This window comes from Rothia sp. P5766 (genome assembly GCF_048513555.1).
Lineage (GTDB): Bacteria > Actinomycetota > Actinomycetes > Actinomycetales > Micrococcaceae > Rothia.
On the sequence record NZ_JBLXXS010000010.1, the window covers coordinates 56,920 to 99,109 of the forward strand.

Consider the following 42,190-nt stretch of genomic DNA (forward strand, 5'->3'; position numbering starts at 1 on the left):
ATGTAGCTCCCCCGACTGGCAGTGAACCCGCCCTCCGATTGCGCCTTTCCATAAGTACATTTCTTCCCCGAAACCAATTAATGATGTACCCAGCTACCGATTCAAGACCGGTAGCTTGCAGAGCCCACCGCGCTTGAAGAAGCCCCGCGAAAGGTTGCTCTTCCGTGCCCGCACGAACTCTGCCCCTTTTTCTTGACTAGAATGTAGGAGACAAGACCATCGCTAACCGTGGGGAACCCTATGACCTTGCCTGAGCCGGCTGCCCAGAGCCACCATGAAGAGCACCTCGATGCCGATCACACCTCGGTTTCGCTTGCTGTTTCTACAGTGATTTTGGCCTTGCGCCGCAAGGAGGGCCAAAGCCACCACTCCCTCTGGTTACCGCTTGTACGCCGTCTACGCGAACCCTACAAGGGCCAGTGGGCTCTACCCGGTGGGCCCTTACACCCGGAGCTCTCGCTCGAAGAAGCCGCAGGGTCCACTCTCAAGCGCGCAACGGGGCTGGTACCGGGCTATCTTGAACAGCTCTACGCCTTTGGCGACGTACACCGCACCCCCGATTACAAGATTATGCGTGAGGGCGGGTCACTCCCCGTACCCGCCGAAGAGGACGCCCACGAGCGGGTAGTTTCTATCATCTACTGGGCCTCTATCCCCCAGACCGAGGTCAAGCGCACCCGCGTCCACGAGAACATTCGGTGGTTCCCCATCGATGAGCTCCCCATTCTTGCTTTTGACCACAATGAGATTGTTGAATACGCCCTCTACCGTTTGCAGAATAAGGTGGAGTATTCCCGTATCGCACATTCTTTCCTGGGGGAAGAATTCACTCTTGCCCAGTTACGTGAGGTCTACGAAGCTATCCTGGGGCGCCCCCTAGACCCGGCTAACTTCCGCCGGCAGATTGCGGCCTCAAAATCAATCATTGACACCGGCAAGCGGGTTGAGGGAACCCGCCACCGCCCGCCGCGTCTTTACCGTTATAACCATTCGCGCGCATTTGCGGATCAAGGCCCCTTGGGCATGTACCGCGAGGCCGCTTATAAAGCCCAGGAAGGCACCCTTTCATGAAGCGTCTTATCCCCCTAGTCGCTAGTGCGCTGCTTGTTCTGACCGGTTGCGGCCAGAACGATCAAGCCAACAGCACGGCGACGTCTTCTCCCACGATCAGTTACACGGACGGTATGACCGTTACCGTTGTTTCCGTTGAATCAGCGAACACCTTTACCGCAGAGATCGAGGGTCTTAAAAAGCAGGTCCGTCTAGTTAATCTTGCTGCGCCTTCCCCCAACGGGCTGGCACTTTCTAGTGACTGCCTGGTCGATGAGTCAAAAGCCCTTCTTGCAGAGAAACTACCTGCCAACAGCCAGGTGACGCTCAAATTTGATGAGAACCAGCGCGGCAAGACCGGCTATGTTGAGGCCGCTGTTTACTCGGGTGACGCTTTCATCAACCGGGATATGGCACGAGCCGGGATGGTAGCCACAACTTTCTCCACTGCCAGCGATAAGTTCTACCCCGAGATTTCTCAAGCCCAACAGGATGCCGCCAACGAGGGCCTGGGCCTTTATTCCCGCGACCTTAAATGCGCTATCCCCGCGCTGATCCAGGAGCAGAAGAAGGCTGTTGACGACGCCAAAACCTGGGAGGTCAATACCGGCCAGGACGCCTCTGCTGAGGACCAGCAGAAGGAGGCAGAACGTCAAAAAATCTACAAAGATGCCTCTGCTTTCTACCGGGAACTCAAGGATCAGGTTAAGTCACCGGCCCAATGGGTGGGCTCTATCGTCACTCTGGATTCTGTCTCCAAGCAACTGACAGATTTGGAGCAGACCCTCGGTGATGATTTCTATCCACAGAATGGCACCAGTGTAAACCAGCAGAAGAAGTCCGGGGTGCAAAGCACCCCGGCACGTCCCGGCTCCTAAAACCTACAGCTTTACTACTTTTCTTGGCCTCCGGTGGCCTCACTTTTTGGGTGAGGGCTCACCGGAGGCTGATTTTTTGCCCTGGTCCCTAGCGCTAGGGGGCGGGGAGGCGCTGGCTTCTTTAGCTTTCTGCTCCCGTTCAGCCTCTTCGGCAACAGTGTAAGCAACCCTTTTGCTTTCGTGGGCACGGGTGAGGGCCGCTCTTTGGGTTTTGACAGACTGGGTTTCAACGATGGAGGCAAGCAGAGGCAGGTCGGGGTTTTTCTCGTAGCCTGCGAGAGTTCCAGTGAGCTGGGTTGCCTCTTCCAGAGGGTCTTTGAGGTCTAGCCCCTGTGCCCCGGTGAGGTTATTGGTCGCGGTCTTGAGCTGAGCTGGCAGGGTACAGGCCATATCCCTGCTGTAGAGGCCTGCTTGTTTCTGGTCAGCTTCGTCTTGGGCTTGGCTGACCTGATCGTAGTAGAGGCTAGCACCGTCATGGGTTGCTACCCCGTAGCCCGCTCTGGCTATCTCAGCGTTGACCAGTTTGCCGTTAGGTAGGGTGACCCCGGCCGTGACAGTGGGCGGTGGCTCGGTAGCTGCTGACTCGGTGGGGCTGGGCCTGGTGCCGGTTCCTAGGGCGGTATCGTAGGTTAGTTCCACAGGTGAGCCCACCGGCAGCATACGGGTGAGGTAGTCGGTGGATTCTTCTGCCAGGCAGTGTATATCGGGGTTGTCGTGCCTGGTCTGAGGGGTGGCTAGGTTCATCAGGTCAACGATTACAGTGGCGCCATCACGGTCCACCACAATGGTATCTGCATCTTTTACCGAGATAATGCGAGCGCTGGTGAGGTCTTCGGTGGGGGTGGCAGTTGGGGTGGTTTCAGCTGGTTCTTCCTGGCCACCGCCCAGCAGACCGCAGCCGGTAAAAGTGAGCGCACCGAGGGCCAGAGCCGTCATGGGTGTGGTGTAGCGGTGTGGGCGCATGGGTTTTACTCCTTAGGGTTGAAGACCATAGCAGCCAGCGGGTGGGGCGGCTCCGTCCTTCTTGTGCCGCGACCGGCTTGTCTGGCCCGCTGATGACGAAGGCACCCGCGCTCTTCCCCGGTCAGGGAGGGGCGCGGGTGCCTGCTTGAGCCTAGTTTCTTGGACTTAAGCTTCGGGGATGATGAGGCCCTTGGTCTGGGATACAGCGCGGTCCAAGCGTGCTGCAACGTCTGCCCAGTTGACGATGTTCCAGAATGCCTTGACATAGTCGCCCTTGACGTTCTGGTAGTCCAGGTAGAAGGCGTGCTCCCACATGTCCAGCTGCAGGACGGGGATGAGGGCTACGGAGATGTTGCCCTGCTGATCGTAGAGTTGTTCGATGACCAGGCGCTTACCGACGGTGTCCCAGGCCAGGATTGCCCAGCCAGAGCCCTGGATGGTGAGGGCTACGTTCTCGAAGTGGGCACGGAAGCCGTCGAAGGAACCGAAGTCGTTGTCGATTGCTGCGGCCAGTTCGCCGGTGGGCTTGTCGCCACCCTCGGGTGAGAGGTTCTTCCAGAAGATGGAGTGGTTGGTGTGGCCGCCCAGGTTGAAGGCCAGGTCCTTGGAGAGCTTGCCGATGTTGGCGAAGTCGCCGTTTGCGCGGGCTTCTTCCATCTTCTCGATGGCGGTATTGGCTCCAGCAACGTAGGTGGCGTGGTGCTTGGAGTGGTGTAGCTCCATGATGCGTGCTGAGATGTGGGGTTCTAGCGCCGCATAGTCATAGTCGAGTTCAGGAAGAGCGTACTTCTCTGCCATGGTGTGTTCCTTTCGTTAAAGGCCCTGTCTTAGGGTCTTTCTGGGTTTAACTCTACACACTCAGGGCCAAGCGGTCACGGGGCGGGCTCCTATCTGTCTGCGGGATTGCTCCTGGGCTGATGCTAGGGGAGCCCCGTGGAAGCAGTTATCCACAATTCTCCACCGGCCAGGATATAAAGTTATCCACAGGTGGGGATAAAACTGGGGATATTCGAATTACAGGAGCGTGAGTTTCGAAGATATTCGATACCACAACACCCACAGGGGTAAGCATTAGGCCCTCAATCTTCGAAAATACAAGGGTGTTATTCGAAGAGCTAGACTGTCCCTTGGGGTTCCACTTGTGGAGAAAGCCTGTGGACAAAGCGTTAAAAGGCCACGAAAAGCATGGTTATTAAGGCTCTAGAGAGGGCTTTTCCCCAGGCTTTTAGCGATTTCCCCACCTTAAGTGGAAATTGTTCACAGACTTATCCACAGGTGGGGATAAAAGGGGTAAGCGGCAACCCAAGATCTTATGGCTGGCGCATGAGTGACCTCATGGGCAGCACAAGGTGCCCCTGATTCTGCACGGACCAGAGGGCCACGGTTCACAAAGCACTGAACCCGATCCCTCAAAATAACAAGCTTGTAATCACACCCCTGGAACTTATTAACACTGTGGATAAGACCTGTGGATAAAAACTATAAGTCTTCACACGCATAAAGAACCTGCCCCACCACTGTGTGCGGTGGGGCAGGTTCTTTATATTTTAAAAGTCTCTATGATGTCCGACAGGTGAGACTATTCATCCTCATCAAGAGAAGAAATATTCGCTACGTTGATGACGGCACTGGGCTTATCACCCAGAACGGCCTCACCGATCTTGGCAAGTGACTTGACCTGGCGGGCGTTGAGCCGGTCAAAAATGATACTCCGAACGGCCTCAACATGCCCCGGCGCGGCCTCCTGCACCTTGTCCAGACCGGCGGGCAAAAGGTGACAGATAGACACGCGGCGATCCTTTTCCCAGATGCTGCGATCTACAAAACCCCACTTTTCTAAGCGGGTCACCACGCGAGAAAGGCGCGGTAGAAGAGTGTTTGTCTGGCAAGCCAGCTCGGTCATAGTGAGCTTATGTTGCTTGGATTCTGAGAGCATGGCCAAGACCATGTACTCCACGAAGCTCAGCCCCGAGTCCTTATGAAGCTGACTTTCCAGTTGCCCCGGCAATTTAAACATCATGGACGATATAAACAGCCAGCCTTCACGTTCTTCTTCAGATAACCAGCGGGTGGTATCAACACCAACAGGCGTGGAGTTTTCTGTGCTCATGGTTCCTCAAGGTAATCAGCAGAATCATCTATTCAACAAGTCTATAGTTTCATTGAAGGATGGGCCCGCTCTAGCCAACCCGTGCTCAATGTGTTGCTCACCCCATGAGCATGACCGGCACCACCGCCATCACCAAGCTTTTACCCCGCTCCACCATTTGATAGGCTTAATCACTAAAGGTGTGCCGGGAAGACTGGTCGGCTCGCTGACTCTCTCAACACCAGGCGAGCTCACAAGACGAAGCTGTCTATCGCTTCACTCCCCTTGGTAGGTAGAAATCAGCGGTGATATATCTGTCATCGACCCCAAAGGTTAGCCCTATGTCCTCAGAAAACACCGTCCTATCGCGCGGCTCCTACAGGGAGTCTCAGCGTGTCTCCGAGATTCTTTCCAAGGAATCTACCGGCGGCATCATTTTGCTGGTCGCAACTATTGCGGCCCTCATCTTTGCCAACTCAGCTGCCGCCGAACACTACTTTGGCCTGCGCGATACCTACCTGGGTGCCGACTTCTGGGGCCTGCACCTTAAGCTTTCCATCGGACACTGGGCTGCCGACGGCCTGCTAGCTGTCTTCTTCTTCCTAGTCGGCCTTGAACTCAAAAAAGAGTTTGTCGAAGGCGATTTACGCAACCCCGGCAAAGCCCTCGTCCCCATTGTGGCCGCAGCCGGCGGTGTCGCTCTACCCGCTATTATCTACACCGTTATTAACCTGCGAGGTAGCGATGAGGCAATCGGGGGCTGGGCTATCCCTGCGGCAACCGATATCGCCTTTGCAGTAGCCGTCCTCGCCGTTATCGGCTCACACCTGCCCAGCGCGCTGCGTACTTTCCTGCTCACCCTGGCCGTAGTCGATGACCTCATTGCCATCACGATTATTGCCATCTTCTACACCAGCGACCTGCAAATCGGCTACCTGGCACTGTCCATCATTCCGATTGCCCTCTACGCCCTGATTGCTCGCAAGGGCGAAAAGCTCTTCCATCTCTCCCCTACCGCGAGCTGGCTAATCCTACTTCCCATCGGTTTCGTGACCTGGGTACTCTTCCTCAACTCTGGTATTCACGCCACCATCGCCGGCGTTATCCTAGCCTTTATGATTCCCGTGCGCCATAACAAGCGCACCAAGGCCGCCGATGCCGACCACGGCCTAGCCGAGGTCATGGAGCACCGCATCCGCCCCTTCTCCGCAGGCTTTTGTGTCCCCGTCTTTGCCTTCTTCTCAGCAGGTGTAGCTATCGGTGGTGTCCAGGGCTTTATGGACGCAGTCAGCGAACCCATTGCCTACGGCATCATTGCCGCCCTGATCTTAGGCAAGATGATCGGCATTACCGCCTCCACCTGGCTGGTGACCCGCCTACGCCATGCCAATCTGGATCCAGACATCGCCTGGATTGACGTTATAGGCGTTGCAACTCTGGCCGGGATCGGCTTTACCGTCTCCCTGCTTATTGCTGAGCTGTCCTTCGGCCTGGGCTCCCCCCACAATGATGCCGCCAAGGTTGCTATCTTGACCGCTTCCGTAGGTGCCGCCCTAGGTGGGGCAACCATCCTGTCACTCCGTAATAAGCATTACAAGCAGGTTGAAGTGAAGGAAAGCCTGGATGAAAACCAGGACGGCATCCCCGATGTCTTTAGCGATGACAGCGCCAGGGTTCAAGACTCCCAGTAACAAGAAGCCTGGCCCACCTCTTCATCGACCGCCCCCCTCTCCACAAGACACAGGGGGCGGTTTTCAGTCCCTGGGATAATTCGTAGGCTTATTTTACAGTTCTGCACCTTAACTACGGGCTGGAAACAGCCTTAGGGAGCATAATGGAAACTAAACCGACGAGAAACCCACCCGACAGAAGGAGAGGCATGTCCCAAACGCCTCAGACAGATCCTCTTTTTTCACGCGGATCCTACGCCGAAACAAGTCGCATCTCAGAGATCATACGCAAGGAGTCAGTGGGCGGGTTCATTCTGCTTGCCGCCACTGTTCTAGCTATCGTGCTGGCTAATACCCAAGCAGCCGACTTCTATGAAAGCATCCGCGATAGCCAAATCGGTCTAGCCATACCGGGCTTTAGCCACCTGATGATGAACGTCCATCTCTGGGCCGCAGACGGGCTACTCACCGTCTTCTTCTTCCTCACCGGCTTGGAGCTTAAAAGAGAGTTTGTGGTCGGTGATTTGCGTGATCCGGGTAAGGCTATTGTCCCCGTAGCCGCAGCCTTCGGTGGAGCCATGACTCCGGCTATCATCTACTTCGCTATCAATCACAACAGCCCAAGCGCAGTAAGTGGCTGGGCTATCCCCGCCGCTACCGATATCGCTTTTGCGGTAGCTGTCCTTGCAGGGGTAGGCACTTTTCTTCCAGCCGCCCTGCGCACCTTCTTGCTCACCCTAGCTGTCGTTGATGATCTCATTGCCATCGTTATTATCGCCCTCTTCTACACCAGCAATTTCCACCCCTGGTACCTTATTGCCTCAATTATTCCTATTGGCGCATATTTCTGGTTGACCCACAAGCACGAGAAACTTTTCCACCAAAAAGGGTGGGCGGCCTGGGTAATTCTGCTCCCCCTGGGTCTGATTACCTGGGCTCTCTTCCTAGAATCAGGCATCCACGCTACCATCGCAGGTGTCATCCTCGGTTTCTGCGTACCCGTGCGGATGACAGCTCAGGCCAATCAGGTAGATGCAGATTCCAGCCTGGCTGAAACCCTTGAACACCGCCTCCGCCCCCTATCCACCGGCATCTGTGTACCCCTCTTTGCCTTCTTCTCGGCTGGTGTCGCTATCGGCGGCTGGGAGGGGCTCACCACCGCACTAGCTGACTCTGTAGCTATCGGCATCATGCTAGGTCTTGTTCTTGGAAAGACCGTAGGCATTACAGGCACAGCCTGGTTGATTACCCGCTTCCGCGGCGCCAATCTTGACCCCGATATCAAATGGATTGATGTTGTAGGCCTAGCCGTCACCGGCGGTATCGGTTTTACAGTTTCTATGCTGGTAGCCGAGCTCTCCTTTAAAGAGGGGAGCATGCACACGGAAGACGCCAAAATTGGCATTATGATTGGTTCGCTTCTTGCTGCTGTTCTCGGAGCCATCATTCTTTCCATCCGCAATAAGAACTACAAGCTCATTGCGCAGAAAGAAAGCCTGGATGCCAACCACGACGGCATCCCCGATGTCTTCAGCGACAACACCGAGGCACCAGCGCCAAGCCCCAAGTAAGAATGAACCCCACCGACAGGGCCCAGGCCAATACCAAGGCTTAGCCTGTCGGTGGGGTTAAATTTTAGGGCTTCCGGCCCTGAGACAGCTGTGCCAAGCAGCGACCCGGCAACATCACACTTGCGGGTATTTTGCAGATTGGTGCACGACCTGTGAGAATTACCTGAGTATTCACCGCACCATACAGCAGGTGAAAGCCCGCTCCTGTTGCCCACCCGTGCCGCAACAGGTAGTCAACCACCAGGGACAGCTGCCAGCCCATACACATCAGAGCAGTTGTACCCTTTAACGATTTGGAGCACGCATGGATTTTCTGCTCGACGCAGTGAACTGGATTAATGAATCCACCGCTGGGGCCACAGAGGTCATTACCTCAATTTCAGATTCCCTCTGGACCAACTTCCTAATGTACGCCCTGGTCCTTGCAGGTCTGGGCATTACCATCGCAACCCGTGGCGTTCAGTTCCGGTCCCTGGGTGAGATGTTCCGCACCCTCAAGGATCCGGCAGGCACCGAATACAACGGCAAGAAAAGTATCTCAGCCTTCCGCGCTTTCACCGTCTCAGCTGCCTCCCGAGTAGGTGTCGGTAACATCGTCGGTGTAGCCCTGGCTATCACCATGGGCGGCCCCGGTGCCGTCTTCTGGATGTGGGTCATCGCCTCTGTTGGCGCAGCTTCTGCTTTCGCAGAATCACTCCTAGGTCAGCTGTACAAACGTAAGGGTGAGGACTCCTATATCGGTGGCCCTGCCTACTACATGGCTCGCGGCCTGAACGCCCGCTGGCTCGGCCTGATCTTTGTTGCTTTCATTGTTATCACCTACGCTTTCGTCTTTGTTGCCGTTCAGACCAACGCGATTGTCGGTGCCGTAGCGGGTTCTTTTAACGTTGATATTGCTGAAACCAACGGTATGGGCTTCCGTATCGCGATTGGTGCGGTGATCGCCCTGCTCTCTGCTTTCATCATCTTCGGCGGTATCCGCGCCATCTCATCGGTCACCGAAATTCTCGTGCCCTTCATGGCCGTACTCTACCTGGTGCTGGGTCTGATTGTAGTTGTGCTCAACATTGGTGCCGTACCCGATGTTATTGCTGAAATCATTACCGGTGCCTTTGGTATCCGTGAATTTGTCACCGGCAGCGTCATCGGTGTGATTACCCAGGGCATGCGCCGAGGCCTACTCTCCAACGAAGCAGGTATGGGTACAGCCCCCAACGCCGGCGCAACCGCCTCTGTTTCCCACCCCGCTAAGCAGGGCTTTGTTCAGTCTCTGGGTGTCTACTTCGATACCGTTCTGGTCTGCTCGGTGACCGCCTTTATCGTACTGGTTGCGGGCAATGTTCCCTACGGGGACCGTAGCCAGGCAGGTACCCTCACTCAGACCGCGCTCTCCACCCACCTGGGAGGCTGGGCCGTTCACTTCCTGACTGTGGCTATCGCTCTCTTCGCTTTCTCATCAATTATCGGTAACTACTACTACGGTGAGTCCAACATCCGTTTTGTGACTGAGAAGCACCTGCCCATGAATATCTTCCGTGTGATTGTCATCGGCTTCGTCTTCTTCGGTGCCATTGCATCACTGGATCTGCTCTGGAACCTAGCTGACCTACTCAACGGCGGCATGGTCATTGTCAACCTAACCGCTGTCTGCCTGCTCATGCCCAACGTCATGAAGCTACTTCGCAACTACGAGGCTCAGCGCAAGGCCGGCCTGGAACCCGTCTTCCAAGCCAGTGATCTGCCCGAAATCAAGAACCTGGATGCCTGGGATGGCACAGACCAGCTGACCCAGCGTAGCTACTGGGAAAACTACGACCGTCTACAGCTTGAAAAACAAGCGGCAAGGCGCAAGTAGACAGGCTATACCCTGTAGGGGTTAGAGCCACGACAAAGGACCGGCAGATCAGAGACAAGAGCATAAAGTGCACCCTCTGATTGAGCCGGTCCTTTCGTCTTTAAGGTAATTGAGTCCTATACTGAGACTTTGTTTATTCTTACCTACCGTCTGAAGGCCCCACCCAGCTATCCACCTGCACGTCACCTCCCCTGAGCTGCGGGGTGTGGAGGCTGTTGGTGCGTGCCTCCCTGCAGAGGATGATCTTTAGCGATAATGACCAAAGACTTTCACCATAAAGGCCTTGCCGAGGGGCGCTTGGGGCTGGCTTCTTCAACCGTCATCGGGGTAGCCTCGACCGCCCCCATGTACTCACTGGCCGCATCTGTTGGCTTCATCGTGGTAGCTGTTGGCTACCAGGCCCCTATCGCCCTTGTCTTGGGCTTTATCCCCATGCTGATTACAGCGCTGTCCTACAAGGAACTCAACGAAGCTGTCCCCGACTCCGGGACCATATTTACCTGGGGAACAAAAACCTTTGGACCCAAGGTTGGATGGATTTCCGGCTGGGGAGTTATTGTTGCTGGTGTCATAGCTATGGCTAATCAGACCCAGATTGCAGCTATCTACCTCTGGCTTTTTTTGGGGCGGGAAGATTTTGCCCACAATAAGCACATAGTGGTGCTCACCGGTGTTTTGGTCATAGCTCTAACCACCTGGATTTCCTACCGCAATATCGAAGCGGGTTCGCTGACCCAGTGGCTCCTCGTGGGAATCCAGTATCTTGCTATTGCTCTGCTCGCCCTGGGTGTTTTTAAGGCGCTAGCCTCCGGGGCCACGAGCGGGTATGAGTTTGAGATGAGCTGGTTCAACCCCTTTGAATCCAGCTTTAGCAGTATGGTGCAGGCGGTGCTCATCTCAATCTTCATCTACTGGGGCTGGGACACCTGCCTAGCTATTAGCGAAGAAACCAAAGACCCCCACCGCACACCCGGCCGCGCAGCAGTGCTCTCCAGCTCTATTCTGGTGGTCACCTACGTCTTTGTAACCGTCGTGGCCTTAATGTACGCGGGTGCGGGATCCGAAGGGATTGGCCTCGCTAACCCAGATAACTCCGATGATGTCTTTACCCCCTTCAAGGACGCCGCTCTCGGGTCCTGGGGTTGGGTTATTATCCTGGCGGTTGCGGTTTCTGCGCTGGCTACCTGTCAGACCACTATCCTGCCCTCTTCTCGGGGTGTTTTTGCTATGGCCGTCTACCGGTCTGTACCCAAAAAGTTTGGCGATGTGCACCCCAAATTTAAGACGCCCAAGACTGCCACCATCTATATGGGTGTCTGCTCCGCGGTCTTCTATACGGGAATGACCTACATCAGTGAGAACATGCTGGCTGATACCATCGAAGCTGCCAGCGTAGCGGTAGCTGTTTACTATGCGGTCTCATCTTTTGCCTGTATTCGGTATTACCGTGGCAGTATCTTTACAAGCGCCCGTAACGTAGTGTTCCGCCTGATTATCCCGCTAGCCGGCGGGCTCATGATGACCTGTATTCTGGCTGTCTCACTTTTCAATATGGCCGACCCCGACTACGGTTACACCAAGATGCTGGGGACCAGCGGGGTCTTTATTACTGCCGTGACCTCTTTCGCTATTGGTTTTGCGCTCATGGTTGCTCTCATGAGGCGGGATGAGTTTAAGCCTTTCTTCAGGGGGGAGACTCTGAACATGAATACCGGTGTGAAGGTGCCTGAGTCTGTTGATTTGGATGAGGTTCTCTAGGCCGGTAACTCTAGCGCTGGTTTCACCCAGATAGGCCCTGTCTGTCTTTTCACAAGATGCCAAGAGCTGGTGTATTTGCCAAGTTTTTGGCCATCTCGTCAGGCTTAAGTACTTATTTTTCCTTGCCATGGTGAAATAAGGCGCTACTAGTACCTCTGCTGGGTGGCTCCTAGGTGCGGGGCGGGTACAGTTGAAGACATAAGACAAACCCGCCCAGAAGGAGAACCGTGGCTATCGACCCAAACAATACCCAGATTAAAGAAACCGCTTTCGCACTGGCCCGTAAGTTTGGCTGGGCTTTAGAGTACAACGGTGGCTTAGAACTGGACGGCGAATTCCTTGACGATGCTGACCTGTCCATTGAGCGGCCAGAGGACGGCACCCAGGTGGAGTACGTCCTCAATATCAGCTATGCAGATAGCACGGCCTACGGATTTACCCTCACCCGCGAAGCTGCGAGCGCCCCTCAGGCACCTAGTTTTGGGGCAAGTTTTAGCAAAGAAGCAAGGAGCTCCCTGGGGCAGTCTCATAGTTTTGCTATGGGTTCATTTGCCACTGATGGCCTACCGAGTGAGAACGCGATCACTCTGGCTGAGAAGTATTACATCACCACTTTGGCTGACCTGATTGAAGAGGTTGAGGCCAAGCTGAGGGCGCTAGCTCTCTAAAGACATTTATTGACCATTTTAGGAGTCCTCATGACCGGCAATTTTAGCTATACCTCAACCTATCCCTTTGATCTTGAGACGGTGCGTACCTGGTTTCATCGCCCGGGCGCGCTGACCCGAGCAACCCCTCACTGGGCTGGTCAGGTTCAGCAGGAAGGTAACCCTCAGGCTCCGGGGAGCATAGCGCGTACTAGCGTTGCGCTACCACTGACCTATGGCCTGCTTACCCTTCCCTGGCAGGCCCGCCATACAGCTGCTGAAGCCAACTCTTTTACAGATGAAATGGCTCGCGGGCCTTTTACTCGGTGGGAGCATACTCATAGTTTCTCCGCAGGTCATGAGCGTACCTTGGTTCGTGACGCGGTTGAGTTCCGGGTTCTGCCCGACTACAGCCTTGCTGGTTCAGACGGTAGTAACCGAGTGCTCACGGGCGCGGACTCGGCACTTCAGGCTATCTTGGGCGGGGGCGAGAAGGTCACCGGACCTGCTATTGAGCGTCAGCTAGAGCGTGTCTTTACCGCCCGCGAGCGCCGTATCACCGCCGACCTAAGCTTTCAGCAGCGCTATGCCAGGGAGCCGATGACCGTGGTGGTAGCTGGGGCCTCCGGCACGGTAGGCAAGCAGGTAACAGCCCTGCTGACCGGCGGTGGGCACACCGTCCGCACGCTGGTGCGCGGTAACGTAACCAGCGAGAACGAGTTTGCTTGGGATCCCGAGAGCGGGCAGATTGATGAGGCTGTTTTTGAGGGTGCCGATGCGCTGATTCATTTGGGCGGTGTCAGTATTAGCCAGCGCTTCACGGCGCAGAATAAAAAAGCGATTCTTCAGTCACGGGTAGGCTCTACAACGGTGCTGGCGCAGACTCTTGCTCGGCTGGCCGCTGAGGGCAGGGGGCCGCGTGTCTTTGTGTGTGCATCGGCTGTCGGTTTTTACGGTTTGGGCAGGGGTGATGAGCTGCTGACTGAGGATATGCCAGCTGGGAACGGCTTCCTGGCCGAGGTGTGTCAGCAGTGGGAGGCTGCCTGCCAACCCGCCCGGGATGCCGGGGTGCGCGTGGTCAATGTGCGCACAGGCCTGGTGCAGTCGGTATTGGGCGGTATGCTACGCCTCCAGCTACCTCTCTTTGCAACCGGGACGGGTGGCTGGGTTGGGAACGGTCAGCAGGTGCAGAGCTGGATCAGCCTAGATGACATTGCCGGTATCTATGTGCACGCGGTGATGACCGAGTCGCTCAGGGGGCCGGTCAATGCGGTCGCTCCAGACCCTGTTACGGCCCGGGAGCTTGCTAAGACAGTGGGTGCGGTGCTCAAACGCCCGGTTTTCCTGCCTGTCCCAAAGTTCGGCCCAGCCTTACTCTTGGGAGCCGAGGGTGCACAGGAGCTTGCCCTGGCAAGCCAGAACGCTAGCGCAGAAAAGCTCCTGGCGAGTGGCTATGTGTTTTTTGAGCCAGCGCTCCGCACGGCACTTGAGCACGAACTGGCTTCCTAGTTTCCCCCAAGAAGTCCATAGAACGCCTGCCGGCAATGGCATTTCATCTAAAAGTCACTGCCTTCTGCCGGGCTTGTGCGCCACTTCGGGCTATCCTGTTGTGTAGCACACTCCCAAAAACACACGAAAGATAAGCATGGCTTCCTCTCTGTCACGCCGCCTTGCCGGTATTACCGCAACCGGTGCCACTGTTCTTGCCCTGGTTGTAGCTCCCCTACCGGGTGCTGGTGCCGCAGATTCAACAACTCTCACCCTGCTCAACATCAACGACTTTCACGGCCGTGTATCTACTAGCATCGCTATGGGCCTTGCTAACACGGTTCAGGCTGAGCGGTCGAAAGCGCACGGGGGTTCACTCCTGCTCGCCGCTGGTGATAACGTGGGTGCCTCCCTCTATGTTTCGAGCGTACAAAAGGATCAGCCCACCCTGGAGTACCTCAATGCCCTCGGCCTCAGAGCTAGCGCTGTAGGTAACCACGAGTTCGATGCCGGCGCTCAGGATCTCTTCAACCGCATTATCCCCGCCGCATCTTTTTCTTACCTGGGCGCTAACGTCCTCAAGACGGACGGCTCCCCCGCCCTGGAACCCTATTACATCACCGAGGTCAACGGCACCTCTGTTGCTGTGATTGGTGCAGTCACTACCGAGACCCCTCAGCTAACTGACCCGTCCCAGCTTGCCTCTCTACAGTTCACCGACCCGGTTGCTGCGGTCAATAAATACGCCGCCCAGCTCTCTGACGGGGACCCCTCCAACGGTGAGGCCCAAGTCATTGTTGCCGAGTACCATGAGGGCGTCAATACTGCTGATCCTGCCGGTGATGCCATTATCAACCAGACCAGCGCAAATGTTGATGTTATCTTCACAGGCCATACGCACCAGGAGTACGTGATTGACGGCGTTGTTCCCGGGCAGCCGGGCAAGACTCGCCCCGTGGTCCAGACCGGTAACTATGGCGATAACCTGGGTAAGGTTGTCCTGAGGTTGAATGATGCAGGTGAGGTAACAGCCTATTCTTCTGAGCTGGTCAAACGTATGGATGCGCCCACTGCCGATCAGATTGCCGCTGATCCGGTACTGGCCCAGGTTAACACTATTGTCAGCCAAGCTAATTCTTATGCAACTGAGCAAGGCTCAGTCCTTGCTGGGCAGGTTGGCGCCCCTATTACCACTGGCTTCGATGCTGGCAAGGAGGCGCGGGGTGGGTTCGATATGCGCAACTACGAATCCACTATGGGTCACCTGGTTGCCGATATGTACCTGGCAGCCGCGAACTCAACCGGTCGCACACCCGCCGATATCGGCATTGTCAACCCCGGTGGCTTGCGAGATGAGCTACCCGGTGGCCTGCGCACCAGCCTGGGTCTGGCCGCTAACCAGAACGTGCGGGTCATGGATATCGTCAATGTCACCCCCTTCGCTAACAACCTGTGGACCACCGAATTGACCGCCCAACAGCTTAAGGCTGTGCTGGAAGAGCAGTGGCAGCAGAACGCCGCAGGCGAGATGGCTAACCGCCCCTACCTGCAGCTAGGTTTCTCGTCCAACGTCACCTACACCTACACCGGGTCTACCGATGCAGCCGGGTACGCAACTCGCGGCTCAAATATCCTCGATGTGTATGTGAACGGTAAGAAGGTAGAAGATACCGATACCTTTACCGTCGCTATCCCCAGCTTCCTGCTCGGTGGCGGCGATAACTTCAGTACTTTTACCCAGGGCACCAACCCCAAGGATACGGCGCTGGTGGATTCTGATGCCTTCGTGAATTATTTCAAGGCAAACGGAACCGTGAACCCCAACTATGCCAAGCAGGCTGTTAAGGTCCAGGACCTGGCAGCAGGCTACGACGTAAATGGCCAGCTCACGTTCTCGCTGGCTGACCTGAATGTACGGAGCTTCGGCGTCCCTGCACTGACCGAACTTAAGGTCACCATTGATGGTATTGAGGTGGGCACCGTTGAGGTAGCCACAGACGGCACCGCAACTGTAGCTCTAGATTTGGCGGGTCAGGGCATTACCGCCGGGCAGCATGAGATTGAACTGGCCGATCCCAGCGATGTCACAGGCACCCTTGTTCGCCTGAGCGCCAAGTTCACAGGCTCCTCCGCTGAGCCCCCTGCACCGGTTGAGCCCCCTCAGCCTACTCCCACCGCTGATCCCACAGACCAGCCGGCTCCTAGCCCCAGTCAAGGGGCAGTAACCCCGGCTCCGAAGACAAGCAGCGCCCCGGCCCCCACCACTCCTGAAACCCCTTTTACCTACGAGAACTGTGCCGCTGTCTGGGATAAGCTAGGTCGCCCCATTGGCTCCGACGAAGCCGGTTTCCACAAGGGATTGGACGCCGATGGTGACCAGCTCGGGTGCGAGCTGAACCCCAACTACACCAATAGGGCAGAGGACGGTAGCACGGTGAAGGCCTCATCTGGCGCTACTAAATCAAGCTCTGCTTCGTCAAACCGCCTGGCTAACACCGGCTTTACCGCCAGCCTGATTGCCGCCGCTGGCGGCCTGGCTCTGCTAGCTGGTGTAGCTGTTCTTCGGGCAGGTCGCCGCAAGGCATAGAGGCTTGTTCATCAGGGGTAGGTAAGGCAGGCTCAGGCCCCTTGCCAAGGCCCTCTGAGGTAAACCCTTAGCGGGTGCCCTCTCCCCAGCGGAGCAGGCACCCGCGCTTTCTTTAAGCCCGGTAGTTACAATGGTGGGTATGCCTCACCCCACCGTGACCCTTCTTGCCACAGAAACCAGCTCCACCGTCAGTGTTTTCGGCTGGTTCTTCTACCCCATTCTTTTTCTGTCTTTAGGTTTGGCCCTGTATTGTGTGTTCACTATTCACCGCCAGAGCCACCTGACCGAGATACAGAAGCTCAAGTGGGTTCTCTTCACCCTTTTCCTACCCCTGGTGGGTCCGCTGGCCTACTGGTTGCGGTTGCGGGCCGACCGGCAGCAGCTCTTGGCAGCACCTCGTCACTCTGAGGGTGAACTCGAGGCCTAAAAGTCTCGAGCAGGGCGTAGAGTTAGAGCTAACCTGGCAGATTCACACAAAGGAAAGTTATGCCCTATACCGTCAAAGCCCTGCAAAAATTTGGCCCCGACCAGCCTTTTAAGGTCACTGAGCTTGAGCGCCGGGACCCCCGTGAAGATGATGTTGTCATCAAGATTGAGGCAGCAGGTATCTGCCACTCCGATATTCACACGATTCATAACGAGTGGGGTGAAGCCCATTTCCCCCTGGCGGTGGGGCATGAGATTGCCGGCACCGTTGAGGCGGTAGGCTCGGCTGTTACCAAGTTCAAGGTAGGCGACCGCGTAGGTGTGGGGTGTCTGGTCAATTCCTGCGGTGAGTGCGAGCAGTGCACCGCCGGGTTTGAGAACAACTGCCTGAACGGGGCCGTGGGAACCTACAATTCCAAGGATGTTGACGGCTCTATCACCCAGGGTGGTTATTCCCAGAAGATCACCGTCAATGAGCGGTTTGTGCTGAATATTCCCGATGCTCTTGAGTTCGATGTGGCCGCTCCCCTGCTGTGCGCTGGCATCACCACCTTCTCGCCTCTGGCTCGCTGGGGCCTTAAGCCCGGCGCTAAGGTCGCTATTCTGGGCCTGGGGGGCCTGGGGCATATGGGTGTGCAGATTGCTGCCGCCATGGGTGCTGAGGTAACGGTTCTCTCCCGCAATCTGAAGAAGGCTGAGGCCGCCGCCGCGCTGGGCGCTTCCCGTACCCTGGCAACCAGCGAGGAAGGTTTCTTTGAGGAGCACCGCGGGGAGTTTGACCTGATCCTCAACACTATTTCTGCCCCCATTGATTTGGATTCCTACCTGGGCTTACTTAAGCCCCGTGGCATTATGAGCGTGGTGGGCCTGCCGCCGGAGGCTCTCTCCCTCCACATGAACCGTCTGATTGGCGGCGGCAAGGTACTGACCGGCAACAATATCGGCGGTATTCCCGAGACTCAGCAGATGCTGGATTTCTGCGCCGAGCACGGTATTGCCGCTGTGATTGAGAAGGTCGGTGTCGATCAGGTCGATGAGGCCTACGAACGTGTCGCCGCGGGCGATGTCCAGTTTCGCGTAGTCATTGATACGGCAACCTTTGAGAAGGCAGAAGTCAGCGCCTAGCACGTCTGCTCAGATCTCATGAGCCGCCCTCTTTCCCCTTGATATCAAGGGGAAAGAGGGCGGCTCTTTTATATGCCTGAATAGTTATATTTACGAGCCGGCAAAGGGGTAGTCGGTGTAGCCCTGAGCGCCGGGGGTGTAGAAAGTTGCCATGTCGGGAGCAGTGATTTCTAGGTTTGCCTGCCAGCGGCGTACCAGGTCCGGGTTGGAAATGAGCAGGCGGCCAACTACTGCGGCATCCGCTAGGTTACCCTCAACGATACGCTCTGCCTCGGCACGGTCGGTTACCTCAGCGAACCCGCTGTTGAGCAGGGTGAAGCCACCGAAGGCCTGGCGCAGGTGGGCAACAAAGTCCCCCTCAATATCTGCGTGCAGGATTGAGAGGTAGGCCAGGTCCAGGTCGCTGATTCCCGCCAGGAGAGCGTCGTAGGTTGCTAGAGTCTCGGCGCGGTTATCTTCAATGTTGCCTTGGACGTTGTGCTCGGGTGAGATACGCAGGGCGGTGCGATCGGCACCAATAGCATCAGCAACGGCGCGGACCACCTCAATAACCAGACGGGCACGATTTTCGGGTGAACCACCGTAGGAGTCAGTGCGCTGGTTGGCTGAGGGGGCAAGGAACTCGTGTAGGAGGTAGCCGTTGGCACCGTGAATTTCTACGCCGTCCATACCGGCTTCAATAGTGTTGCGGGCAGCTGTCACGAACTCTTCCACAATGCGGGGCAGTTCATCTGAGTCAAGGGCGCGTGGGGTGGGTACGTCTTCGCGGCCGTTAGCACCGTGCAGGGTAACGCCGGGGGCAATGGCACTGGGCGCTTCAGCCTGTTCACCCTTGTTGATGGTGGGCAGGGTTAGGCGACCACCGTGCATAATCTGCATGACGATGGTACCACCGGCGGAATGTACGGAGTCAGCTACACGGCGCCAGCCAGCGATCTGGTCCTGGGTGTGGATACCGGGTTGGCCGAGGAAGGCCTGACCAACGTGGCTGGTGCGGGTGCCTTCAGTGACGATGAGGCCAGCACTGGCTCGCTGGGTGTAGTACTCTACGTGTAGGTCGCTGGGCACCCCGTCTAGTCCCGCGCGGGAGCGGGTGAGGGCGGCCATGGTGATGCGGTTCTTGAGGGTAAGTGAGCCAGCCTGTGCTGGTTCAAAGAGGGTGGTCAATGGGGTGCCTTTCGTGAGTCTAATGTACGCAGTGCATAACTGTTTTCATGCCACGCTTATTCCCTCAGAGCTGGCATAAGATACCCCGGGAGCGAAAATGTGCCCAGGGCCCTAGTGGGTTCTCGCAGGTGGGGCACTATTCTTAGAGGCAGATATTCACTTTTTCCAAGGAGTTACTATGGCCGGTGGTTTAGCCGCTTTACTTGATGATGTTGCCGCTCTGGCTAAGCTGGCGGCAGCTAGCACCGATGATATTGTGGCAGCTACCGGTCGAGCCAGCATTAAGGCTGCTGGCGTGGTGGTTGATGATGCGGCAGTAACACCTCAGTATGTGCAGGGTGTTGAGCCTAAACGTGAGCTACCGATTATTCGGAAGATCGCGGTGGGTTCACTGCGGAATAAGCTGATTTTTATTCTGCCAGCGGCTCTTGTACTCAGCCAGTACCTGCCCTGGGCCCTCACTCCCTTACTCATGATCGGCGGTACCTACCTGTGCTTTGAGGGCGCTGAGAAGGTTATTGAGTTACTTTCCCCGAAGGAAGACATAGAGGCTGAGGCTCCAGTCCTCCTTGCAGGCCCGGAGGCCGAGAAGAAGGTTGTTTCCGGCGCGGTACGCACCGACTTTATTTTGAGCGCGGAAATCATGGTGATTGCGCTCAATGAGGTTGCTAGTGAGGGTTTCTGGTCGCGGGCTATTATTCTGGCGATCGTTGGTGTCGCTATCACCGTAGCGGTTTATGGTGCGGTGGGCCTGCTGGTCAAGATGGACGATATCGGCCTGCATATGGCTCAGAGCAAGTCTGCTGGTGCCCAGAAGTTTGGCCTGGGCTTGGTCAAGGCCATGCCGGTCCTGATGAACATCATTTCTATTGTTGGTACTTTCGCTATGCTGTGGGTGGGTGGCCACATTATTCTGGTTGGCCTGGATGAGCTGGGCTGGCATGCTCCTTACGGCTTTGTTCACCACCTGGAGCACTATGGCACCCTGGTTCCTGCTTTGAGCGGTGCGCTGACCTGGTGCATTAATACTTTCTGCTCCATGGTTTTGGGTACGATTTGGGGCGGTTTCATTGCCCTGGTTATGCACTTCCTGCCGATAGGTAAGAAGCACCACTAGCCTGCTGAGGCATACCGAGGGTAGGTTACTCTCCCTTTCCGATGCTTTGCGGCCCCGCACACTTCACACAGAAGGTGCGGGGCCGCGGTGTATCTAAAAGCTAGGTCATCAGGCAACACAGCGGTGGTTCAGGCTGGTAGAAGGGCGGGCCCAAGAAAACACTCTCAAACCCAGGTACACAACCCCTCAACAAAGACCCCCAACGAACCATCTGCCCATCAGCTCACAGACACCCCCACCAAAACACCCAAGAAACAGAAAAGACACAGCCACCCCCGGGCTACAAACAACAACGCCCCAAACCAACTACTTCGACAAAACACACGCCGTCTGAACCTGGATAATCTCAGCGTGCTCCCCCGCACTATAACGAACCTCAGTACCAGCATCCGTCACAAACTTAATCTCAGCACCAGCACTCACCGGCCCCACACTCAAAACCTCATACCCCTGAGACTCCCACAAATCACGCATCCCCTGCACCTTCTGCTGATACTCATCCTTCGAATTACGCTGAGAAGTATCCCTCACCAAAGCAGACAACATATACAAAGACGTCCCATCAACATCATTCGAACACGACCGATAATCAAGACCACGCTCAGCAATACGCTCCGCAGTGTAAATAGCCCCACCGGCATACACAAAATGAGCAGGATCAGTACCCGTAGCCTCCACCGTACCAGGGAACAAAGACCAAAACTCATCCACAATCACACGCTGCTGCTCAGCAGAAGCAACCCGAGAAGAACCCTTCACCAAAGAACACCCCAACAACACCACAAGAACAAGGGCAAGCACCCCACCCAAACGCTTCACCACACCACCTCACAACCAGGACTATCCCAGAGATAAATCACAAACACAGTCACCACAGATACTACCGCCACCAGCCACCCCCCGGGCTACATCCCCAAACCAACTACTTCGACAAAACACACGCCGTATCAACCGATATACGCTCACCCGACACAGTAGCCAAATACGACACCCGCGTACCAGAATCCGTATACATCACAATCTCAGACCCATCACTATGAGGCCCCCTACCTCGAACCTCATACCCCTGAGACTCCCACAAATCACGCATCCCCTGCACCTTCTGCTGATACTCATCCTTTGTATTTCTTTGGCTGCTATCACTCACCGAAGCAGACAACATATACAAAGACGTCCCATCAACATCATTCGAACACGACCGATAATCAAGACCACGCTCAGCAATACGCTCCGCAGTGTAAATAGCCCCACCGGCATACACAAAATGAGAAGGATCAGTACCCGTAGCCTCCACCGTACCAGGGAACAAAGACCAAAACTCATCCACAATCACACGCTGCTGCTCAGCAGAAGCAACCCGAGAAGAACCCTTCACCAAAGAACACCCCAACAACACCACAAGAACAAGGGCAAGCACCCCACCCAAACGCTTCACCACACCACCTCACAACCAGGACTATCCCAGAGATAAATCACAAACACAGTCACCACAGATACTACCGCCACCAGCCACCCCCCGGGCTACATCCCCAAACCAACTACTTCGACAAAACACACGCCGTATCAACCGATATACGCTCACCCGACACAGTAGCCAAATACGACACCCGCGTACCAGAATCCGTATACATCACAATCTCAGACCCATCACTATGAGGCCCCCTACCCTGAACCTCATACCCCTGAGACTCCCACAAATCACGCATCCTCTGCACCTTCTGCTTGTATTCATCTTTCGAATTACGCTGAGAAATGTCCCTCACCAAAGCAGACAACATATACAAAGACGTCCCATCAACATCATTCGAACACGAACTCATAGCACTAAAACCACGACCCCGAGCCTCCTCCACGCTATACGGATCCCCACCCTCATACACAAAATGAGAAGGATCAGTACCCGTAGCCTCCACCGTACCAGGGAACAAAGACCAAAACTCATCCACAATCACACGCTGCTGCTCAGCAGAAGCAACCCGAGAAGAACCCTGCATAAAACCACACCCTGTCATAAGAAAAACCATACCTAACACGGCACAAAACCGAATAATAGAAGACACCATTACAGGCCCCTTTCATAAGAACAGCAAAACCACATCATCAGCCTACCCAACTACCTACTGCCCAGAAATTCCCTGCGAGGCCATCATCTTTTGCAATAACTCCTTACGTTCCTCATCAGAAGCATGTTCCCACTGCCAAGCAGATACAGGAATACGTACACTCACTGTGTCAGAACCATAACCAGTACCGTCACCCTTGACCGTGTAAAAAGCCTCTACCGTCACCAAGTCACTCTGTGATATTAGACCGCCCAAAGAACGCTGAGACCCAAACAATATAGTCGCAGAATCATTAGACCAATAGCCTCGCTGAGTACCAAACCCTGGATCTGTCACCAAGCTCCAACCCCAACTCTGAGTAGTAGTATTCACCGGATGATGCTCCACGTTATACCAATAATTACCCTCGCTATCGATAACCGCAGCATCACTAAACTCCTGCGCAAAATCAATATCACCAGGCCCCTTACGCCCAGCGCCAAAAGCACCGATAGGTGCCAGCCAGTCATGCGGAGAATGCACATACGACAGGTGTTGCTGCCCCTGGGCATCACGCTCTAGCATCCACTCACCAGCGTTAGCTTTCCTCACGGCATCCCACGTTAAACCAGCGGAACCATAAAACACCGCATTGTTCACGCTTGTCTGAGAGAGCCCAAGCGCTTCCGCACTTGTGGTCGTACCGTAGGAATGGGCGTTAATAGAAACAAATGGGTCGTTATAAGCGTCCGTCTTGCCCGCCCCGTATTCAGGGATATCAGTGTTAGAAGATTTAGTGACGTTCAAGCCGTCATAGAAACTAGCAAGTTTTTGACCGCCCTGCTGAGCCATTTCAGGGCTTAACACACTTTGTGTTGGCTTTTTCGAAATTGGGACCCCTCGCATAGCTGCGCTTCGCTCTCGATATCCACTTGAATCAGACCTGCCGTCAAGTGTTGATTCAATATTTGGCGTGTCATACCCTAAATACGCGACTACAGCTATGCGTTTCTGGGATTTTTGGTAATCCCCCACTTGTAAACCATCCATTTGTTGCCTGTGCATATCCTGGGCGTTCAGCGTTAAATCCTTGATACTACGCCCCACACTGTTGTCCATACCAGGAACCATAACAGTCGTAGCATCAGCCGAATCTACGTCTCCAACAGATACAACTGCCAGAACATTATTCTCATCAAAACCATCATCAATACGAGAGTTCGATATATCCAACGAAAGAATAAGGCGAGGAGCTTTTTTGCCCTTTTTATAAGCTGACGCTTCCTGCAACTGCACTAAGGCCGCACGTGTCGCATCATCCAAAGACTCATCAGCCAACAAATCATCCAACAACCAACGATTGGCCACATTCCGGTCAGAATACGGCACACCATTCAAATTACCCACCATACCGCAAGCACTATGCGCCAGGGCAGCCTTCTGATCAGCATCCAAACTAGCCCACCAAGACTTCGACACCGCAGCATCCCACACATCATCACCCGTACCACCCAACGGGTACCGCGCCAGCTCAGGATACTCACCAAAAAACTCAGCGATAGAACCTGCATCCAGCTCCGACAACGCTCCCAAAAACGCCTCGAACTCAACCGGCCCGTTATTAGCAGCCGCCGCCAAATCCTTTAACTGTTGCACCCGCTCATCACTCAAATCCCCCAGTAAAGTGCCCTTCACATCATCCACTGAAGAACCAAAGCCACCCCCACTAGAAGACGCACTACCACCGGCAGTCCACAGGCCCTCAACATTCAACACATACGCAGCCACCGCAGCAGCAGACTCCCGCGCATACTCAGCACGAATACCATCCACCTCAAGCTGCGCTGAGGCAATCACACCCTGAGAAACAGCTACCTCCTGCTGCAGTAAAGCCATCCTCACCCGATCCTGCTCACTCTGCTTACCGGCAATAGCGCCTAAAGTCCCAATCTGAGCAGAAGAATCCACCACAGTCGTGTGCGCTCTCTGTGCCTTACCCAAGGCCTCGTCGGCACGCGCCTGCAAATCGCTTAATGTGGTCTGCCACCCCTGTAGCACATCCCTCACCGCAACAAAAGTATCAGCCATGTTCCCCAAAGCCACCTGCCCCTCGGCAGCAACCTGCTCAATACGGCGAATACGATTCGACTCAGCATCAACAGAGGTAATACCCTGCAACTTATTAGCCTGTGCCTGGGCACCCGTCGCACGCTCTAGCCAATGAGAAATCACTGATGTATACGCTGCAGGATCACCGGGGCATGGGTCCCCACCAGTTAAGGGGGACCAGTCAGAAGGACGAGTGCTCATTCTTTACTTCCCATCTCCCGCTAAATCAGCGCTCTTAAAATCATCGAAAACCGCTTGCGCGCCATCACGAGCATTACCCAACGAAGCTACAGTTGCCGCCATCAACTGACCCTCTTGGCCCTTCACAACATCAGCATGATGATGAGCTACTGGGTCATCACTATCCACGGTACCCGCCGTTGATGTACCGTAGCCTTCGAACACTGTTTTAAGGTCCCCGAATGTATCGATGAGTTCTTGCAAAAGCTCATAACTGAATCTGATATCAGCCATACCAATCCTTCTATTGTCTTCCCGAAGCTAATTCCGGCGCTCAGCATCTAGCTCATCATCACCCGCCGGAGCAAGCCCAGTTTCAGGTTGAGGAACCACCACCATGCACTTCTTATCAAAGCGCTCAGGTAGTACGCGTCTTAGCTATATCTATATATACGCTTAGCTCTTCGCCAGAAACGGTCAACTCACACAGAACATCAGCACCACCGTACCACGAGCACACGCGCCACCCCAGCCACCCCCAAAGAGCCTAAAACAAGAGGAAACATACAGTAAGACCTCTTTGCACACACCCTGTAGCTACTCGAGAAAGCCCAAGGCGCCCATCATTGAATGCCCCTAGAACACAAAACCCGGGCCCAAGAAAAACTCTCGAACCCGGGTTTACAGCCTTTGAATAAAGGCTCTTGGTGCGCAGGGGGACTTGAACCCCTATAGACCCCCTAATGAAAGCCTGAAAAGTGCTTTTGACAGAGAGCGAGAGAAACAGAAAAAGGCAGAGCAAGACCAAGCAGAGAACTTCCTACCATCAGAGGCCACAAACCCCACAACCGGGATAGGAGATTACCCGCCAGGGTATAACCCACACTCCCAATGGGCCACAGCCACACCGGGCAGCGGGGGAATCTTGCAATAACCAAGAGGGCAGACCTAAACCGTCTGCTCTCTCTTTTTATGCCACCCCATAGATAACGTCACGCCGTATAGATAAAGACATAGACATAGGAATAACTACCCACCCCAGAGAAAAACTCACCAGGCACCAAGACACCCCAAGCTCATTATTAGGTGCAACCTCAGCATCACTGCGAGCTCTCGCAGATACCGACAACACACCACCAACCCCTAGCCACATCGCCACCCTTAACGCTAGGCTTAAGCACATCTCACAAGGAGACCACCAACCCCTAGCCTGCTAGAAGGCACACCAACATGACTACCATCGCACCAGAAACCACCACCAGCCAGGACTTCCAAGAAGCCTTAGAGACAGTTCTCGACAGGCTGGAAGGAGTAAACGCTATCCTGGCTACCCAGTAGCCCAGCCGCCCCTCTCATGCGGTACATAGCCCTCACAGATGCTCTAACAGTCCACGCCCGTCTAGCACCCGGACAGCATCTAAAACCTGGTGGGGAACATCTGCTAGAAAGCGCTCTCGCCCGACCAGCCACCAGCTACGCAGGGCACGAACTCTACCCTGGTATCTTCGATAAGGCCGCAGCTCTCCTAGAAGCACTGGTCCAGAATCACCCTTTCACGGACGGCAATAAGCGCACTGCCTACACCTGCACCGTCCTTTTCATGTACCTGAACGGTTGGGATATTCTTTCCCCGCAGGAGCTAGAAGACAGCCAGCAGGCCCAGTTCGTTGTTCAGGTAGCAGAGCACGCCCTGACCTTTGAGCAGATAGCCCAGCAACTAGAAAGCTGGTCAGTGCCTCGTAGCAGGTAAACCAAGAACTGACCCATCGTGTTGTGGGTCTCTGTTAATCTGGGAGCCATGAGCACCAGCCCACAGTTCCCAGCGCTCGCAGGCTTCTAAGATAGGCCCCTTGTTGGCATCGGGCAGGGTTCTCTAGCCCTGGTTCTCACCTGCTTTGATACAGGGTTGCTGGGCAAACGAGTATCAAATCAGTATCACAGAGCTGTTTTAGGGCAGAGAAAAACCCGTTTTCCCTGGCTCTCACCTGGGGAAACGGGTTTATTTTCGTGGTGCGCAAGGGGGGACTTGAACCCCCACGATCTTGCGATCACTGGCACCTGAAGCCAGCGCGTCTGCCAATTCCGCCACTTGCGCATTATTCTTTTTTGAGTTGCTCAATGGGCAACGAAGATAACTATACACGCTAGAGACCGACACGTCTACTTGAGGGTCTTATGGCATCCAGCACATTAGGGGCCTTCTGGTTGTAAGGCGTGAAATGATGGAACAATGAATGACTCAGCCCAGGATATAAGACTGACTTTCGGCCGTGACGAGCTCATTATTCAAGGCCGCTACGAAACGCTCTCAATCTGTAACGATATCCTCATCGGACTTATTTTCCTCATCGGGTCCTTTCTCTTTTTCTCGCAAGAAACCGTTGAGACAGGGACCTGGTTTTTTGTTGTCGGCTCAGCTCTCATGCTCGTACGCCCCTGCATACGGATCAGCAGGAGAATCCATCTCAAAAAACTTCATGGGACACCCAGTGGGCTACAGGCGACTCAGCCCGGAGCTTTTGATAACTAATGAGATGGGGGTGACCAGCCACCCTGGCTATAACCCCATAGGGCCCTCAGATTTAAGAGGGGTAAGTAGCAGGTATTTACCAGCTTGTCTCGGGGAGTTTTTACGGTTATCCACTAGACTAGATGCTTAGGCTATACGCTAACCCTGCGTATTAACCAGTTTCAGAGCGCCCGCTATCTTCAGGGTGGTAAGCCTGATATGTGATGTTGAAGGAGGCAAGCATGGGGTTCATCGACAAACTTGAACAGGGCCTAGAAAAGGCCGTGCGCGGCACCTTCGGCAAGGGTGGCACCTTTGAGCCGGTTGATATCGCTAACCGTCTGCGTACCGAAATGGACAACAAGGCTTACGCCGTATCCAATGGCCGCACCCTGGCACCCAACGTTTTTACCGTAGAGTTCTCAGCCCCCGATTTTTCACGGGCCCAGCAGTGGGGTGTGCCCCTAGCTGAGGAGCTGTGCGATGTTGTTATCCGCCACGCCCGCGACCAGGGCTATTCCTTGCGCGGTTCTGTGCGCGTGACGTTCACCCTGGGTGAGCAGCTAGAACCCGGTGATTTTGAAGTCACGGGTTCCCAGCAGAAGGTTGCCTCCCCCCAGGAGGCCCCGGCACAGCACCTTCCGCCTGCTGTTGCCCAAGATTCCCTGCCCTCGCGTATCAGCAAGCCAGCCGCTCCACCTCCTACCGAGCCAGTCCCGGCTCACAAGCTCCCCCAGCCCAAGCGACCGGCCCCCAAGCCACAGGTTGTGCTTGAAATTAACGGCGAGCGCCTTGCTGTAAAGGATCTGCCCGTCACTCTGGGGCGCGGCTCAAATGCCGATATTACTGTTGAGGACACCGGCGTTTCCCGCCGTCACCTTGAAATCGTTCAGCAGGATGACACCTACCTGGCTGTTGATTTGGGGTCAACCAACGGGTCCTACGTTAATGGGCGGCGTTTGATTGGCCGCGTTGAAATTAAAAACGGCGCGGTGATTGAAATGGGTCGTGCTCGTATCATTTTCCGTCTCATGGTCCGTAAGGGGTAGCTTGTGGCATCTGAAATAACCGTGACGGTTTTGCGTTTTGCCTTCCTTATTCTGCTGTGGCTTTTTGTCTTTATGGTGCTTGCCGCTTCTCGCCGTGATTTGGGTGTGGGGCGTAATATTCGTACTACCCGAGCCCAGATGGACGCGCCGATGGCGGCTGTCCCGCCGACCCCGGCCCACCCAGCTCCCACAGTACCCCCGGTTCGACCTTCACTCTTGACTATTGTTGACGGCGCCCAGGCAGGTGCCAGCATGCGACTGGGTAATTCCCCGGTGACGATCGGTCGTGCCACCGACATTGAGGTTTCTTTACAGGACGACTACGCTTCGGGCCGTCACGCCCGTCTCTTTCCGCAAGGGTCCCGCTGGTTCCTTGAGGATATGGGTTCCACCAACGGCACCTTTATTGGCGATCAGCGACTCACCCGCGCCACCCCTGTTCAGGTGGGGCAGCCTTTCCGTGTGGGTCGCACAACCATGCAGTTGAAAGACTAGTTAATGAGTATCGCTTTCCGTTTTGCGGCTCGATCCGATGTGGGTCGTGTGCGCTCTAAGAACGATGACTCCGGCTACGCCGGGCACTACCTAGCGGTAGTTGCCGACGGTATGGGCGGCCATGTTGGTGGCGATGTCGCATCTGCTACTACGGTCCTCGATTTGGCTCCGCTTGACCGTGCAGGTTTTGAGGGCAATGCCGGAATCTACCTGGCCGATGAGATTGTGAACGCCAATATCATCATGAATGAGCTAGTGGGCCTCAACCCTCGGCTGGCCGGCATGGGGACCACCTGCACGGCCTTGCTGATTGACGGTGACCAGATTGAGATGGCTCATATCGGCGACTCGCGGGCCTACCGTTTGCGTGACGGCATTTTTGAGCAGATCACGACCGACCACACTTTTGTTCAACGTCTTGTGCAGGAGGGGCGGATTAGCCCCGATGAGGCTGAGCTTCACCCGCACAAGAATGTGATTATGCGCGTCTTGGGCGATGTCGATGCCTCCCCTGAGCTGGAGCTTCGCACTTTAGATGCCCAGGTGGGCGAGAAGTGGCTCTTGAGTTCCGATGGGCTGGATGCTGTGGTCTCAGTCCAGGAGATTGAGGCTGTTATGCGGTCAACCGGTGACCTGCGCCAGATGGTTGATGTGCTGGTTGATATGACCCTAGAGCGCGGTGCCCCCGATAATGTCACCGTTGTCGCCCTATCGGTCATTAATGAGGACTCCCTGTCGGCGGCGGTCACTGCACCGCAACCGATTATTCCGGTGCGTAAGTACGGGGCTGACGGCAAGCTTGTGGGTGTTCATCCCACCCTTGAGCAGGAATCTGGTGTTCAGCTATCTGAGCAAACCGTCGAAGAAACAAACGTAGACACCGATGACAGTATCAACGGGGGCAGTTCTCGCCATCAGGCTCCTTGGCGGCGGCGGATGCCGCAGCACGCTAAGGTACACAACGCCCTGCGTCATGGTAAGTGGCGTGGTGAGTCCTTTACAGACGGCGTGCTCAATACTATGAGCGTTAAAGCCGGCGTGGATACTTCGCACCCGGTAACTGATGGTGCCGAGGATGTGCCGACCCCCGCTTCTATTCTTCGTCAGGAACTTTCTGAGCGCCCCCATGACCTGGTGGGATCAGCTGCGAACGCTACCCAGACCGGCATGATTCCGGCTGTTACCGCGCGAACAGCGAAAACGCTGAGCACTCTGTCGCATCCGGCAGAGGACCAGTCTGTGGAGCCCGCTGAGCTACCCGAGGAGTACCGGGCTGCCCTCAGTAATCTGGTGGAACCTTCTCCCCACCGCTGGCCCATGCGCATTTTTGTGGTTGTACTAACCCTGGCTGTCGCTCTTGCTACTGTCTGGAGCTTTGTCGCCTGGACCGGTGAACAGTACTACGTGGGGGTTAAAGACAACCACGTCGCGGTCTTTAACGGTATTAACCAGACCCTTGGGCCTATCACTCTTCACTCTGTGGTTGAGGAAACTGATATTGAGGTCAGTTCTCTGCCCGAACATTCGCAGACCAGGCTCACCAGCACGATTACTGCAAGGAATCAGGCTGATGCCGAACAGATTGTAAAAAATCTTCGGGAGCAGGTTCCCTCTGAGGTGGAGCCTGGGTCGGTAACTACCGCTTCACCGAGTGCATCGGCCTCTGCGCCTATCCCGTCTGCATCGCCAACAGCTAGTCCCGGACAAGGAGGTAACCAGTGAGCGCACCCAAACCGGTCGATGTGCCCCGCTCCCGCCGTTTCACCGAGTTCGTGCTGACGGCTCTTGCAGTTTTGCTCTGCCCTGCTGCCATGTACCTGGTTGATGCAGAAGCGGTGCTGGCCAATCGTATGTGGCTTCAGGCGCTGATTATCCAGGGTATTGGTGCCCTGATACTGCACACTGTGATGTACATTCGGGCTCGCTATGCTGACCCCTTTATCCTGCCTATTGCGGTTGCTCTCAACGGCCTGGGGTTAGCCATGATTTACCGCATTGACCTCACTACCCCGGCGAATGCTGGCTCAACTCAGCTCATGTGGACCGGCCTGGCCATGGTAGTTTCTGCCATCATCCTGTTTTTCCTGCGGGACCATAGGGTACTCCGCAAGGTCACCTATATCTCTCTCACGGTATCTTTGGTCTTGCTCATCCTTCCCTTGCTGCCACTTATTGGAACCGAGATTAACGGCGCTCGTATTTGGATCTCGGTCGGTGGGCGTACCTTCCAGCCCGGCGAAATCGCTAAAATTACGCTGGCTATATTCTTCGCCGGTTATCTCTCAGCCCACCGGGATCTCATCATGCTGGCGGGTAAGAAGATTGGGCCAGTGCGCCTACCCCGCTTCAAAGATATGGCACCCATGATGATAGCCTGGCTTGTTTCTTTGGGTGTTCTGGTCTTCCAGCGTGATTTGGGTTCCGCTATCCTCTTCTTCGGCATCTTCTTGGCAATGCTCTTCCTAGCCACCGGACGCCTAACCTGGGTTGCGCTGGGGTTGCTCTTCGTAGCGGCAGGTGGCTTCCTAGCCTATACCTACATCTCCCACGTCTACTACCGAATTAACTCCTGGGTTCATGCCTTTGACCCCGAGATTTATAACCAGCCGCTGGGCGGTTCCGGGCAGATCGTCCAGGGCCTGTTCGGGCTAGCCTCGGGCGGCCTCTTTGGGCGGGGCTGGGGCAATGGGCGCCCTGATCTGGTCTCCTATTCCAACTCAGACATGATTATCACAGCGTTGGGTGAGGAGCTGGGTCTCCTGGGTCTGGGCGCTATTCTCATGCTTTTCTTGTTGCTGGTCTCTCGCGGCTTTCGCGCAGCCTTGGGAACGCGTGATGCTTTCGGTAAGCTGCTGGCCTCTGGTTTCTCAGCACTCATCGTTATTCAGCTTTTTGTCGTCATCGGCGGTGTGACCCGCCTGATTCCGCTGACCGGCCTGACGACACCTTTCATGTCAGCCGGCGGCTCCTCCCTTCTCTCTAACTGGGTTATTGTCGCTATTTTGCTAGCTATTTCCCATACTGCTCGCGCCCCCCATGTGGTCGAGGCCTTCGACGAAGCAGATAGCATCAACTACGACGGTCGTGAAGCTGAAGGGGCTACCGCCGTCATATCTCGTATCTCTGAAAGCAACCGGGCAGGAGGTTCTCGCGGTGAATAAAGCAATCCGTAGGGCCTGGATAGCCGCCTCGTGTGTCTTTGTACTTCTCTTAGGCACTTTGACCTACATCCAGTTCTTTGACGCCAAGAGTTTGCAGGCCAACGCCTGGAACTCCCGTACCCTCTACGAAAGTTACGGCTCGCAGCGTGGTTCTATCGTGGTGAACGGTGTCGATATCGCTTCATCGGTTGAGTCGAATGATGGCTACGCTTTCCAGCGTACCTACTCTGCCCCTGAGCTTTACGCCGGAATCACTGGATACTATTCCTCGATCTATGGGGCGACCGGCCTTGAGTCAGCAATGAACGAGCAGCTCACGGGTAACTCCGATGCCCAGTTCTACGATCGTCTAGCCCAGATGTTTACCGGGGGATCTTCCCAGGGGGCAAGTGTTGAGCTTACTATCGACCCGGAACTTCAGCAGTTGGCCTATACCCTCTTGGACGGTCATAAAGGTGCAATCGTGGCTCTGAACCCCAAGACCGGTGAAATTCTGGCTATGGTGTCAACTCCCTCCTATGACCCCAATGCTCTTTCCTCCCATAATTCTGAGTCGGTGCTGGCCCAGTATGCGACCTTAAATGAGGACTCCAACCACCCGCTCTATAACCGAGCTATTGCCGGTGATACCTACGCGCCCGGTTCTACCTTCAAAATTATTGATGCTGTAGCCGCCCTGGAGTCGGGTAAATACGATGCAAATTCTGTGATTGATAACCCCCAGAACCTCACCTTGCCCAATACCAACGTCACTCTGCCTAACTATGTAGGTGGTCAGTGCTCAACCCAAACCACTGCCACTATAGAGTGGGCGTTAGCACAGTCCTGCAACACTCCTTTTGCGCAGATTGCTATGGACCTGGGTGAGGATACAATCGCGCAGACAGCTAAGAACTTTGGGTACGGCCAAGACCTACGGATTCCCTTGCCTGTTTCCCAGTCTGTCTTCCCCACCAACATGGAGAAAAGCCAGCTAGCACAGGCGGCAATTGGACAGTACGATGTGAAGACCACCCCTTTGCAGGTTGCCATGATGAGTGCCGCGATTGCTAATGACGGTGTGCAAATGAAACCTAACCTGATTCGGTCGGTTAAATCCCACAACCTGAGTTCGCTCTACGAGTTCTCCGCTGAGGAGCTAAAAAGATCGACTTCAGCGGATGTCGCCAACCAGGTTACCGATTGGATGGTTAACGATGTTGATAACGGTATCGCCTCGGCGGCTTCCGTGAACGGTGTCAAGGTTGCGGGTAAAACGGGAACTGCTGAGATCGGTGATAGCGGCTTAAATAATTCCTGGTTCACGGGTTTCGCGCCGGCGGACGACCCGCAGGTCGCTATCGCGGTAGTCTATGAAGGTGTAGACGTCACAATAGGGGCGCAGCTTGCTGCTCCCGCAGGTAAACAACTTTTTGAGGCGGTGTTAAAGAAGTGAGGCCTTCGGTAGATGTGACTCTCGGTGGTCGCTACACCCTGACTGAGCGTATCGCTATTGGCGGTATGGGCGAGGTCTGGAAGGCGCGCGATAAGGTTCTAGGCCGCACCGTCGCCGTTAAAATTCTGAAAGAGGAATATACTGGCGATCCCGGTTTCCTAGAGCGGTTCCGTGCCGAGGCGCGCCACACCGCCCTGCTCAATCACCCCGGTGTCGCTAACGTCTTTGACTACGGCGAAGAAGACGGCTCTGCCTACCTGGTCATGGAACTGGTGCCGGGCGAACCGCTTTCTAACATTATTGAGCGCGATAAGCAGCTCCCGGCTGACCGTATCCTCAACATCATGGCGCAGACTGCCCGCGCTCTGGCCGCAGCCCACGCGCAGGGCTTGGTTCACCGTGACGTCAAACCGGGCAACCTGATTATCACCCCCGATGAGCGTGTTAAGGTTACCGACTTCGGTATTGCCCGACTGGCTGACCAGGTACCTCTGACCGCAACCGGCCAGGTTATGGGCACCGCCCAGTACCTCGCTCCTGAGCAGGCTACCGGCCAGCAGGCTACGCAGTCTTCCGATATGTACTCCCTGGGTATTATCGGCTACGAGTGCTTGGCGGGCCGTCGCCCCTTTACTGGCGAGTCACAGATTGCTATTGCTCTTGCCCAGGTAAACGATCCTCCGCCACCGCTACCGCAGGACGTACCTGCACCAGCGGCAGCACTGATTATGTGCCTGCTCTCTAAGGACCCCGCCGACCGCCCTGAAACCGCCACCGCTCTGGCCTCAGCCATTGATGCGATTAGACGGCGGGATATTCCTGCGGCTGTTAAGGCTGTACCGCCCCTAGGGCATTTCCTCCCTCAGGGTGCTGATACTCAAGCAACACAGGTGATGACTGCACCCACGAGTGTCACCTCCGCAGCGGCACGGTTTGGTTCTGGTGTCCGCTATGAGCCTGAGCCCACAACGGCCCGTGTTCCCAGTGCCGCCCCCCTGCCACCCGGTGGCTACCCGCCGCGGGCTGTGGAGCAGAAGAAAAAGAACCCCTGGGGTTGGGTCTCCTTGGTTTTGGCCTTACTGCTCATTGCGGGCGTTGTCTGGTTTGTGGTCTTTAACAACAGCCAGCCTCAGGTGACCGATACCCCCAAGCCAACGGCGTCGGGAACGGTGTCTACGGTAAGCGCTTCGCCTACCCCCGGCACCGAAACAACGACTCAGCAAGACACCCGCGTTGAAATCACTTCTGCTGACTTTGAAGGCCGTGCCCTCGATGAGGTAGTCAACCAGCTGGCAGGAATGGGGTTCTCCACACGGACCACAGGTGTTACCTCCGACGCTGCGGTTGATACTGTACTCTCGGTATCACCAACCGGTAGTGTGAAAGTGGGCGAAACCATCACCGTTCAGTACTCTACAGGGCCCAAATCTGTGACCCTACCCAGTAATCTGGAGGGTACAAACTCGGAAGATGCAATCGCGGCGATTACCACCCTGGGTGTCAATGTTCAGATTCACTTTGAAGAGAGCAGTAGCGCCCAGGAAGGCACCGTGTTGCGCACTTCCCCCACCTCAAGCTCACGCGTTGAGGTCGGCAGCAGTGTTGATGTCTATGTGGCTAAGGCCCCGGCCAGCACCACAGCTTCCCCGAGCGCTTCAACCAGCGCCCCGTCAGATAATAACGATTCCGGGTCAAACTCATCGAGTGACACCGGAACCGGCAACTAGATTCCACCGGAAATGATAGGTGACTACATGGACCAGCAGGTTCCTGAAACTATCGATCAGCGTTACGAGGTTGGGGCCGTTATCGGCTCCGGCGCAATGGCAACTGTCTACGAAGCGGTTGATACTCGTCTGGGTCGAAAGGTTGCGCTGAAGGTTCTGCGGACTGAGCACGCTCAGGACGCTATTTTCCGTGCTCGCTTCCAGCGTGAAGCGGAGGCTGTTGCAGCTCTCAACCATCGCTCCATTGTGGCCGTGTACGATACCGGGGCTTTTGATATCCAGTCAGGAAGTAGCCAAGTATCAGTTCCTTTTATGGTGATGGAGCTTGTTCAGGGCACAACCCTGCATGAGGCAATCTCAAACGGTGACGTTGATCAGGCCCTGGCTCTTGCTTACGGTGTGCAGATTCTGGAGGCTTTGGAGTACAGCCACAGCGCCGGAATTATCCACCGCGATATCAAGCCAGCTAATGTGATGATTCTTCCGCAGACCGATGAGGATAAGCAGCTTGGGGAGCCCTCCCAGATCAAGGTGATGGACTTCGGTATCGCTCGCGCGGCTGAAGAGGCCAGTGACGCGATTACTAAGGCTAACACCGTCATGGGTACAGCACGTTATATCTCTCCTGAGCAGGCTCGCGGCCAGACAGCTGACGCCCGTAGCGATGTCTATTCTGCCGCCTGTGTGGTCTATGAGATGCTTGCAGGCTGCTCACCCTTTGATGCTCCCACGAATGTCGAGCTGGCGGGTAAGCACCTGAGTGAAGCCCCTCAGCCTCCCAGTACCTATGCTGCGGAAATTTCGCCAGCTTTGGATCAGGTTGTTCTCAAGGGCCTGAGCAAGAATCCAGCGGACCGCTACCAGAGCGCCGCAGAATTTGCTGAAGCTCTCAAGTCAACCGATGGGGCAACCGTTCCGTTTGATCTCCAGGACCCCACCGAGGCTACCGCCGCTTTTAGTGCCGCTGGCCTGGGCACTACCCTTGCGAGCGCGGCTGCTCTGCCTGATCATAAGCGTGAGACGGAGGAAGCCGGTCTTGGCAGCTTCTTTGACTCAGCGCAAGAAGAGTTCACCGATGAGGAGCTGTACGGGTACGGCTACGGCGAGGATGCCCTTAAGGCGCGTAAGAAGCGTCGTAGGAGTGCGTGGGGTAAGGCTCTTACCACTCTGCTAATTATCTTCCTTGCGGCCTTTGGTGTGGGCTCTGTGCTCTACTACCAGGCTGAGCTCAATAAGGTTCCTACGCATGTGATCCCGGCTGTTCAGGGCCAGACCAAGGAGGAAGCTGAGACTCAGCTTCGCAACCTCAACTATGTTCTTAAGTTTGAGGAGGAGCATTCTGACAGTATCCCGAAGGGTTCTGTTATTAAGACTTCTCCTGTGACCGGGCTTGAGGCTGAGGAAGGTACCGAGATTGTGGTTACGGTGTCTTCTGGTCCTTCGGTTCTGATGATTCCCGGTAATTTGGAGGGCCAGAGTGAGCAGTATGTCCGTGAGACTCTGACGGCCGCTGGCTTTGTTCCTGGCCGTACAACTACAGTCAATAGCCCGACTATTCCTGCTGGCATGGTTATTGGGGTTACTCCTGAGTCTGGTGCGCAGGCCGATGCTGGGTCAACCGTTGATATTATTCTGTCGAATGGCAAGGTAGAGGTTCCTAGCCTGGTTGGTTTGAGCAGGGATGCGGCTATTGCGGCTCTTACTTCTGCCGATACGCTTCTGAGCACCAACATTGAAACCGTCACGACGTCTGCTCAGCCTGCGGGTACCGTTGTGTCGCAGAGTGCGGCGCCTGGCACGCTGGTGGAGCAGGGCTCAACGATTACTATCCGTGTTGCAGTTGCTCCGGCACCTACGGTTGCGCCTGCGCCTACGGCTGCTGCAACTAGCCAGCCTGCTGCAACTACTCAGCCTGCTGCGTCACCGTCGCCTAGCTCTTCGAGTGCAGCTCCAAGGCCTGCGCCTAGCACTAGTAGTAGCAATAAGGACAAAGAGTAAGCCAGAGGGTCTATATCAGTAAGAAGCCTCCCTCCCCAGTTGCGGGGAGGGAGGCTTACTGATATGAGCTGGGTGTATTAGGCGTTGCCTTCGATAAGGGGTGAGAGGGCTGCTCCCTTGGCGGCGGCGCCTTCTAGTCCTACTTCTTCGAGCCAGTTACCCAGCATGAGGTAGCCGCCTTCAGTGAGCACGGATTCGGGGTGGAACTGGACACCGTGCATGGGTGCTTGCTTGTGGCGTAGGCCCATGATGATTCCCTTATCGGTACTGGAGGTAACCTCGAGTTCCTGCGGCAGGGTATCGGGTTCTACAGCCAGGGAGTGGTAGCGGGTAGCGGTAAAGGAGCTGGGTAGGCCTTTGAAGACTGACTGGCCGGTGTGGACGAGTTGGGAGGTCTTGCCGTGCATTAGTTCGGGGGCGTGGCTGACAACTCCGCCGAAGGCTTCTGCGATCGCTTGATGCCCCAGACAGACCCCAAGGAGGGGTTTGTGTTCTTGGGCGGCCCAGGTGATGGTGTCGATGATGACTCCGGCTTCGGCGGGGGCACCGGGCCCGGGCGAGATAAGTAGACCGTCGTGCTCTTGGGCGAGGGTGATGGTTTGTTCGAGGGTGAGCTCGTCGTTGCGGATGACGGTGGTTTCGGCACCGAGTTGCTGGATATAGCCGACCAGGGTGAAGACAAAACTGTCGTAGTTATCGATAACGAGGATTTTGGTCATGGTGCGCCCTTTCGTGATGCTGCCTTGATTCTATCGCAGGCAGGTTTTGGCCTGCCGGGGTGGGGGGGTTAGTTCCCTATGGTCACCTCGGTGCCGAAGGGGCTGTAATGAGCAAGGTAGGGGAAGACGTATTCCATGAGCCCGTAAACGGCCAAGCAGATGAGCGCGATGGCAGTGATGATACGGACCCAGAGGGGGCCGGGCAGGTGGCGGAAAATCCAGGCGTACATGGTGGTGTGTCTTTCGGGTCAGTTTTTAGGAGCCGGCAACAGAGGCGATTTCGGCGGGGGGTCCGGCCTGGTTGGGTTGCCAGCTGACGAATTCTGCGTGGACGATGTAGCGTTCGGTGCTGCCGTAGCGCGGGTGGCAGCTGGTGAGGGTGAGGAGGCGGCGGGTGGCTTCTTCGACGGGGGCTTCTAGCTGGTCTGGGTTGGGGGCTATAACCTCTACCTGGCTGGGGAGGACGATCTGTGACTGGTAGACCCGGTAGGTGTAGTAGCCTTCGGCAGTACGGATATAGATGTTGTCTCCGGTTTGGAGTTGGTCGATGTGGTCAAGAACAGCACCGTTGGTTTGCCGGTGCCCTGCGAGGGCGAAGTTTCCGTAGGCCCCGAGCGCCTGGCTTTCGGGGTAGTGCCCTAGTCCGAGAGTGTCGAGCACGTCGCTGCCTACTCCCTCTGCCAGGGGGCGGGTATAGTCGGCACCCAGCCTAGGGATATAGACCACTCCGTAAGCTTGTCCATAGCTGGGAGATAGGGTGAGCGTCGGGTTGGCTGGGTCGTAGGCGGGTATTTCTGCTGTTTTGGCGGAGTCTGGTGTAGTGGTCGGGTTGAATTCTTGAATTAGCCCTTGGACGGTATCGCCCTGGATCCGGTTGGCGGCCAGGTTGGTCCACCAGAGTTGCCAGGCCACGAAGAGAAGCAAGATGAGTCCGAGGGTAATAAGGAGCTCACCCACGACCGAGAGTGTCAGTTGCAGCGGGGTACCTTGAGCTGCCGCTTGGGGGCGGGGTGACGTTTGGGGTGCTGACTTTGAAGTCAAGGTTGTACCTCGGCAGGTCGAAAGGGGTGTACCGTTACAATGTTAGAACTTTTTATGGTGCTAGAGCTAAAATCGTTGTGACCGTACTTTATTGTCAACTGCTGGGGCACCCCCTACTGGAGGAAATGTGGCTGAGTCTAAGTCAATCCGCGATGAGGATCTTGAAGAGGCGGAGCTTCGCCGCATCGCTGAGTCTATGTATAGCGATGAGGAGTTTCCCTCACCTACGCCGCTCTGGTACCGGGTGATTATGTTCTCCCTGATTATTCTGGGTGTGCTGTGGATTATCGTTTTCTATATCACCCAGTCTCTGTACCCTGTTCCGGGTATCGGCAACTGGAATATTGGTATCGGTATCGGGCTGATGATGATTGGCCTAATGATGACGACTCGCTGGCGTTAGGTTGAGCGTGGCTGATAAGAAACCTGAGGTCACGAATCCCGCTAATCTTGCCCCTGTTGACCCGAACGAGCCCTTAGATGAGCGCCCCGATATAAGGGCTGCTCGATTTGAGACTAAGTTGCGGCGTTGGGCGCTCTTTGGCGTGGTAGCCGCTATCGCTCTTTATTTTGCCTGGCAGGCTGTAACCGGCTCTTAGCGCCTGGCTTAGAAAACAGGTTTAGAAGAACTCCGTTTCTGCCCTGAGAGGGCGGGGCGGAGTTTTTCTGTGCATACTAAAAAGGCCTGCTCTCCGCTACCTTACGGTAGCAGAGGGCAGGACCACATGACACACAGTGTTCTCGTCGACGCTCTTGTGCCGGGAGTCTTTAGGACTCGGGGGCGATGAAGGCGACATCCAGGTTGATGACCACCTTATCGGAAACAAGCACTCCGCCAGCTTCTACAGCGGCGTTCCAGGTAATACCGAAGTCCTTGCGGGAGATGGTGGTGGTTACCGAAGCACCAGCGCGGGTGGCACCGAAGGCGTCAACAACGGCACCGGTGAATTCGCCGGTGAAGGTGACAGGGCGGGTCTCACCCTTGATGGTGAGATTGCCAGCGATGGTGAGGTCTTGACCGTCAAGCTCAAAGGAAGTGGAGGTGAAGGTCATCTCGGGGTGGTTTTCTGCGTCGAAGAAGTCAGCGCCGCGCAGGTGGCCGTCGCGGTCTGCGTTACCGGTGCTAACGGAGTCCATGCCTACGGTAGCTTCTACGGTTGATTCTGCAATGTTTTCAGCGATGGTGAGCTCTGCTTCAACCTGGCTAAAGCTGCCGCGCACCTTGGTGATACCTGCGTGGCGGACGGTGAAACCGACTTCTGAATGGGTTGCATCGTAGTTCCATGTGCCGGTGGTCAGTTCTGCCATGATTTTCTCCTTGTCTAGGTGTTTTCTTTCAACACCATTTACTTTACATGTAAAGTTTTAGGAATACAAAGCCACCGACTGCTTTAGACAGAAAATTTTTTACAGCAGCACTTCTACCTCAGAACACCCTCCCGAGAAGCCGCAGAATACACGCGCTCACCTAATCTCTCCAAGACAGGTGAACTAATCTTCCAGTGCTGCCAATAGAGGGGCACATCAACCGGCTCTGCAGCCAGCTCCACCAGCTCACCATTCTCCAGCTCACGAACACACTGAACCTCCGGAATGATCCCCCAGGCCATACCCGAAAGCACAGCTCTAACATAGTCCGGGGAGCTGGGCAGGTAGATAACAGGAGGGGTAAGTAATTCCTGCCGCCCCAATCCAAACCGGTCAAGGAGCAGTTCTTGCGCCGAAGCAAGGCCAAAATCCTTACGATCAAATTCCACAAGAGGGGCAAGGCCCAACTGTTCTACAGTAACTGCCGGGTAATCCGGGAAATGACGGTCAATATAGGCGCGCGAAGCCACTACCCGATAGCGCAGCACCCCGAGCCGCTCGACGGCACACCCTGGGATGGGTTCCGGGTTGGAGGTAAGCGCTGCCATTACCTCACCAGAACGCAAGAGGGCAGATGAGTGATATTCAGCTTCCCGGCGAACGTCGCAAAAGATCCGGTCCTCGGTAGCCAGCTCCCCCACCGCACTGAGAAACCAGGTAGCTAAAGAGTCTGCATTGACAGCCACAGCTACGCTCTGGGAACCTTCAGCGCCACCGAGTTCACGCATCATTTCGGTATGCAGGAACTCGCTCTGGCGCGCCACCCGCAAAACGCTCTGGCCCGCCTCGGTAGCAACAACAGGGTTAGTTCGCTTGAGAAGGACTTTACCGGCGAGCTGTTCCATAGCTTTCACACGCTGTGAAATAGCAGAAGCACTGACCCCAAGAATGTCTGCGGCGGCCTCAAAGGTCCCATATTCAATGACGGTGACAAAGGTTTGTAGCTGGTCGGTAGTAAAACGTATCATAAGTAAATCTTATGCTATTTAATTTTCATTAGATGGCTTTATTGGTTGAGGTCACCTACGATGGGTTGCGTGGTAGCAGCAAATTTTTTAGCACCCGTGCTTATGGGGTTGGGGACGTCCCTCTCTCTCATTGTGGCTATTGGGGCGCAGAATGCCTATATCCTCAAGCAGGGTATTATTGGCCGTTTTATCTGGCCTATCGCCCTGTTCTGCATTTTCTCTGATGCCCTGCTCATTGGGCTGGGCGTTCTTGGTATGGGTGCCCTGGCTGATTCTGCCGTATGGGTTCTTGAAGTTCTACGCTGGGGCGGTGGGCTCTTCCTAGTTGTCTATGGCCTTTTCGCTGCTCGGCGGGCTCTATGCCCTTCTATGCTGACAGTCACGAGCAAGGAATCAGGCCCGCAGACCCTGGCCAAGGCTCTGCTACTTGCTGCTGCCATGACCTACCTTAACCCTCACACCTACCTCGACACCATTGTATTTATCGGTGGTCTTGCGGCCCAGCAGGGAGATAGCCGCTGGTTCTTCTATGCCGGAGCTGTCGCGGGGAGCGTCCTTTGGTTCACCTTCTTAGCCTCCTGTAGCCGCTTTCTTCGCTCCGTCTTTGCTAACCCTAAGGCCTGGCGTGTACTCGATGCCGGTATTGCGGCACTCATGTTCTTCCTGGCCTACCAGATTATCTTTAGTGCGTAAAAATAGACATTCATGCTTGCCCTTTATGGGGGAACCAGAGGTTTCTAGCCTGCACCCTTGGTTACCGACTTTTCTACATTATGTGGCTCTTCTTCTGTTTCTAGGGGCACAGAGAACCAGCAGTAGCCTTCAGAAGAAGTAACCCTTTGGGCGCAGAGTAGGCGGTGGAGGGAACTTTATGATCGGCCAGATGTGCGGTGTTTTACCTTATTTTTTGAGCAGGCAGGAATTTGGGGCATGAAAAAGCGAGGGAGTCTAGAGCGTTAGCTCTAGACTCCCTCGCTGAATAACCAGGGGTTATTATT

Annotated in this window: 37 protein-coding genes and 1 tRNA gene; 24 read left to right on the forward strand and 14 right to left on the reverse strand. The window is 55.5% G+C overall.

Features of this window, described 5'->3' with window-relative positions:
- The first annotated feature begins 240 nt into the window (after positions 1-240).
- A complete protein-coding gene (locus ACN08V_RS06750; protein WP_419100337.1) occupies positions 241-1,071 on the forward strand; it encodes an NUDIX hydrolase in 831 nt (276 codons plus the stop codon).
- The gene (locus ACN08V_RS06755) at positions 1,068-1,928 is read left to right on the forward strand and encodes a thermonuclease family protein (RefSeq protein ID WP_419104981.1); all 861 of its coding nucleotides are present in this window, start codon (positions 1,068-1,070) and stop codon (positions 1,926-1,928) included. Before ACN08V_RS06750 ends, ACN08V_RS06755 begins: the two co-directional genes overlap by 4 nt.
- Before the next feature lie 39 nt (positions 1,929-1,967).
- On the opposite strand, the gene ACN08V_RS06760 is transcribed toward ACN08V_RS06755, so the two are convergent.
- The 3 genes from ACN08V_RS06760 to ACN08V_RS06770 all read right to left on the reverse strand — a co-directional run bounded on the left by ACN08V_RS06760 (position 1,968) and on the right by ACN08V_RS06770 (position 5,001).
- Complete coding sequence (locus tag ACN08V_RS06760) at positions 1,968-2,891, reverse strand: thermonuclease family protein (protein ID WP_419104982.1); 924 nt, start codon at positions 2,889-2,891, stop codon at positions 1,968-1,970.
- A gap of 165 nt (positions 2,892-3,056) precedes the next feature.
- Positions 3,057-3,689 carry a superoxide dismutase gene (locus tag ACN08V_RS06765; RefSeq protein ID WP_419100340.1) on the reverse strand — a complete coding sequence of 211 codons (633 nt, stop codon included), beginning with the start codon at positions 3,687-3,689 and terminating at the stop codon, positions 3,057-3,059.
- Between the two features lie 781 nt (positions 3,690-4,470).
- Positions 4,471-5,001 carry a MarR family winged helix-turn-helix transcriptional regulator gene (locus ACN08V_RS06770; RefSeq protein WP_419100341.1) on the reverse strand — a complete coding sequence of 177 codons (531 nt, stop codon included), beginning with the start codon at positions 4,999-5,001 and terminating at the stop codon, positions 4,471-4,473.
- 320 nt (positions 5,002-5,321) lie between these two features.
- Here ACN08V_RS06770 and nhaA (ACN08V_RS06775) point away from each other — a divergent pair, with 320 nt between their 5' ends.
- From nhaA (ACN08V_RS06775) to ACN08V_RS06815, 9 genes are all read left to right on the forward strand, one after another.
- Positions 5,322-6,671, forward strand: a complete 1,350-nt coding sequence (gene nhaA, locus ACN08V_RS06775) for a Na+/H+ antiporter NhaA (protein WP_419100342.1) — start codon at positions 5,322-5,324, stop codon at positions 6,669-6,671.
- Between the two features lie 188 nt (positions 6,672-6,859).
- The gene (nhaA, locus tag ACN08V_RS06780; RefSeq protein WP_419100343.1) at positions 6,860-8,221 is read left to right on the forward strand and encodes a Na+/H+ antiporter NhaA; all 1,362 of its coding nucleotides are present in this window, start codon (positions 6,860-6,862) and stop codon (positions 8,219-8,221) included.
- A gap of 304 nt (positions 8,222-8,525) precedes the next feature.
- Entirely contained in the window at positions 8,526-10,076 is a 1,551-nt protein-coding gene (locus tag ACN08V_RS06785; RefSeq protein WP_419104983.1) for an alanine/glycine:cation symporter family protein, read from the forward strand.
- A 255-nt stretch (positions 10,077-10,331) separates the two neighbouring features.
- A complete protein-coding gene (locus ACN08V_RS06790) occupies positions 10,332-11,834 on the forward strand; it encodes an APC family permease (protein WP_419104984.1) in 1,503 nt (500 codons plus the stop codon).
- Between the two features lie 227 nt (positions 11,835-12,061).
- Positions 12,062-12,502 carry a hypothetical protein gene (locus ACN08V_RS06795; protein WP_419104985.1) on the forward strand — a complete coding sequence of 147 codons (441 nt, stop codon included), beginning with the start codon at positions 12,062-12,064 and terminating at the stop codon, positions 12,500-12,502.
- Positions 12,503-12,532: 30 nt separating this feature from the next.
- Positions 12,533-13,990, forward strand: coding sequence for a TIGR01777 family oxidoreductase (locus ACN08V_RS06800; RefSeq protein ID WP_419104986.1), 1,458 nt, complete (start codon positions 12,533-12,535; stop codon positions 13,988-13,990).
- A gap of 136 nt (positions 13,991-14,126) precedes the next feature.
- Entirely contained in the window at positions 14,127-16,556 is a 2,430-nt protein-coding gene (locus tag ACN08V_RS06805; RefSeq protein ID WP_419104987.1) for a 5'-nucleotidase C-terminal domain-containing protein, read from the forward strand.
- A gap of 139 nt (positions 16,557-16,695) precedes the next feature.
- Positions 16,696-16,983, forward strand: coding sequence for a PLDc N-terminal domain-containing protein (locus ACN08V_RS06810; protein ID WP_419104988.1), 288 nt, complete (start codon positions 16,696-16,698; stop codon positions 16,981-16,983).
- 59 nt (positions 16,984-17,042) lie between these two features.
- Positions 17,043-18,107 carry an NAD(P)-dependent alcohol dehydrogenase gene (locus tag ACN08V_RS06815; protein ID WP_419104989.1) on the forward strand — a complete coding sequence of 355 codons (1,065 nt, stop codon included), beginning with the start codon at positions 17,043-17,045 and terminating at the stop codon, positions 18,105-18,107.
- 90 nt (positions 18,108-18,197) lie between these two features.
- On the opposite strand, the gene ACN08V_RS06820 is transcribed toward ACN08V_RS06815, so the two are convergent.
- Complete coding sequence (locus ACN08V_RS06820) at positions 18,198-19,274, reverse strand: alkene reductase (protein WP_419104990.1); 1,077 nt, start codon at positions 19,272-19,274, stop codon at positions 18,198-18,200.
- 178 nt (positions 19,275-19,452) lie between these two features.
- Here ACN08V_RS06820 and ACN08V_RS06825 point away from each other — a divergent pair, with 178 nt between their 5' ends.
- Complete coding sequence (locus tag ACN08V_RS06825; RefSeq protein ID WP_419100352.1) at positions 19,453-20,391, forward strand: DUF808 domain-containing protein; 939 nt, start codon at positions 19,453-19,455, stop codon at positions 20,389-20,391.
- A 306-nt stretch (positions 20,392-20,697) separates the two neighbouring features.
- Here ACN08V_RS06825 and ACN08V_RS06830 read toward each other — a convergent pair whose 3' ends face one another.
- From ACN08V_RS06830 to ACN08V_RS06845, 4 genes are all read right to left on the reverse strand, one after another.
- Complete coding sequence (locus tag ACN08V_RS06830; RefSeq protein WP_419104991.1) at positions 20,698-21,213, reverse strand: hypothetical protein; 516 nt, start codon at positions 21,211-21,213, stop codon at positions 20,698-20,700.
- Positions 21,214-21,313: 100 nt separating this feature from the next.
- Positions 21,314-21,829, reverse strand: a complete 516-nt coding sequence (locus tag ACN08V_RS06835; RefSeq protein ID WP_419104992.1) for a hypothetical protein — start codon at positions 21,827-21,829, stop codon at positions 21,314-21,316.
- A 679-nt stretch (positions 21,830-22,508) separates the two neighbouring features.
- Positions 22,509-24,743, reverse strand: a complete 2,235-nt coding sequence (locus ACN08V_RS06840) for an alpha/beta hydrolase (RefSeq protein WP_419104993.1) — start codon at positions 24,741-24,743, stop codon at positions 22,509-22,511.
- Positions 24,744-24,746: 3 nt separating this feature from the next.
- The gene (locus tag ACN08V_RS06845) at positions 24,747-25,016 is read right to left on the reverse strand and encodes a hypothetical protein (protein ID WP_419104994.1); all 270 of its coding nucleotides are present in this window, start codon (positions 25,014-25,016) and stop codon (positions 24,747-24,749) included.
- Positions 25,017-26,076: 1,060 nt separating this feature from the next.
- Here ACN08V_RS06845 and ACN08V_RS06850 point away from each other — a divergent pair.
- On the forward strand, positions 26,077-26,472 hold the full coding sequence (locus ACN08V_RS06850) for a type II toxin-antitoxin system death-on-curing family toxin (RefSeq protein ID WP_419100773.1): 396 nt from the start codon (positions 26,077-26,079) through the stop codon (positions 26,470-26,472).
- Positions 26,473-26,730: 258 nt separating this feature from the next.
- Here the strand turns inward: ACN08V_RS06850 and ACN08V_RS06855 are convergent.
- Positions 26,731-26,817: transfer RNA gene (locus ACN08V_RS06855), tRNA-Leu, on the reverse strand.
- A 135-nt stretch (positions 26,818-26,952) separates the two neighbouring features.
- On the opposite strand from ACN08V_RS06855, the gene ACN08V_RS06860 reads away from it, so the two are divergent.
- The 8 genes from ACN08V_RS06860 (at position 26,953) to pknB (ending at position 37,096) form a co-directional block, all read left to right on the forward strand.
- Positions 26,953-27,252, forward strand: coding sequence for a YrhK family protein (locus ACN08V_RS06860; protein ID WP_419100772.1), 300 nt, complete (start codon positions 26,953-26,955; stop codon positions 27,250-27,252).
- Positions 27,253-27,473: 221 nt separating this feature from the next.
- Positions 27,474-28,280, forward strand: coding sequence for an FhaA domain-containing protein (locus ACN08V_RS06865; protein ID WP_419104995.1), 807 nt, complete (start codon positions 27,474-27,476; stop codon positions 28,278-28,280).
- 3 nt (positions 28,281-28,283) lie between these two features.
- Positions 28,284-28,775 (forward strand): FHA domain-containing protein FhaB/FipA, encoded by a 492-nt coding sequence (locus ACN08V_RS06870; RefSeq protein ID WP_419104996.1) that lies wholly within the window; start codon positions 28,284-28,286, stop codon positions 28,773-28,775.
- A gap of 3 nt (positions 28,776-28,778) precedes the next feature.
- Entirely contained in the window at positions 28,779-30,497 is a 1,719-nt protein-coding gene (locus tag ACN08V_RS06875) for a PP2C family protein-serine/threonine phosphatase (protein WP_419104997.1), read from the forward strand.
- Positions 30,494-31,936 (forward strand): FtsW/RodA/SpoVE family cell cycle protein, encoded by a 1,443-nt coding sequence (locus ACN08V_RS06880; RefSeq protein WP_419104998.1) that lies wholly within the window; start codon positions 30,494-30,496, stop codon positions 31,934-31,936. Before ACN08V_RS06875 ends, ACN08V_RS06880 begins: the two co-directional genes overlap by 4 nt.
- Complete coding sequence (locus ACN08V_RS06885; protein ID WP_419104999.1) at positions 31,929-33,371, forward strand: peptidoglycan D,D-transpeptidase FtsI family protein; 1,443 nt, start codon at positions 31,929-31,931, stop codon at positions 33,369-33,371. The genes ACN08V_RS06880 and ACN08V_RS06885 overlap by 8 nt, the downstream gene beginning before the upstream one ends.
- On the forward strand, positions 33,368-35,098 hold the full coding sequence (locus ACN08V_RS06890; protein WP_419105000.1) for a protein kinase domain-containing protein: 1,731 nt from the start codon (positions 33,368-33,370) through the stop codon (positions 35,096-35,098). The genes ACN08V_RS06885 and ACN08V_RS06890 overlap by 4 nt, the downstream gene beginning before the upstream one ends.
- Positions 35,099-35,125: 27 nt before the next feature.
- The gene (pknB, locus tag ACN08V_RS06895; protein ID WP_419105001.1) at positions 35,126-37,096 is read left to right on the forward strand and encodes a Stk1 family PASTA domain-containing Ser/Thr kinase; all 1,971 of its coding nucleotides are present in this window, start codon (positions 35,126-35,128) and stop codon (positions 37,094-37,096) included.
- A 77-nt stretch (positions 37,097-37,173) separates the two neighbouring features.
- Here the strand turns inward: pknB and ACN08V_RS06900 are convergent, their stop codons facing one another.
- From ACN08V_RS06900 to ACN08V_RS06910, 3 genes are all read right to left on the reverse strand, one after another.
- The gene (locus ACN08V_RS06900; RefSeq protein WP_419105002.1) at positions 37,174-37,815 is read right to left on the reverse strand and encodes an aminodeoxychorismate/anthranilate synthase component II; all 642 of its coding nucleotides are present in this window, start codon (positions 37,813-37,815) and stop codon (positions 37,174-37,176) included.
- 68 nt (positions 37,816-37,883) lie between these two features.
- Positions 37,884-38,045 (reverse strand): hypothetical protein, encoded by a 162-nt coding sequence (locus tag ACN08V_RS06905; protein ID WP_419100763.1) that lies wholly within the window; start codon positions 38,043-38,045, stop codon positions 37,884-37,886.
- A 25-nt stretch (positions 38,046-38,070) separates the two neighbouring features.
- Entirely contained in the window at positions 38,071-38,856 is a 786-nt protein-coding gene (locus tag ACN08V_RS06910; protein WP_419105003.1) for a class E sortase, read from the reverse strand.
- A gap of 127 nt (positions 38,857-38,983) precedes the next feature.
- On the opposite strand from ACN08V_RS06910, the gene ACN08V_RS06915 reads away from it, so the two are divergent.
- Together ACN08V_RS06915 and ACN08V_RS06920 are read left to right on the forward strand one after the other, a co-directional pair.
- Positions 38,984-39,259: a cell division protein CrgA gene (locus ACN08V_RS06915; protein WP_419100761.1), complete on the forward strand. Its 276-nt coding sequence runs from the start codon at positions 38,984-38,986 to the stop codon at positions 39,257-39,259.
- Positions 39,260-39,266: 7 nt separating this feature from the next.
- The gene (locus ACN08V_RS06920) at positions 39,267-39,455 is read left to right on the forward strand and encodes a hypothetical protein (protein WP_419100760.1); all 189 of its coding nucleotides are present in this window, start codon (positions 39,267-39,269) and stop codon (positions 39,453-39,455) included.
- A 169-nt stretch (positions 39,456-39,624) separates the two neighbouring features.
- On the opposite strand, the gene ACN08V_RS06925 is transcribed toward ACN08V_RS06920, so the two are convergent.
- The gene (locus ACN08V_RS06925) at positions 39,625-40,164 is read right to left on the reverse strand and encodes a YceI family protein (protein WP_419100755.1); all 540 of its coding nucleotides are present in this window, start codon (positions 40,162-40,164) and stop codon (positions 39,625-39,627) included.
- A 113-nt stretch (positions 40,165-40,277) separates the two neighbouring features.
- Entirely contained in the window at positions 40,278-41,192 is a 915-nt protein-coding gene (locus ACN08V_RS06930) for a LysR family transcriptional regulator ArgP (RefSeq protein WP_419105004.1), read from the reverse strand.
- 60 nt (positions 41,193-41,252) lie between these two features.
- Here ACN08V_RS06930 and ACN08V_RS06935 point away from each other — a divergent pair, with 60 nt between their 5' ends.
- The gene (locus ACN08V_RS06935) at positions 41,253-41,885 is read left to right on the forward strand and encodes a LysE/ArgO family amino acid transporter (RefSeq protein WP_419105005.1); all 633 of its coding nucleotides are present in this window, start codon (positions 41,253-41,255) and stop codon (positions 41,883-41,885) included.
- Positions 41,886-42,190: the final 305 nt, after the last annotated feature.

What these genes read in the sequence shown, in the direction of transcription:
- ACN08V_RS06750 (WP_419100337.1), top strand. Translation starts at nt 241, where the DNA reads ATGACCTTGCCTGAGCCGGCTGCCCAGAGCCACCATGAAGAGCACCTC.
- ACN08V_RS06755 (WP_419104981.1), top strand. Translation starts at nt 1,068, where the DNA reads ATGAAGCGTCTTATCCCCCTAGTCGCTAGTGCGCTGCTTGTTCTGACC.
- ACN08V_RS06760 (WP_419104982.1), bottom strand. Translation starts at nt 2,891, where the DNA reads ATGCGCCCACACCGCTACACCACACCCATGACGGCTCTGGCCCTCGGT.
- ACN08V_RS06765 (WP_419100340.1), bottom strand. Translation starts at nt 3,689, where the DNA reads ATGGCAGAGAAGTACGCTCTTCCTGAACTCGACTATGACTATGCGGCG.
- ACN08V_RS06770 (WP_419100341.1), bottom strand. Translation starts at nt 5,001, where the DNA reads ATGAGCACAGAAAACTCCACGCCTGTTGGTGTTGATACCACCCGCTGG.
- nhaA (WP_419100342.1), top strand. Translation starts at nt 5,322, where the DNA reads ATGTCCTCAGAAAACACCGTCCTATCGCGCGGCTCCTACAGGGAGTCT.
- nhaA (WP_419100343.1), top strand. Translation starts at nt 6,860, where the DNA reads ATGTCCCAAACGCCTCAGACAGATCCTCTTTTTTCACGCGGATCCTAC.
- ACN08V_RS06785 (WP_419104983.1), top strand. Translation starts at nt 8,526, where the DNA reads ATGGATTTTCTGCTCGACGCAGTGAACTGGATTAATGAATCCACCGCT.
- ACN08V_RS06790 (WP_419104984.1), top strand. Translation starts at nt 10,332, where the DNA reads ATGACCAAAGACTTTCACCATAAAGGCCTTGCCGAGGGGCGCTTGGGG.
- ACN08V_RS06800 (WP_419104986.1), top strand. Translation starts at nt 12,533, where the DNA reads ATGACCGGCAATTTTAGCTATACCTCAACCTATCCCTTTGATCTTGAG.
- ACN08V_RS06805 (WP_419104987.1), top strand. Translation starts at nt 14,127, where the DNA reads ATGGCTTCCTCTCTGTCACGCCGCCTTGCCGGTATTACCGCAACCGGT.
- ACN08V_RS06810 (WP_419104988.1), top strand. Translation starts at nt 16,696, where the DNA reads ATGCCTCACCCCACCGTGACCCTTCTTGCCACAGAAACCAGCTCCACC.
- ACN08V_RS06815 (WP_419104989.1), top strand. Translation starts at nt 17,043, where the DNA reads ATGCCCTATACCGTCAAAGCCCTGCAAAAATTTGGCCCCGACCAGCCT.
- ACN08V_RS06825 (WP_419100352.1), top strand. Translation starts at nt 19,453, where the DNA reads ATGGCCGGTGGTTTAGCCGCTTTACTTGATGATGTTGCCGCTCTGGCT.
- ACN08V_RS06840 (WP_419104993.1), bottom strand. Translation starts at nt 24,743, where the DNA reads ATGAGCACTCGTCCTTCTGACTGGTCCCCCTTAACTGGTGGGGACCCA.
- ACN08V_RS06845 (WP_419104994.1), bottom strand. Translation starts at nt 25,016, where the DNA reads ATGGCTGATATCAGATTCAGTTATGAGCTTTTGCAAGAACTCATCGAT.
- ACN08V_RS06850 (WP_419100773.1), top strand. Translation starts at nt 26,077, where the DNA reads ATGCGGTACATAGCCCTCACAGATGCTCTAACAGTCCACGCCCGTCTA.
- ACN08V_RS06860 (WP_419100772.1), top strand. Translation starts at nt 26,953, where the DNA reads ATGAATGACTCAGCCCAGGATATAAGACTGACTTTCGGCCGTGACGAG.
- ACN08V_RS06865 (WP_419104995.1), top strand. Translation starts at nt 27,474, where the DNA reads ATGGGGTTCATCGACAAACTTGAACAGGGCCTAGAAAAGGCCGTGCGC.
- ACN08V_RS06875 (WP_419104997.1), top strand. Translation starts at nt 28,779, where the DNA reads ATGAGTATCGCTTTCCGTTTTGCGGCTCGATCCGATGTGGGTCGTGTG.
- pknB (WP_419105001.1), top strand. Translation starts at nt 35,126, where the DNA reads ATGGACCAGCAGGTTCCTGAAACTATCGATCAGCGTTACGAGGTTGGG.
- ACN08V_RS06900 (WP_419105002.1), bottom strand. Translation starts at nt 37,815, where the DNA reads ATGACCAAAATCCTCGTTATCGATAACTACGACAGTTTTGTCTTCACC.
- ACN08V_RS06905 (WP_419100763.1), bottom strand. Translation starts at nt 38,045, where the DNA reads ATGTACGCCTGGATTTTCCGCCACCTGCCCGGCCCCCTCTGGGTCCGT.
- ACN08V_RS06925 (WP_419100755.1), bottom strand. Translation starts at nt 40,164, where the DNA reads ATGGCAGAACTGACCACCGGCACATGGAACTACGATGCAACCCATTCA.
- ACN08V_RS06930 (WP_419105004.1), bottom strand. Translation starts at nt 41,192, where the DNA reads ATGATACGTTTTACTACCGACCAGCTACAAACCTTTGTCACCGTCATT.
- ACN08V_RS06935 (WP_419105005.1), top strand. Translation starts at nt 41,253, where the DNA reads ATGGGTTGCGTGGTAGCAGCAAATTTTTTAGCACCCGTGCTTATGGGG.